The 57,671-nt window shown below is 53.9% G+C and carries 52 protein-coding genes and 1 pseudogene (1 of these 53 only partly in view); 20 read left to right on the top strand and 33 right to left on the bottom strand.

The window, feature by feature from the left end:
* Positions 1-6: 6 nt before the first annotated feature.
* Positions 7-789 carry an NAD(P)H-dependent oxidoreductase gene (locus tag QVF11_RS05650; RefSeq protein WP_287855562.1) on the bottom strand — a complete coding sequence of 261 codons (783 nt, stop codon included), beginning with the start codon at positions 787-789 and terminating at the stop codon, positions 7-9.
* An 87-nt stretch (positions 790-876) separates the two neighbouring features.
* Between QVF11_RS05650 and QVF11_RS05645 the strand changes: the two genes are divergently transcribed.
* Both QVF11_RS05645 and QVF11_RS05640 read left to right on the top strand, forming a co-directional pair.
* Complete coding sequence (locus QVF11_RS05645) at positions 877-1,785, top strand: LysR family transcriptional regulator (protein ID WP_287855560.1); 909 nt, start codon at positions 877-879, stop codon at positions 1,783-1,785.
* Complete coding sequence (locus QVF11_RS05640; RefSeq protein ID WP_287855558.1) at positions 1,779-2,201, top strand: FosA family fosfomycin resistance glutathione transferase; 423 nt, start codon at positions 1,779-1,781, stop codon at positions 2,199-2,201. Before QVF11_RS05645 ends, QVF11_RS05640 begins: the two co-directional genes overlap by 7 nt.
* 183 nt (positions 2,202-2,384) lie before the next feature.
* Here QVF11_RS05640 and QVF11_RS05635 read toward each other — a convergent pair whose 3' ends face one another.
* Positions 2,385-3,728 (bottom strand): APC family permease, encoded by a 1,344-nt coding sequence (locus QVF11_RS05635; RefSeq protein ID WP_287855556.1) that lies wholly within the window; start codon positions 3,726-3,728, stop codon positions 2,385-2,387.
* On the bottom strand, positions 3,725-4,636 hold the full coding sequence (locus QVF11_RS05630; RefSeq protein ID WP_287855554.1) for an acetamidase/formamidase family protein: 912 nt from the start codon (positions 4,634-4,636) through the stop codon (positions 3,725-3,727). Before QVF11_RS05630 ends, QVF11_RS05635 begins: the two co-directional genes overlap by 4 nt.
* Before the next feature lie 560 nt (positions 4,637-5,196).
* Here QVF11_RS05630 and QVF11_RS05625 point away from each other — a divergent pair.
* Entirely contained in the window at positions 5,197-7,296 is a 2,100-nt protein-coding gene (locus QVF11_RS05625; RefSeq protein ID WP_287855552.1) for a GmrSD restriction endonuclease domain-containing protein, read from the top strand.
* Between the two features lie 45 nt (positions 7,297-7,341).
* Here QVF11_RS05625 and symE read toward each other — a convergent pair whose 3' ends face one another.
* The 6 genes from symE to QVF11_RS05595 form a co-directional block, all read right to left on the bottom strand.
* Positions 7,342-7,689 carry an endoribonuclease SymE gene (gene symE / locus QVF11_RS05620; RefSeq protein ID WP_287855550.1) on the bottom strand — a complete coding sequence of 116 codons (348 nt, stop codon included), beginning with the start codon at positions 7,687-7,689 and terminating at the stop codon, positions 7,342-7,344.
* Positions 7,690-7,905: 216 nt separating this feature from the next.
* Positions 7,906-9,612, bottom strand: a complete 1,707-nt coding sequence (locus QVF11_RS05615) for a restriction endonuclease subunit S (protein WP_287855548.1) — start codon at positions 9,610-9,612, stop codon at positions 7,906-7,908.
* Positions 9,612-11,081 (bottom strand): N-6 DNA methylase, encoded by a 1,470-nt coding sequence (locus QVF11_RS05610; RefSeq protein ID WP_287855546.1) that lies wholly within the window; start codon positions 11,079-11,081, stop codon positions 9,612-9,614. The genes QVF11_RS05615 and QVF11_RS05610 overlap by 1 nt, the downstream gene beginning before the upstream one ends.
* Positions 11,082-11,150: 69 nt before the next feature.
* Positions 11,151-13,580 carry an EcoAI/FtnUII family type I restriction enzme subunit R gene (gene hsdR, locus QVF11_RS05605; protein WP_287855544.1) on the bottom strand — a complete coding sequence of 810 codons (2,430 nt, stop codon included), beginning with the start codon at positions 13,578-13,580 and terminating at the stop codon, positions 11,151-11,153.
* Positions 13,581-13,626: 46 nt separating this feature from the next.
* The gene (locus QVF11_RS05600) at positions 13,627-14,415 is read right to left on the bottom strand and encodes a hypothetical protein (RefSeq protein WP_287855542.1); all 789 of its coding nucleotides are present in this window, start codon (positions 14,413-14,415) and stop codon (positions 13,627-13,629) included.
* 29 nt (positions 14,416-14,444) lie between these two features.
* Positions 14,445-15,857, bottom strand: coding sequence for an aminotransferase-like domain-containing protein (locus QVF11_RS05595; RefSeq protein WP_287855540.1), 1,413 nt, complete (start codon positions 15,855-15,857; stop codon positions 14,445-14,447).
* A 177-nt stretch (positions 15,858-16,034) separates the two neighbouring features.
* Between QVF11_RS05595 and QVF11_RS05590 the strand changes: the two genes are divergently transcribed.
* The 9 genes from QVF11_RS05590 to QVF11_RS05550 all read left to right on the top strand — a co-directional run bounded on the left by QVF11_RS05590 (position 16,035) and on the right by QVF11_RS05550 (position 25,278).
* Entirely contained in the window at positions 16,035-16,199 is a 165-nt protein-coding gene (locus tag QVF11_RS05590; RefSeq protein ID WP_287855538.1) for a DUF1127 domain-containing protein, read from the top strand.
* Between the two features lie 231 nt (positions 16,200-16,430).
* A complete protein-coding gene (locus QVF11_RS05585) occupies positions 16,431-16,895 on the top strand; it encodes a MarR family winged helix-turn-helix transcriptional regulator (RefSeq protein ID WP_142462166.1) in 465 nt (154 codons plus the stop codon).
* A 6-nt stretch (positions 16,896-16,901) separates the two neighbouring features.
* Positions 16,902-17,969 (top strand): HlyD family secretion protein, encoded by a 1,068-nt coding sequence (locus tag QVF11_RS05580; protein WP_142514850.1) that lies wholly within the window; start codon positions 16,902-16,904, stop codon positions 17,967-17,969.
* On the top strand, positions 17,959-19,023 hold the full coding sequence (locus tag QVF11_RS05575) for a DUF2955 domain-containing protein (protein WP_287855533.1): 1,065 nt from the start codon (positions 17,959-17,961) through the stop codon (positions 19,021-19,023). The genes QVF11_RS05580 and QVF11_RS05575 overlap by 11 nt, the downstream gene beginning before the upstream one ends.
* 566 nt (positions 19,024-19,589) lie before the next feature.
* Complete coding sequence (locus QVF11_RS05570; RefSeq protein WP_287855531.1) at positions 19,590-19,958, top strand: winged helix-turn-helix domain-containing protein; 369 nt, start codon at positions 19,590-19,592, stop codon at positions 19,956-19,958.
* Between the two features lie 198 nt (positions 19,959-20,156).
* On the top strand, positions 20,157-20,717 hold the full coding sequence (locus QVF11_RS05565; RefSeq protein WP_287855529.1) for a fimbrial protein: 561 nt from the start codon (positions 20,157-20,159) through the stop codon (positions 20,715-20,717).
* A 73-nt stretch (positions 20,718-20,790) separates the two neighbouring features.
* Positions 20,791-21,486, top strand: a complete 696-nt coding sequence (locus tag QVF11_RS05560; protein ID WP_112215145.1) for a fimbrial biogenesis chaperone — start codon at positions 20,791-20,793, stop codon at positions 21,484-21,486.
* A 66-nt stretch (positions 21,487-21,552) separates the two neighbouring features.
* Positions 21,553-24,072, top strand: coding sequence for a fimbria/pilus outer membrane usher protein (locus QVF11_RS05555; protein WP_287855526.1), 2,520 nt, complete (start codon positions 21,553-21,555; stop codon positions 24,070-24,072).
* 18 nt (positions 24,073-24,090) lie between these two features.
* On the top strand, positions 24,091-25,278 hold the full coding sequence (locus tag QVF11_RS05550; RefSeq protein WP_287855524.1) for a fimbrial protein: 1,188 nt from the start codon (positions 24,091-24,093) through the stop codon (positions 25,276-25,278).
* On the opposite strand, the gene QVF11_RS05545 is transcribed toward QVF11_RS05550, so the two are convergent.
* From QVF11_RS05545 to QVF11_RS05530, 4 genes are all read right to left on the bottom strand, one after another.
* Complete coding sequence (locus tag QVF11_RS05545) at positions 25,272-25,535, bottom strand: DUF3343 domain-containing protein (protein ID WP_287855522.1); 264 nt, start codon at positions 25,533-25,535, stop codon at positions 25,272-25,274. The genes QVF11_RS05550 and QVF11_RS05545 overlap by 7 nt on opposite strands.
* Positions 25,532-26,299, bottom strand: coding sequence for a putative 2-hydroxyacyl-CoA dehydratase activator YjiL (gene yjiL, locus QVF11_RS05540; RefSeq protein WP_287855520.1), 768 nt, complete (start codon positions 26,297-26,299; stop codon positions 25,532-25,534). The genes QVF11_RS05545 and yjiL overlap by 4 nt, the downstream gene beginning before the upstream one ends.
* A 9-nt stretch (positions 26,300-26,308) precedes the next feature.
* Positions 26,309-27,460, bottom strand: a complete 1,152-nt coding sequence (locus QVF11_RS05535) for a double-cubane-cluster-containing anaerobic reductase (RefSeq protein ID WP_287855518.1) — start codon at positions 27,458-27,460, stop codon at positions 26,309-26,311.
* A gap of 110 nt (positions 27,461-27,570) precedes the next feature.
* On the bottom strand, positions 27,571-27,810 hold the full coding sequence (locus QVF11_RS05530) for a DUF2164 domain-containing protein (RefSeq protein ID WP_112215139.1): 240 nt from the start codon (positions 27,808-27,810) through the stop codon (positions 27,571-27,573).
* Between the two features lie 433 nt (positions 27,811-28,243).
* Between QVF11_RS05530 and QVF11_RS05525 the strand changes: the two genes are divergently transcribed.
* Positions 28,244-29,455: a phosphoadenosine phosphosulfate reductase gene (locus QVF11_RS05525; RefSeq protein ID WP_112215138.1), complete on the top strand. Its 1,212-nt coding sequence runs from the start codon at positions 28,244-28,246 to the stop codon at positions 29,453-29,455.
* On the top strand, positions 29,455-30,081 hold the full coding sequence (locus QVF11_RS05520; RefSeq protein WP_112215137.1) for an IbrB-like domain-containing protein: 627 nt from the start codon (positions 29,455-29,457) through the stop codon (positions 30,079-30,081). Before QVF11_RS05525 ends, QVF11_RS05520 begins: the two co-directional genes overlap by 1 nt.
* 131 nt (positions 30,082-30,212) lie before the next feature.
* Here the strand turns inward: QVF11_RS05520 and QVF11_RS05515 are convergent, their stop codons facing one another.
* Complete coding sequence (locus QVF11_RS05515; protein WP_287855513.1) at positions 30,213-31,139, bottom strand: LysR family transcriptional regulator; 927 nt, start codon at positions 31,137-31,139, stop codon at positions 30,213-30,215.
* Positions 31,140-31,364: 225 nt separating this feature from the next.
* Between QVF11_RS05515 and QVF11_RS05510 the strand changes: the two genes are divergently transcribed.
* Positions 31,365-32,597 (top strand): dicarboxylate/amino acid:cation symporter, encoded by a 1,233-nt coding sequence (locus QVF11_RS05510; RefSeq protein ID WP_142512599.1) that lies wholly within the window; start codon positions 31,365-31,367, stop codon positions 32,595-32,597.
* A 37-nt stretch (positions 32,598-32,634) separates the two neighbouring features.
* The gene (gene metC, locus QVF11_RS05505; protein ID WP_112215134.1) at positions 32,635-33,825 is read left to right on the top strand and encodes a cystathionine beta-lyase; all 1,191 of its coding nucleotides are present in this window, start codon (positions 32,635-32,637) and stop codon (positions 33,823-33,825) included.
* A gap of 87 nt (positions 33,826-33,912) precedes the next feature.
* Here metC and mdtM read toward each other — a convergent pair whose 3' ends face one another.
* The 4 genes from mdtM to QVF11_RS05485 form a co-directional block, all read right to left on the bottom strand.
* Positions 33,913-35,157 (bottom strand): multidrug efflux MFS transporter MdtM, encoded by a 1,245-nt coding sequence (gene mdtM, locus QVF11_RS05500; RefSeq protein WP_287855508.1) that lies wholly within the window; start codon positions 35,155-35,157, stop codon positions 33,913-33,915.
* 303 nt (positions 35,158-35,460) lie between these two features.
* Positions 35,461-36,750, bottom strand: coding sequence for a DUF445 domain-containing protein (locus tag QVF11_RS05495; protein ID WP_287855506.1), 1,290 nt, complete (start codon positions 36,748-36,750; stop codon positions 35,461-35,463).
* Positions 36,743-37,405: a LysE family translocator gene (locus tag QVF11_RS05490; protein WP_287855504.1), complete on the bottom strand. Its 663-nt coding sequence runs from the start codon at positions 37,403-37,405 to the stop codon at positions 36,743-36,745. The genes QVF11_RS05495 and QVF11_RS05490 overlap by 8 nt, the downstream gene beginning before the upstream one ends.
* A gap of 46 nt (positions 37,406-37,451) precedes the next feature.
* On the bottom strand, positions 37,452-38,267 hold the full coding sequence (locus QVF11_RS05485; RefSeq protein WP_287855503.1) for an AraC family transcriptional regulator: 816 nt from the start codon (positions 38,265-38,267) through the stop codon (positions 37,452-37,454).
* A gap of 117 nt (positions 38,268-38,384) precedes the next feature.
* Between QVF11_RS05485 and QVF11_RS05480 the strand changes: the two are divergent.
* A pseudogene (locus QVF11_RS05480) lies at positions 38,385-38,489 on the top strand (Rpn family recombination-promoting nuclease/putative transposase); the annotation flags it as partial.
* Positions 38,490-38,780: 291 nt separating this feature from the next.
* Entirely contained in the window at positions 38,781-40,151 is a 1,371-nt protein-coding gene (locus tag QVF11_RS05475; protein ID WP_112215129.1) for an NAD-dependent succinate-semialdehyde dehydrogenase, read from the top strand.
* A 191-nt stretch (positions 40,152-40,342) separates the two neighbouring features.
* Here the strand turns inward: QVF11_RS05475 and yjiA are convergent, their stop codons facing one another.
* The 14 genes from yjiA to QVF11_RS05405 form a co-directional block, all read right to left on the bottom strand.
* Positions 40,343-41,299: a GTPase gene (gene yjiA / locus QVF11_RS05470; protein WP_112215128.1), complete on the bottom strand. Its 957-nt coding sequence runs from the start codon at positions 41,297-41,299 to the stop codon at positions 40,343-40,345.
* Positions 41,300-41,310: 11 nt separating this feature from the next.
* Complete coding sequence (locus QVF11_RS05465; RefSeq protein ID WP_112215127.1) at positions 41,311-41,514, bottom strand: YbdD/YjiX family protein; 204 nt, start codon at positions 41,512-41,514, stop codon at positions 41,311-41,313.
* Between the two features lie 108 nt (positions 41,515-41,622).
* Positions 41,623-43,773, bottom strand: coding sequence for a carbon starvation CstA family protein (locus QVF11_RS05460; protein WP_287855499.1), 2,151 nt, complete (start codon positions 43,771-43,773; stop codon positions 41,623-41,625).
* Between the two features lie 305 nt (positions 43,774-44,078).
* Entirely contained in the window at positions 44,079-44,591 is a 513-nt protein-coding gene (locus QVF11_RS05455) for a 4-hydroxyphenylacetate 3-monooxygenase reductase subunit (protein WP_287855497.1), read from the bottom strand.
* 19 nt (positions 44,592-44,610) lie between these two features.
* Entirely contained in the window at positions 44,611-46,173 is a 1,563-nt protein-coding gene (gene hpaB / locus QVF11_RS05450) for a 4-hydroxyphenylacetate 3-monooxygenase, oxygenase component (protein ID WP_287855495.1), read from the bottom strand.
* Positions 46,174-46,545: 372 nt separating this feature from the next.
* On the bottom strand, positions 46,546-47,436 hold the full coding sequence (gene hpaA / locus QVF11_RS05445; RefSeq protein WP_112215123.1) for a 4-hydroxyphenylacetate catabolism regulatory protein HpaA: 891 nt from the start codon (positions 47,434-47,436) through the stop codon (positions 46,546-46,548).
* 9 nt (positions 47,437-47,445) lie between these two features.
* Positions 47,446-48,822, bottom strand: coding sequence for a 4-hydroxyphenylacetate permease (hpaX, locus tag QVF11_RS05440; RefSeq protein WP_287855492.1), 1,377 nt, complete (start codon positions 48,820-48,822; stop codon positions 47,446-47,448).
* A gap of 118 nt (positions 48,823-48,940) precedes the next feature.
* Positions 48,941-49,732: a 4-hydroxy-2-oxoheptanedioate aldolase gene (gene hpaI / locus QVF11_RS05435; protein ID WP_287855610.1), complete on the bottom strand. Its 792-nt coding sequence runs from the start codon at positions 49,730-49,732 to the stop codon at positions 48,941-48,943.
* 10 nt (positions 49,733-49,742) lie between these two features.
* Positions 49,743-50,546, bottom strand: a complete 804-nt coding sequence (gene hpaH / locus QVF11_RS05430) for a 2-oxo-hept-4-ene-1,7-dioate hydratase (RefSeq protein ID WP_112215120.1) — start codon at positions 50,544-50,546, stop codon at positions 49,743-49,745.
* Between the two features lie 139 nt (positions 50,547-50,685).
* Positions 50,686-51,066 carry a 5-carboxymethyl-2-hydroxymuconate Delta-isomerase gene (locus tag QVF11_RS05425; RefSeq protein WP_287855489.1) on the bottom strand — a complete coding sequence of 127 codons (381 nt, stop codon included), beginning with the start codon at positions 51,064-51,066 and terminating at the stop codon, positions 50,686-50,688.
* Positions 51,067-51,078: 12 nt separating this feature from the next.
* Positions 51,079-51,936, bottom strand: a complete 858-nt coding sequence (gene hpaD / locus QVF11_RS05420) for a 3,4-dihydroxyphenylacetate 2,3-dioxygenase (RefSeq protein WP_112215118.1) — start codon at positions 51,934-51,936, stop codon at positions 51,079-51,081.
* Position 51,937: 1 nt separating this feature from the next.
* Complete coding sequence (gene hpaE, locus QVF11_RS05415) at positions 51,938-53,404, bottom strand: 5-carboxymethyl-2-hydroxymuconate semialdehyde dehydrogenase (protein WP_287855486.1); 1,467 nt, start codon at positions 53,402-53,404, stop codon at positions 51,938-51,940.
* Positions 53,401-54,165 (bottom strand): fumarylacetoacetate hydrolase family protein, encoded by a 765-nt coding sequence (locus tag QVF11_RS05410; protein ID WP_287855484.1) that lies wholly within the window; start codon positions 54,163-54,165, stop codon positions 53,401-53,403. The genes hpaE and QVF11_RS05410 overlap by 4 nt, the downstream gene beginning before the upstream one ends.
* Positions 54,162-54,794, bottom strand: coding sequence for a fumarylacetoacetate hydrolase family protein (locus QVF11_RS05405; protein WP_112215115.1), 633 nt, complete (start codon positions 54,792-54,794; stop codon positions 54,162-54,164). The genes QVF11_RS05410 and QVF11_RS05405 overlap by 4 nt, the downstream gene beginning before the upstream one ends.
* Positions 54,795-55,080: 286 nt before the next feature.
* Between QVF11_RS05405 and hpaR the strand changes: the two genes are divergently transcribed.
* Positions 55,081-55,521 (top strand): homoprotocatechuate degradation operon regulator HpaR, encoded by a 441-nt coding sequence (hpaR, locus tag QVF11_RS05400; RefSeq protein WP_287855481.1) that lies wholly within the window; start codon positions 55,081-55,083, stop codon positions 55,519-55,521.
* A 134-nt stretch (positions 55,522-55,655) separates the two neighbouring features.
* Here the strand turns inward: hpaR and QVF11_RS05395 are convergent, their stop codons facing one another.
* Positions 55,656-56,870 carry an amino acid deaminase gene (locus QVF11_RS05395; RefSeq protein ID WP_287855479.1) on the bottom strand — a complete coding sequence of 405 codons (1,215 nt, stop codon included), beginning with the start codon at positions 56,868-56,870 and terminating at the stop codon, positions 55,656-55,658.
* Positions 56,871-57,071: 201 nt separating this feature from the next.
* On the opposite strand from QVF11_RS05395, the gene QVF11_RS05385 reads away from it, so the two are divergent.
* Positions 57,072-57,671, top strand: partial view of an N-acyl-D-amino-acid deacylase family protein gene (locus QVF11_RS05385; protein WP_287855477.1) — the 5' end (the start) only. Its footprint extends 840 nt past the window's final position; the window shows 600 of its 1,440 coding nt (coding positions 1-600); it begins with the start codon at positions 57,072-57,074; the stop codon falls past the right edge of the window.

Raw genomic sequence — 57,671 nt, 5'->3', positions numbered from 1 at the left:
AGAGATTCACATAGAGTTCAAATGGATAGCCAGGCCGCTTTCACCCGGTGACAGCTCCGGGCGCAGAGCCAGAGAAGGGATCAGGTAATCGCCATGGTTCTGGCGGCGGAAGGGGATCGGCGCGGTTTCGGTGAGCGTATCAAGCCGCTGGGCCAGTTCGTCGCGCAGCGTATTAAAGCGATGTTCATCGATTTTGTCGGTACGGTAAAACACCAGCGGCGGCAACACGTCAAAGCCGGGGTAGAACAGCATCCCGTGCTGAATGGGGAACAGAATATCGTCGATAGGACCGTTAATCCCGCGCGGCGCGTAGTGCTCTGCCCATCCTCCGGCGGTGACGATCAGCATCGCCCGTTTGCCCGCGAACGTCCCTTCACCATAGCGATCTCCCCAGTGTTTGTCGCTATGTTCGCCGACGCCGTAAGCAAACCCGTAAGCGTAAACCCGGTCAATCCAGCCTTTCATAATGGCGGGCATGGAAAACCACCACAGCGGGAACTGAAAAATCACCATATCGGCCCACAGCAGCTTCTCCTGTTCGCCAGTGATATCCGCGCGTTGCGTGCCGTGGGCAAAGGCATATTGTGAATCCCGCGTTGCCCGCCAGACATCTCCGACCGGCAAAGCGTTACTGTCGTCGGCATCAAACCCTGCCTTCCAGCGCATGGCGTAAAGATCGGAAACCTGTACTTCGTGACCGGCCTTTTGCAGATGCTGCACGGCAAAATCTTTCAGCGCACCGTTAAGCGAACGTGGTTCGGGATGGGCATAAATCAGTAACACTTTCATTGAGATCACCTCTGAGTCATGGAGAGCTGCAGAGTAGAGGGCGCGGCGTTATAGTAGAAATGAATTACCTTAATGGCAGGTATAGTGATGATTAATATTCAGCGTCTGGACCTCAACCTGCTGCGCACCCTCGACGTGCTGCTCAGCGAAAATAACGTCACTCGAGCGGCGCAGCGCCTTAATTTGTCGCAGCCCTCGGTCAGCGTTCAGCTGGCGAGGTTGCGGGAGATTTTCGCCGATCCGCTGCTGCTGCCGGGTCCGCGTGGGATGCAGCCTACCGCCCGCGCCGATGAACTGCGCGGACCGCTGCGCGATGCGCTACTGGCTCTGGAGCTGGCGGTAGCGCCAGTTCAGGCATTTGATCCGGCGACGGCGGCGCAGACCTGGCGCGTGGCGGCAACGGACTATATGGCCTCGGCGATCCTGCTGCCAGCGCTCAACGTGCTGCGTACTGCTTCTCCTGCCAGCCGTCTGGCGGTGTTTGAACTACAGCCCTCGCGGTTGATTCAGCAGGCGGATCGCGATGAAGTAGATCTGTTTTTCCATACTCATGACGGCGCGCCGCCGGGGTTGCATCAGCGTCTGCTGTTTCGCGAACGTTATGTGCTGGCGGGCAGAGCGGGGCATCCGGCGTTGCAATCAACATTGAGCCTGAAGCAGTTCTGCCAGTTAGAACAGGTGATTGTCTCGCCAGACGGCGGGGGATTCAGCGCCGCAACCGATACCGCGCTGGCGAACCTCGGGCTGGCGCGGCGGGTTGTCCTTTCGGTGCCACATTTCCTGTTTATGCTGGAGACGCTGCGCAATAGCGAGCTGGTGGCGGTGCTGCCGGAGCGTCTGGTGCGCGGAACTCGTGGCCTGACGGTGGTCGAACCGCCGCTGGCGGTGGCTGGGTTTGATATGCTGATGCTGTGGCACGAGCGCTGGCACCGCGACCCGGCGCATCGGTGGCTGCGCCAGCAAATCGTCATGTCATTAGAGGATAAGCGATGTTAAGCGGATTAAATCACCTGACCCTGGCGGTCAGCCAGCTGGCGCCGAGCGTGGCGTTTTATCAGCAGCTTCCGGGGATGACGCTGCACGCGCAGTGGGACAACGGCGCGTATCTCTCCTGCGGCGATCTGTGGCTGTGCCTGTCGCTGGACCCGCAGCGGCGCGTCACCCCGCCCGAGGAGAGCGATTATACCCATTACGCATTTAGCATTGCGCAAGAGGACTTTGCGGCGTTTTCCGAGCGTTTGAATGCGGCAGGCGTCCCGGTATGGAAGGTGAATAAAAGCGAAGGCGCATCGCACTATTTCCTCGACCCGGACGGTCATAAGCTGGAGCTGCACGTCGGCAGCCTCGGCCAGCGCCTGGCAGCCTGTCGGGAGAAACCCTATAAAGGCATGGTGTTTTTTGGCGAGAACTAACAGGCGGCTGGGAGCCTGTAGCCCGGTCAGCGTAGCGCCACCGGGAAAATAATCTGAAGCTAAATTGTGCGTTATTTCCCCGGAGGCGGCGCTTGACGCGCCTGTCCGGGCTACCGGCCCGATGATTGCTGGGAACCCGTAGCCCGGTCAGCGTAGCGCCACCGGGGAGATTAGCTTCGCGAATTACCCTTCCAGATTTAGTTCGATATTGCGTTTGAGCACCAGGCGCATCATGACGTAATAGACGACGCCCACCGCCAGCCAGCTCAGCCCGAGCACCTTCGCCTGAGCGTCCATCTCATAGATAACAAAGCCGATAATGCACAGACCCACCACCGGGAACAGCAGATGCATCACCAGATTGCGTGACTTATTGCGAATGATGTAATGGTTGATCACAGCGATATGCAGCACCAGGAAACCCATTAATGCGCCGAAGTTCACCAGGCGGCTAAGATTGTCGATATCACCATAGAACCAAAGGCCGGAAACCAGGGAAATCAGCGCCACAAACAGGGTGCTGACGTAAGGCGTTTTCAGCCGCGGATGCACTTTCGCCAGCAGTTTCGGCAGTTGCTTATCACGCGCCATCGCAAACAGAATACGCGACACGGCAGCCTGAGCCACCAGCGCGTTGGCAATCCCCCAGGAGATCACCGTTGACCACATAGTGACGTACTTCAGCCAGCCGCCGCCCGCCAGATTCGCGGTATCGTAGAAGGCGGTATCGAGGCTGCTGAACGTCATCCCCTGCGCCAGATCGGCGGCAATCCAGGTTTGCAGGATAAACAGCGAACCCACCAGCATCAATGCGCCCAGTGAAGCCTTGCCCACGGTATCGACGCCGCCTTTCGTTTCTTCCGAAAGCGTGGAGATCCCGTCGAAACCCAGGAATGAGAGGACGGCGATAGAGACCGCGCCCATCACCAGCGGCAGGCTGAACTTATCGGCGTTATACAGCGGGTCGAGCGTCAAATGGCCTGCGCCCGCGCCGGAATAGAGCGCGATCAGCCCCAGCACGACGAACACCGACAGCACCACGATTTCGGCGATCAAAATCGTGTTATTAGCCCGAGCGGTAAAGGTAATGCCGCGCAGGTTAATCAGGCTGTTAATGGCGATAAAGCCGACGATCCACAGCCAGCCCGGTACGCCAGGCAGCATGGGCGCCAGCGCCGCTGCGCTGACGATATAGAGCAGCGACGGCACCAGGATATAGTCCAGCAGGATCAGCCAACCGGCAAAAAAGCCGACAATGGGATGAATGCCGCGCTGAGCATACGCGTATACCGAACCGGAAACCGGGAAGGCGCGTGACATCGACCAGTAGCTCATGGCGGTAAAAAACATCGCCACCATGCCGATGAGGTAGGCCAGCGCTACCATTCCCTGCGCGCCGTCCCAGACGTAGCCAAAGACGCCAAACGGGGCGATGGGCACCATAAAAATCATGCCGTAGACCAGCAGGTCGCGGAACGTCAGTGCCCGGTGCAGCTCCTGCTTATAGCCAAATTGTTCGACGCTCATGCCTGCTCCCCTTCAATACGCAGGGAGAGCTGTTCAGCCACTGATTTCGGTAAGGCATAACGACAGGTTTTCAGCGGGTCGACCACCTGACAGATTTGCAGATCGCCTGCGATGCTCAGAATGCTGATGGCTTCCGCCAGCGTCAGGGACGTGTTATCCGCGATAAAGTGCGCCATATGGCGGGTAGCCATGGCGGCGGCCTCATCAAGCGTTAGGGCAGAGGCCAGGGTGAAGAGCGTCTCGCTGTTTTCGAGCATAGGCAGCGGCAGCTTGCGGTTTTTAACCACCGTCAGCTCCACCAGCACTTCACCAGGGATTTCCAGACCGCAGACCGAGACTTCGCCATCGCCCATCGCGGCGTGTAAATCTCCCAGTCCGAACAGCGCGCCGGGCACGTTGACCGGCAACCACAGCGTGCTGCCTGCGGTAATCATTTTGCAATCCATATTGCCGCCGTGGCTATCCGGCGTGCCGCAGGAGATGGCTTCACCTGCCGGGGCGACGCCGATCACGCCAACCATCGGGTTGAGCGGAACGCGCACGTTACCGGGCAGTACGGCCTGGTCGTTTTCAATGGGAACGATAGTGACCTTCGGGGCATCGAGTTCGTCGCCAATCACACCCAATTGCGGCGCGGTGACCATCACAGCTTGCTGACCCGTCAGGGTAATACGCTTGATCGTAACTTTAAGCGCATCGCCCGGCACGGCACCCTCGACGTACACCGGCCCGGTCGCCGGGTTAATACGCTGCCAGTCCAGCTCGTTGAATACGGCATCGGCAGAGGTAATTTGGTCAGAGAAGCAGTCACAGGTTTCGAACAGCACCTCACTACCGCTACTTACGGTGGCGACAGGGGCGTTATCCCGCGACATGGCGTAAACCACCTGGTCTTTGGTTATTTTCATGACATTCATCCCGATTATATTGTTGTGTTTTTATATTTAGAATTTCCCCTGCGGGGAGAAGGTGAATGTATCGGGATTATGATGGGAAGGCAATTAGGCAAGATCTTATAAACACAAACGATATGTATTTTATGATAAATCATGTATTTAAGTATATTAATGACAGTGATTTATATGTTGGTTATTTAGGTTGTCATTTGTTAATTGTTTACTGCGGCGAATTGATTATTCAGCATATTGCTCTGCTGACACCTGTAAGGATTTTGTTCTCAGGGAAGGGAAAATCCCGGAGGCGGTGCTTGACGCACCTTGTCCGGGCTACGGGTCCGAAGATGGTTGGAGACCTGTAGCCCGGTCAGCGCAGCGCCACCGGGAAGGAAACCTGAAGCTGCATTGTGTGTTGTTCCCTTGAGGTGGCGATTAACGTCCAGACCTGCAGACAGCTGAAATGCTCTGTGCCGGTTCACAATCCTGCCCTGTATTCAGTATTTACATTTAACTTATTAATGGGCGTGGTTATTATTGTTGTACTTAATGCTTCACGGAAGAGAATGCTAAAAATGAAAGCCACAGAAGCCCGATTACTTGATTTTCTCAAACGCTCGCAGCAATTTGTTATCCCGATCTATCAACGCACCTATTCATGGTCTGAGCAGCAATGCCGCCAGCTTTGGGACGATATTCTTCGTGCCGGGCAGCGTGATGATATTTCGGCCCATTTTATTGGCTCCGTTGTTTATATTGAACAGGGGCTATATCAGGTTTCGGGGATTTCTCCGTTGCTGGTTATTGATGGTCAGCAGCGTCTGACCACTGCAATGCTGCTGCTTGAAGCGCTATCCCGTCACCTTGGTGATGAAGAGTTAATTGATGGCTTCTCCGCCATGAAATTACGCAATTACTATTTGCTCAACCCTTATGAATCCGGGGAGAAAGGCTATAAGCTGCTGCTGACGGAGACCGATAAAGACAGCCTGCTGGCGCTGATTAAGCAAAAACCGCTGCCTGAAAACGGTTCGCAGCGTATCGCGGCCAATTTTGAATTCTTCGATGAGCAAATCAGTAAATTAGGTGATGACCTGATTTCGCTGTGTCGCGGGTTATCAAAGCTATTGATTGTCGACGTGGCGCTCAATCGTGGGCAGGACAATCCGCAGCTGATCTTTGAAAGTATGAACTCCACAGGGAAAGCGCTCAGCCAGGCCGATTTAGTGCGTAACTTTATTCTGATGGGGCTGGAACCGGAGCATCAGACGCGGCTGTATGATGACCACTGGCGGCCGATGGAAATTGCCTTCGGGCAGAAAGGCTACAGTGAATATTTCGACAGCTTTATGCGCCATTACCTGACTGTCAAAACGGGGGATATTCCCCGTACCGATGAAGTGTATGAAGCCTTTAAGCTGCATGCGCGTAGCCTGCCTGTCGCCGAAGCGGGTGTCGATGCGCTGGTGGCGGATATTCAACGCTATGCGGAATATTTTTGTGCGATGGCGCTGGGCAAAGAGAGCGATAAGCCTCTCGCGACTGCGTTTCAGGATTTGCGGGAATTAAAGGTTGATGTTGCCTATCCATTCTTGTTGGTGCTGTATCACGATTACCGTGAGAAGGGTTTATCGCCCGATGATTTCCTGAGCGCAATAAGGCTGATTGAGTCGTATGTTTTCCGCCGCGCAGTGTGCGCCATTCCCACTAACTCGCTAAATAAAACCTTCGCCACGTTTTATCGGGTACTGGATAAAGAAAACTATCTGGAAAGTATTCAGGCGCATTTACTGGAACTGCCGAGCTACCGACGTTTTCCAGATGATGATGAATTCAGCCTTAAATTAAAAGAGCGCGATCTGTATAACTTCCGCAGCCGCAGTTACTGGCTGCGTCGTCTGGAAAATTTTGAGCGTAAAGAGCGCGTGGCGGTGGATGAATATACGATTGAACACATTATGCCGCAGAATGAAAATCTGCCGGTAAAATGGCGTGAAGAATTGGGCAGCGACTGGCAGCGGATACATAAAGAACGGCTGCATACGCTGGGGAATCTGACGTTAACCGGCTATAACTCGCGTTACAGTGATAAAGCCTTTGTGGAAAAACGCGATATTGCTGGCGGCTTCAAGGAAAGCCCGCTGCATTTAAACGTCGGGTTAGGGCAGTGCGAGAAATGGGATGTAGCGGCGATGGATGTGCGGGCTGAGCGTCTGACAAAGCGTGCCGTTCAGGTCTGGTGCGCGCCTGCGCTGAGTGAAGAGGTGCTGAGCCAGTATCGTCAGCAGCCTGAAAAAATCATGAACTACAGCCTGACAGACTTCCATCAACTGGAAGTTGGTTCGCACAGCCGGATGCTGTTTGACCAGCTGGCGCCGGAAATTTTAAAGCTGGATGCAAGCATCACCCAGGACGTGCTGAAGCTGTATGTCGCTTTCAAGGCGGAGACCAATTTTGTGGACGTGGTACCGCAGAAAAGCCGACTGCGCCTGTCGCTGAATATGCCGTTCCATGAGCTGGTTGACCCGAAAGGTATGGCGAAAGACGTCACGGATCTTGGTCGCTGGGGCAATGGTGATGTAGAGGTCGGTTTCAGCGATATTGCTCAGCTGCCGTATGTGATGGGACTGATCCGTCAGGCGTTTGAAAAACAGATGGATAGCGCGGCGGTTTAGCCTCGATGTCAACCCGGCAGCGCGGAGGCTGCCGGATAGCTGATTTTATGGTTTCCGCTTGCGGGGCTTATCGGCAATGACGGCGATAAACTCCTGCACCTGACGCTGCTTACGCGCGGACAATTTAGACACCCGGCGCAGCGACTGTAGCAATGCGGGCTCTTCCGGCTCCGGCTGCTTTGCCGTCAGCACGATACAGCCGTCCATCACTTTGATATCAATTTTGGTGCCGGTGGCAAAACCGGCAGCTTCAAGCCACTGGCCTTTCATGATAATTGCCGGGATACGCTGATGATCTTCAAAGCGGCTCGCATAACTGACGGTGGCGGCGCGGTTATTTGTTGGGGAGACTTCTGGATCGGTGAATTCTGCAATAGAATGCTGGGTAGTCATGATGGCTATTCCTCTAGAAATAGTGATTGTGATTAGCGAGGCGCTCGTGTTGCAGCACGGGCGTCTTGCGAAAAATACCTGGATATATCATCAGGGAATAGAAGGAAAGTCCAGCTGAAAATGAATGAAAATAACGGCGTGGATGCGGGGATGGATTATTTCTGATGATGGGAATAAAGCGGCTATTTAGCCGCTTTATTGGTTTTCGGGGGCGGGTTAATTGATGACGGCGTCGGTGAGGGCGTCGGCCAGGTGGAGCTGGGTTTTTTGGGCGGATTTAATTTTAGAAGTCAGAGCTTCACATATCTGAATGTATTTGGTTATATTTTCAACGATTTTTAACTGCTCATTATATCCAGGTAAACCAATTAGTAATTCTGAAACTTGGTTTCTGGAGACATTTTTCATTGATGAACTTGTTCCTCCAGCTACTTCTTTATAATACTCACGTGAAAATAAAGAGTTATTCACTATACTTATGTAGTGAGCGCTGACAAATGAGGAAAACTCAAACCGAATTATTTTATCGCTGAGCATAAGATTGTTGGGTGTGTTCTCAGGAACAACAACAGAACGAGCGACAAGTTCTGCTGTATTTGCACGAGAAATTAAGAAGTTATTTTCTTTTACTTCATATTCTTCTCTCGGTGATAAATGAGCTGGAAGAGCTTTATTTTCTTCCGGCTGATATTCACCCCAAGTGACGGCACTGATTTTCAGTACACCCCATTGTTCTCCCGATCTTGGTGTATTTTCACATTGAGGACTCCAGCCAGCTTCGGATTTAAGGGCTAGTTCACCCAAGCGGCACCATACCCACCCTTCCGGCAGTTCAAACGGTTTTTCCTTATCACTAACCGGTGGCAACGGTTTTTGCTTTTTAATTTTCCCGTCTTTCACCAGCTGCGCTTTTTCCTGCACAATACGTTTGAGTAATTCAGAAGCCGGTTCGTCGTTCGGATCCTGCGGCACCAGTTTACCCATCACCGCCAGTTGCAGAATGGTCTGTTTTAAGGCGTCAATGCTGGCTTCGGTGGTAAACAGCGTATCGAAATGCTCGCTGATACGCGCCCAGTTTTCGGCCAATTCATCGGCGTTCTGGCTGTCGGTTAGCGTGGTTAGCAGGGTTTCAACCAGCTGTTGATGGGCGTCCAGACTGGTCAAGGAGTGCTGTTCCAGTTGGTCGCATAAAGTCATCAATTCATTTACTTTTGATACGATGGCTTTCTGTTCGCTTTGAGGTGGAATCGCTATTGTTAAATTATAAGCATCGTTACGATTTAAGCCGGGCTTAATTCCTTTTCCCAAAGTATCGAGGCCTAAGGTATGAAATTGTATAAAGACAAACTCTAGATCCATCGCACTTGGAGGGATCGTGCTATAAGCAACATCTGTCACCCAGCAAGCAGCCTGATCTGAGAGGTTTAATGCCCCTGCTGAACCTTTTCTGCCGATGACAATACATGGTGATTTAATGCATGCTTCGTTGTGTGTGCCTACAATTCCATTGGAGCCATATACATTATATTCGCCAGAATTAGATCTTTTTTCTTGAGGTAAATTATTACCATATTCCATTTCATAGATGCTACCAAACCGTACCCACTCCCACCCCACCGGCAGCTCAAACGGTTTCTCTTCCTCGCTAATCTCCGGCAGCGGCTTGGGCTTTTTAATTTTCCCCTGCTTCACCATCTCGGCCTTTTCCGCCGCAATACGCTCCAGCAGCACCGATGCCGGTTCATCGTTCGGATCTTGCGGCACCAGCTTGCCGCGCACCGCCAGCTCCAGAATCAGCTCGCGCAGCTTCTTAATGCCGTACAGGTCAATCTTGCCCGAGCTGCCGCGCCCGGCGGTGGAGCGGGTTTGCAGCGCCGTGGTCCAGGTGTCGATATGGTCGACTATCAGTTTTTCCACCGCCATCAGTTGGCCTCCTTACCGGAGAGCGCTGCGCCGAGGATATCGCGCAACTGGTGGCGCAGGGTCTGGATCTCCTGCTGCTGCTTGGCGTACTGCGCCAGCAGTTCATCCGGATCGTGGCTGACGGCTTCCGCCTGGTGCGGGTTTTTGATATCGAGGTTAAAGTTACGGGCCATCACCTCGTCGATGCTGACCTTCCATGCCTGCTCGTTCTCGACGCGGCTGGCGAAGCCGTCGGCCTCGTTGCCCCACCAGTCGATCTCGGCCTGGAACTCGTCAAACTTCATCGGCTTGGTTTTGCTGTAGTTCTTCACGCCCGCCGGATACGGGTGCTCGTAGAACCAGATGTCTTTGGTCGGCTGGCCTTTGGTAAAGAACAGCAGGTTGGTTTTGATCCCGGTGTACGGGTTAAACACGCCGTTCGGCAGACGCACGATGGTGTGGAGGTTGCACTCCTCGGTGAGCAGCTTTTTGATCTTGGTTTTCACACCTTCTCCAAACAGCGTGCCGTCCGGCAGCACCACAGCCGCGCGGCCGTTTTTCGCCAGCACTTCAATAATCAATTGCAGGAACAGATCCGCCGTTTCGCGGGTCTGCATATCGGAAGGGAAGTTCTTCTCGATGCCATCTTCTTCGGTGCCGCCGAATGGTGGGTTGGTAACGATCACGTTCATCTGTTCATCCCACGATGACAGCGGCTTGTTCAGGGTGTTGTCGTGACGAATTTGCACCGGCACTTCGATGCCGTGCAGCAGCATATTGGTGGTGCAAAGCAGATGTGGCAGCTGTTTCTTTTCCACGCCGTGGATCTGTTTTTGCAGGATCTGGCGGTCAGCCACCGTGTGCGCATAGTTGTTTTTCACGTGGTCAAACGCGCAGGCGAGGAAGCCGCCGGTGCCGCAGGCCGGATCCATAATCGACTCGCCGAGTTTCGGATCAACGCGATCGACCATAAAACGGGTCACGGCGCGTGGGGTGTAGAACTCACCCGCGTTGCCTGCGGCCTGGAGATCTCTGAGGATTTGTTCATAGATATCGCCGAACAGGTGGCGTTCGCTGGCGCGGGTAAAATCGATCTCGTTCAGCTTGTTGATCACCTGACGCAGCAGGGTACCGTTTTTCATATAGTTGTAGGCATCGCTGAACGCCTGCTTAACCACATAGCCGCGCGGGTTGATATCGATCTGCGCGGGTAGATCTTTCAGCGTCGGAAACAGGTCGTCGTTGACGAACGCCAGCAGTTTATCGCCGGTGATCCCTTCGTTATCGGCCGCCCAGTTGCGCCATAGGTAGCGCTCCGGCATGGGCAGCCTGTATTTTTCCTGCTCGATTTCCAGCGCCTGCTCCTGGGCGTCGAAGATCTTCAGGAACAGTAACCAGGAGAGCTGACCCAGACGCTGTGCGTCGCCATCGACGCCTGCATCTTTGCGCATGATGTCTTGTAATGATTTGATAGCCGAGCTGATTGACATGGGGTCGTCCCTTTATAAAAAACAAAGCCACCTGCGGCAGACGGGCCGCAGGTGGCGTAATCAGGATGGTCAGGCGGAGCGGGAAGGAAGCTGATAAATTTCGCTTTCCAGGTCGATCACTGCCTGCATATAGGTGCCTTTATCGCCAAAACCGTCGGTGATGATCTCCTGCAGAGTTCCCATCTGGTCGAACGGTTTGAGCTTCAGCACCTGAATATTCTCGATTTCTTCCACGCCCGCATCGGCGTATTTGTCCAGCAAATTGCTGAGCACGGTCTGCGCGACATCGGAATATTTAGTGAAATAATTACGCTTGCGAACGTTGTCTGCGCGCTCTTTGCGCGTGAGCGGCGGCTGACCATACACCACATGGCAGAGCATGTCGAACGGGTCGAGATCTTTGCCAACCTCTTCCGCCAGCACATCCCAAAGGATTCCCTGTAATTCGAGCTCTTTGATCACCGCCGCTTTGCGGTCAGCATCTTGCCATTTCTGAACAAAATCATCCAGTGAGGCGCAGGCTTTGAGCACGGTTTTGCGGGTGTAATCTTTGAATGACTCGGTGACCAGCTTGCCGTCGGCATCGTAATACTGAACGCGCTGAGACACGACGCCTACGGTGACACCGTTAATATGGAATTTGCGGATTCGGTTGTCTTCCTCTTCCGGAAGTGGGCCTGAATTGTCGAATGAGCCGGTCGTATACGTTGCTGGATCTTCATCAGCCCCTGTAACGTCGTCCTCTGCAAAAACGTCAATATTGTCTTCATCCAGCTTTTCATCGAACCCGGAATCCGGGTCGGCAATGTCATCCGCAGTGGCTTCCATCACTTTTTCCGGGATGCCGTCGAAACGCTCATCGGCGAAGAGCTCAGTGGCCTTTTTAAAGTCGAGAATGGTGAACCACAGTTTGCCGTAGCTCTCTTCGATGCGAGTACCGCGGCCGATAATCTGCTTAAATTTGGTCATCGAGCGGATGGTTTGATCCAGCACGATCAGTTTGCAGGTTTTGACGTTCACGCCGGTGGTCATCAGTTCTGAGGTGGTTACAATTACCGGCCATTCTTTTTTCTTGTCGCTGAAATTCTGCAACTGACCTTTTCCTTCCTCGTCGTCGCCGGTAATTTTCATCACGTATTTATCGTTACGTTTTACCATCTCCGAGTTGAGATTGATCAGTGCCCGACGCATTCGTTCAGCATGAGGAATGTCTTCGCAAAATACGATGGTTTTATCCATCGGATTGGTGCGTTTGAGGTAATCGGTAATGGTTTTTGCCACCAGTTCAGTACGCTCGTCGATGACCATCGTGCGGTCGAAATCTTTCTGGTTATAGATTCGGTCGTCAATCAGTTCACCGTTGAGATCACTCTGGCCACGCACGGGCCGCCAGCCCTGTAAATCAACATCAATATCGACACGTACCACTTTGTAAGGCGCGAGGAACCCATCCTCAATGCCTTCTTTCAACGAATAGGTGTAGATCGGATCGCCAAAATAGTCGCTATTGGAGATCTCGTGCGTTTCCTTCGGTGTGGCAGTCATACCAATCTGGGTAGCGGAGCTGAAATAATCCAGAATTTCACGCCAGGCGCTGTCTTCGGAGGCGCTACCGCGGTGGCACTCGTCGATGATAATCAGATCAAAGAAATCTGGTGAAACCTGCTTAAACGCTTTTTGATGCTCTTCATTGCCGGTTAACGCTTGATAAAGCGCAAGATGGATTTCGAAAGCGGGATCGAGAGTGCGCCCGGTGATTTTGGTCATTGCGGAACCAAAAGGCTGAAAATCATCAAGTCGGGTTTGATCAACAAGGACGTTTCGGTCAGCCAGGAACAAGATGCGTTTCTTCACTCCGGCTTTCCATAAACGCCAGATGATATGGAACGCTGTCAGCGTTTTACCCGTTCCTGTCGCCATGACCAGTAATAATCTCTTTTGCCCGGTGGAAACGGCTTCTAGCGTTTTGTTGATGGCCTGAAGCTGGTAGTAGCGCAGCCGTTTCTCACTGCCGTCGTTGTAATAATCTTGTGTGACGATCGGCATCTGGGCGGCGGTATAACCTTTCCAGAGGCAATATTTCTGCCACAATTCGTCAGGCGTTGGAAATTCGTCGAGGGTAATTTCTCGCTCAATCGCGCCAGTAGAAGTTTTATCGTGGAAGATAAAACCATCACCGTTAGAAGCAAATGCAAAGGGAACGTCTAGCAGGTGCGCATAACCCAGCGCCTGCTGCATGCCTTTGCCGATTTCATGCTTATTGGCTTTGGCCTCGATAACAGCTAGTGGCATATTGAGTTTGTGGTAGAGCACGATATCGGCGGATTTCACCGTTCTACGCGCTGCGACTTTGCCGCGCACGATGACCTTACCGTCCCGGAGTTTGACCTCTTGTCTGATTTGCGTTGTGTCGTTCCAGCCAGCATCAAGGATGGCGGGCATAACGCGTTTGGTGATGATGTCTGCTTCCGTCAGGGTACTCAGGTTCAGGTCAGCCATAGTTCTCTCTTTACGTGAACAGGAACCTTCTGATTTTACATAATTATCAATTCCGGGAGAAGATATTTATGCACTCATTCAGGTATAGATTTTTATCAATTTTATTAATGTGTGAGGGATTTATTTTTAAATCATAAGATAATTCGCAGAATTCTTTCTTGTTCACCATTCCCTTTCCGTCTACTAATTTTATTTGATTAGCTGAATAATAAGAGATGCTAATTGATAAGAGAAGGATAATTGCACTGGATGGTTTTTTGTAATACATCGACAAGTAACGAAATGATGGAGCTATTAATAGTCTGAATGTAAGTGTAAGAACAAGCAATGCCAATATAAAACCTATCATTAGATCAATATTGCCAGATGGTCTGTTAAAATCTCCAGTAAGGAAAATTCTGTTGATTGCTATGCAAAACAAGAAGAATATTATTACATTAATAACAGCGTAGGTTTGAAGCACCTGAAAAAAATAAACACTATGACACACATTTTTTTTAAATCGAGTTGCTGTAGACATGCACAGCCAGAAAAAGACTCCAAACTTTATAGGTTGGATTAACAAAAGAATGTACCAATATAGTTGATTGAATATTAATTTAAAGCTAGTTATGGGAGCTAATTTAATTGAAAGAAAACTGAATGCAGCTATCAATGAGCCTACAATCAGTATTGATTTTAATAAATTAGCGCCAGAGTTTACCAGTGGAGCATATTCATGGGTGCCGTCATATATTTCAGGATGTTTAATGAATATATACATTTCCGAGAGGAAATCATACCCCGGAATAATTTTTAATGCATTTATCAAAAATGATTTTAGGTTACTTCTCATATATTTTTCCAGTCAGTTGAAATTATTACTCACTCCATCGCCACCTTCACCGCCATGCCCAGCTGCACCATCACCTCCCGATGTTTCTCAATCGGCGGCAGGGCGCAGTTGATCCTTAAGCAGTTACGATACTTCCCTGAAGCCGAAAACAGCGATCCCGGCGCGACCTGGATCTTCATGCGGCACAGCTGTTTGGCGACGCAGACCATATCCACCTGCTCGGGCAGTTCGACCCATAGCATAAAGCCGCCAGTTGGACGGGTGACGCAGATGCCGCAGGGAAAATATTCCCGCAGCCAGCAGGTGTAGAGCTCCATATTGCGCTGGTAGATCTGCCGCATTCTTCGCACGTGGCGGTGATAGTGGCCTTCGCGAATAAAGGTGGAGGCCGCCAGCTGGGTCGAGGGGACGTTGGTGCCGCTGGCGGCGTATTTCATCTGCAACAGGCGATCGTAGTAGCGGCCCGGGGCGACCCAGCCGATGCGCAGGCCGGGAGCGATGGTTTTGGTAAACGAGCTACAGAGTATGACCCGACCGTCGATATCCCACGAGTGGATGGTGCGCGGGCGCGGGTAGTCGGTCGCCAGCTCGCCGTAAATGTCATCCTCAAAAATCACGATATCGTGGCGCTGGGCGAGGCACAGCACGGCGCGTTTACGGGCGTCCGGCATGATGAATCCCAGCGGGTTGTTGCAGTTCGGCACCAGAATGACCCCTTTGATCGGCCACTGCTCCAGCGCCAGCTCCAGGGCTTCGACGCTGATCCCGCTGTTCGGATCGGTGGGGATCTCAATGGCTTTGATCCCCAGGCCGCGCAGCATCTGCATGGTGCCGTAATAGCAAGGGGATTCAACGGCAACGATATCGCCGGGCTGGCATACCGCAAGCAGGGCTAGCGATAGCGCACTGTGGCAGCCGCTGGTGATCACCAGCTCGTCGGCGGTGACGACGGAACCGCCATCGAGCATCAGGCGAGCAATCTGCTCGCGTAGTTCGCGGCGTCCGGCCAGCTCATCGTAGCTCAGCACATCGATAATATTATGCTGGATCACCCGGCTGAGCTCGCGCCACAGCGGTTTTAAACTCGGCTGAGATACGTCCGGGGAGCCGCCGCCGAACGGGATGATGGTTTTGTCATTGCGGGCGTCGAGCATGTTCAGCACCTGATCCCACTGGGTTATTTCCACCGGGCGCTGTACAGGGCGCGACATCGGCGGTACCGGCGGCTGGGCTTTTTGTGGCGCAACAAAATAGCCGGATCGCGGCTGCGGGGTGATCAGCTGGCGCTGCTCCAGCGTCTGATAAGCCTGCTGGACGGTGCTGATGCTGACGCCGTGCTCCTGGCTAAGGCTGCGCACTGAGGGCAGCTTTTCGCCATGGCGATATAGCCCTTGTTCAATACGCTCAGCCAGCAAATTGGCCAGATGTTGGTAGCGAGTCATGCTGTATCCCTTTTTGTTGCCATACAGATGGATAAACCGGTACAGATTGGCGGTGAAAACCGCACGCAGATATCGTTTTAATCAATCTGTATGTTAAAGAAAAGTGTTTTTTGAATCTGTATTGTCTAGCCTCAGATCCGCGAAGATAAAGCCTCTGGCAAGGCGAGGAGGCAGAGGATGGAATTTCACGAGAACCGGGCAAAACAGCCGTTTATCGGCTTCGTATTTTTAGGGCGAGCGATCAGAAAATGGTGGCTTCGTATGCAAACGCGACGAGTTCTGCGGCGAATGAGCGATGAACAGCTGAGAGATGTTGGATTGCGCCGGGATCAGATCAATTAAAACGTGCGGTTTTTCACCCCGCGCGCGTTCGTAGCCCCGGTAAACGTCAGCGCGACCGGGGTTTCCCCGGAGGCGGCGCTTGACGCGCCTGTCCGGGCTACCATACCAAACCGATACTCCATCGGGAATTTACATTCACAGAATTTATCATTTCATGCTTCTCTGTCCTTTGTTTCTTGATAGTTATCTTGATAAGTATTATTTTCCTCATCGTTAAATGAGGAAAAGAAGATGACCGAAGACGACCTGTTTGCCCGCCGCCCAATGGGGATGCGCATGGCGATGGTGGTGCGCCAGTGGCGCGCGATTATCGATTCTGCCATTACCGACACTGGCCTGACTCAGTCAAGCTGGACGGTGCTGATGCAGTTGCATCAGCTGGGGGATAACGTCTCGGTCAGCGAGCTGGCGGAGGTGCAGGGCATTGAACTGCCGCCGCTGATGCGCACCCTCACGCAGCTGGAAAAGCAGGGCTATCTGCTGCGTTCCACATCGCCCTATGACAAACGCATACGCCTGCTGACGCTGACGGCGGAAGGCCGATCGAGGCTGGAAGAGCTGAACCGCGTGATTGAGACTTATCAAAACCGCGTCACCCGAACCATTCCCGAGGCGGAACTTGCCACCTTCAGCGCCACGTTAAATCACATCGCCTGCAATCTGCGGACTATCCGCGAAGAAGATAATAAGATCTAAAAAACTATGATGACCCCTGAACAGAAGTTTGCCCGTTGGGTAAGGGTGAGTATTGCCGCGTTTCTGGCGATATTCGCCTGGTTTATCGTTGCCGATATCTGGATCCCGCTCACCCCGGACTCCACCGTGATGCGCGTGGTGACCCCGGTCTCGTCGCGCGTCTCCGGCTATGTCTCCCATGTCTATGTACATAATAATAGCCAGGTGAAGAAGGGCGACCTGCTCTATGAGCTGGACCCGACGCCGTTTATTAACAAAGTAGAGGCCGCGCAAATCGCCCTTGAGCAGGCGAAGCTGAGCAACCAGCAGCTGGACGCGCAGATCGCCTCTGCCCGCGCCAACCTGCGCACTGCCCAGTACACCGCGCGCAACGACAAGGTTACGCTCGATCGCTATCAACGGCTGAGCACTATGCAGAACGTCTCGCAGTCGGATCTGGATAAAGTGCGCACCACCTGGCAAACCAGCGAACAGTCGGTCAGTGCGCTCAGCGCCAGCATCCAGAACCTGCTGATCCAGCGTGGCGAACGCGATGATGCGCGCAACGTGACGTTGCAAAAGTATCGCAATGCGCTGGAAGAGGCGCAGCTTAACCTCGGCTGGACAAAGGTCCGCGCCGAAACTGACGGCATGGTAAGCAACCTTCAGCTCAATCCCGGACTGTACGCCACCGCCGCCACGCCGTTGCTGGCGTTGGTGAGCAATCACACCGATATCGTTGCCGATTTCCGCGAGAAGAGCCTGCGCCACACCGGCGTGAATACCGATGCGGCGGTGGTGTTTGATGCGCTGCCGGGTAAAGTTTTTAAAGCGCGCGTCACCAGCAGCGATGCCGGGATTCTGGCCGGGCAGGAAGAGGTCAACGGTCAGCTGTCGCAGCCTGAGCAGTCCACCCGCTGGGTGCGTGATGCGCAGCGTATGCGTATCCACGTAGCGCTCGATGAGCCGCTGGACAAGCCGCTGCCCACCGGCGCGCGCGCTACGGTGCAGCTGTATAATAGCGATGGCCCGTTTGCCCGCACCTTTGCTGGTGCGCAGATCCATCTGGTGAGCCTGCTGCATTATGTCTATTAATACCCTGGCGCGGGTATTCACCCCGCACGGCAATATCGTCTACACGCCCAATGATTTTCGCCAGACGCTGCGCATCGCCGTAGCCGGAACTATCGCGCTCAGCATTTCGACCTTCTACGATGTGCAGTACGGCGTCTTTTTCGTGGTTTATCCGCTGATGCTGCTTTCGCTGGTACCGGTATTTAACCGTCACGTGGCGCGGCAGTTTGTGTTCAGCGCAGCGGTAAACTGCGTCGAAATGGTGCTGATTGTCGGCTATCTTTCGCAGTGGCCAGTAATTATGACGCTGGTGGTCTTTGGCCTGTACGTGATGCGTTTTCGCTTTATGAGCCAGGGGCCGCTGTTTCTGCTGGGCTCGATGGGCGTGGTATGCCAGAGCACGATGCTCAACTTTATGAGCTATCCCACCAGCAATTGGCACACGCTGATGTTCTCCAACATGGAGGCGTGCGTAATGGCGGTGGCCCTCAGCGCGCTGCTCAACTACTTTATCCCGGACGTGGAACCGCGCAAGCCGCCGCCGCGTATTGAAAAAGATGCCGCTCGTATTCGCCATGAATCGCTGCTCTCCGGCAGCGTGGCGACGGTGATCTTTGTTATCTTCCAGCTCTGCGATCTGAGTGATTCCCTGTCGGCGCTGATGGCGGGGATCTTAATTCTCTTCCCGATGCACTATCGCGGGGCGGTGATTAGCTCGATCTGGCGCGTGGTGGGGGTGGTGATGGCCTGTCTCTATATTTTGCTGGTGCAGTTGGTTATCTATGATTTTAGCAACCATATGGTGCTGATGATGCCGCTGATTGGACTCGGCCTGGCCTTTAGCGCCCGCCTGCACGTGATGGAGAAAGTCGGCGCGGGTGTGGGCTTCGCCAGTATCACTACCATCGGCATTATGTTCGGTCAGAACTTGCATCCTGACCAGGATCTGGTGTTCAGCGATCTGTACCGCATTACCTCCGTAACCGTTGCCTTAGTGGTGACGCTGACCATGGTCTTTCTGGTGCATCGAATCCTGAACTGTTTTGCGCCGACGCGGTTTGTGTTTACGGAGTGAACCGTATTTTTACGTAGGGATAATAATGTGTGGTTTGACGTTTTGTGGAAAACCGCATAGGGGGCTCTAATGTATTAGCCCCTTAAAATAATATCTGATTAGATAATGCCTATTTATATAAAATAAAAATGAACCGTATGTGAAGTATCTTATATATGAATGAAATGGTCTTTTGTTACATAAAATAAAGTTAGTTCATGATTTATCTTAGGTATTTATAGCTTGCTTAATTTTTTGTTTTTATTGATTTTATTTTAATTTTTAGTGTTTTATTCTAATTTCATTAAAAATAAAGAGTTAAGTTTTTATTGTTTAATCTGAATTTCTTAAGATTATTCTTCATTCTGTTTAGTTTTATGTATTGATTTTTGATTGAAAAATGGTTTTTTATTCTTGTTTTTGTTGTTAAGTTGATATTTATACCTATTATTCACATTGCTTGAGATTTCATTAATATTAAGATTATAATCTCCACAAGAAATAAGATTATTATTGGATCGCACCAGGGAAAATATTTATATATTCACTTGATGTATAATTATGGATGATTATATAAGGATATGTGAATGTCATTATCTGTTTTTGGCTTTATGATTGATGATGCAAATTTTTGTTTCGACAGCCCACTTAAGATTGTTAATGTTTCTGGCCGTTTGCTGGGCACTAGCCCGATTGTTTTGCGTAGTACTATGTCTAATCTTTTATTCTTTCTTTTGATGCAACATCAAAAGGACATTATTACCGATAATGAAATCATGCATCATGTCTGGGATAAAAATGGGTTGAGTTCTTCACATTCCAGATTAGTGCAGGTGATATCAGCCTTAAAGCAAAATTTGATATTAGCTGGCTTTGACGAGAATATGATTGAACGAATCCCTGGGAAAGGGTACAGAATTACCTCTGGAAATATAAAAATACTCTATCAATCTTGAACGTTGGTTGTGAAGATATTTATTTTTTTAAATATATAAGTGAAGTGGCGATTTTATTATTACTAATATTATTATATCAGTATTAATAAATAATTGACCGCTATGGGACCGTGTGTTGGACGTTTAAATTCCAACAGAAGTGTTTTTTTTGTAAATGACATCCCCTTATCCAGGGACTTTTTTAACATGGAGTTAAATATGAAGCGTTTATTATTATCTACCGCTGTAGTTTCCTGCCTGGTTGCTGTTGGCGCTCAGGCCTCTGATGGGCAAATCAATTTCCAGGGCGAGCTAACCGATTCTACCTGTCAGATTGCTATTGATGGTTCTCCTTCACCGGCTACGGTTGTACTGCCTACTCTTTCTGTTCAGGCTTTAGCTGCTCCTGGCGCTGTAGCGGGACGCACTCAATTTAATATTGAGCTTTCTGGTTGTACGGGTCTGGTAACCACGTCTACGGCAGCGGCATACTTTGAAAACGGTGCGAGTGTAGATAGCACCACTAACAATCTGGTGAATACAGCTATGAGTGGCGCGGGCAACGTACAGCTGCAGCTGATCGATGCTCAGAGTAATATGAAAATTGATATTGGCCGTAGTTCACAAACTTCAACCAATACCCCTGTTGTTATCCCTAATACCGCTGGTGCGAGCACCGGAACCACTATACTGCCTTATGCCGTTCAGTATTATGCACTGGGAGCTACGACAGCAGGCCCTGTGACCAGTGATGTCAGCTTCAGCATTAATTATCAGTAAATTCATCGTCATCGGATGACATATGAAAACACCGATGGAAGGAATTCCATCGGTTAACAGGACGGATTCTATAATGAAAAAAAACATTATTGCCATACTACTTGCCATGGCGGCGGCCTTTCCTGTTTATAGCTCTGTAGTCATTACAGGAACGCGTGTTATTTACCCGGAAAGCGAACGGGAAGTCTCCGTTAAGATGGAAAACAAGGGGAGTTCACCGGTGCTTATCCAATCCTGGGTGGATGATGGTGATCAAATTTCGACCCCGGATACGGCAAAAGCTCCTTTTTTATTAACTCCACCGATTAACCGTGTTAACGCTGGAAAAGGACAAACGCTGCGTATTCGCTATACGGGCGAAGCATTACCGCAGGATAAAGAATCCATTTTTTATCTTAATGTTCTGGAAATTCCCCCCATGGTTAAAGGCGAACTGGCAGAGAAAAACTTGCTATCGATGGCTTTTCGCTCGCGTCTGAAACTTTTTTATCGCCCAAAAAACCTCATTAAAAACGCGAGTGACGCACCGGAAAAAGTGGTATGGAAGCGTCAGGGAAATAAAGTCACCGCGCATAACGTCACACCATACCACGTGACGGTAGCCTACTTTTCAGAAGATGAAAAAGGGGAAAAAAATATTGGCGCAGGCAGCATGTTAACGCCAGGTGAAACTCATACCTGGTCGCTGGACCGCGTAACCCCCCGCTGGTACCCGATGATTATCAATGACTACGGCGCTCTACGCCCTGTGGAACCTAATAAAAAATAAATTAATGCGGTATTCATTGTGTAGTCGCCGCCCTGTAAACAGTAATGGAATAGAACGGGGTTCTTGATGATTCGTTCCTGCAATTTTAAACCGACGCCTCTGGTCGTGGCGATCTCGCTTGGTTTTAGCCCTTTTGCTATCGCGCAGGATGCAGATGAAGTGCAGTTTAATAGCACCTTTATGAGCCAGGGCAGCCAGAAAAAGATCGATCTTACCCACTATGAACACAACCTGGCCGTGCCCGGCAAATATCGCGTTGAGCTGCGGATCAACAACCAGTATCAGGGATTCCAGGATATTACGGTTAGCGAGGGAAAACCGCCAGCCAAAACAGGGGCCATATGCCTGACCACTGAAACATGGCGCACGCTGCCGCTGAATATCGAGAAACTTAGCGACGATGCGCAATCGCTGCTGGCTAATAGCGCGGATGATGCCTGCCTCGCGACAGCGGAAATTATCCCTCAGGTAACGTCGGAATTTGACCCCAGCAACCAAACGTTGGATTTAGCAATCCCAGCGCTTTATCTGGTACGTAATCCGCGCGGTTACGTCAACCCGGTGCAGTGGAACAAAGGCGTGACGGCGGGGCTGCTAACCTACAACGCTAACTATTATCACCAGCAAAACCGGGGAACGGAAAACGAAAGTGCTTATTCGGGGATTACTACGGGTTTTAACCTGGGGAACTGGTATTTTCGTCACAATGGCAACTGGAGCTGGCAGGATGACATCGGCAGCCACTATCAAGCGCTCAATTCCTACGTTCAGCGCGACATTCCGGCGATAAAAGGACGCCTGACATTAGGTGACCGCAATACCCGGGGTGAGCTGTTTGATACCCTTGCATTTCGCGGCATTCAGTTGGCAAATGAGGAGCAGATGCTGCCTGATTCCCAGCGAGGTTATGCACCTATCGTGCGAGGAACGGCTCGTACATCGGCGAAGGTGCAGATTTTCCAGCAGGGACGCCTGTTATATGAAACGGCCGTATCACCCGGTCCGTTTGAAATTAACGATCTCTATCCCACAGGTTACGGCGGTGACCTGCAGTTGGTCATTAAGGAGGCGGATGGTTCCGAGCAGCAGCAGACCATCCCCTACGCGGCGACCAGTAATCTACTCCGTTCTGGCACTAACCACTATAGTGTGACGATGGGCAAGCTTCGCAAAGATCAGGTTGAAAGCGAGCCGTTTCTTGGCGAACTGACATGGCGTCGTGGTCTGAATAACTTTTTTACAGGTTATGCAGGTCTTCAGGGTAATGAAGATTATCAGGCAGGTATGTTGGGCGTCGCGTTAGGCACGCCTGTAGGGACATTTTCTCTGGATGCCACCCAGGCGCAAACTCAGCTGGATAAGCCCCTGCAGGGCTATAGCAAACGCATGTCCGGGCAAAGCTATCAGCTGAAGTACAGTCAGTTTATTATGTCGACGGGCAGTAATTTTAGCGTTGCGGCGTATCGTTATTCGACAGAAGAATACCTGGACTTTATGACTGCGATGCAGATCCGTGATGCGCAGAAATATGGCGATGATACCTGGGATATTCATCGACCCAAAAGCCGCCTCAACATCAGCGCCAGCCAGAATTTGCCTGAAGGATGGGGGAATTTTTACCTTAACGTCTGGCAGCAGGATTATTGGGACGCAAATCAGGGAACCGATCGCCAGTACCAGTTTGGTTATAACAATGCTCTGGGGCGAGTGAGCTACGGACTGAGTATGAGCCGTAACCGCAACGGTGATGGCGATTATGAAAACCACTACCAGTTGACGCTGAGCATTCCGCTCGGCAATACGACGCCGTTCAGCCAGATGTCGATGAACCTGAATCACGATCCTGGCGGTGCGGTACGCGAACAGTTGGGGCTGAGCGGTACAGCGCTGGAAGACAGTTCGTTGAGCTATGGTCTGTCGGCGTCGAATTCCAATAAAGGGGATTCGACCAGCGGTTCGCTGAACACCTCGTTACGCAGTTCTCTGGCAATGCTTCAGGCGCAGGTGGGAACAGGTAAACATTATAGTAATTATTCTTTTGGCATTAGCGGCGGCGCAGTTGCACATAGTGGCGGCGTGACGTTGACCCCTTACACCGCGGATACCATGGCGCTGGTCGAGGCTAAAGGTGCTCAAGGGGCAAAAGTGAGTGGTTACCCAGGAGTTACTGTCGACCGTTTTGGTTATGCCATTGTTCCTTATCTTAACGCTTACCAGATCAACCAGATTGAGATCGATCCTAAAGGTATATCGGAGAACGTTGAGCTGGAAAATACCAGCCAGAAAATCGCGCCTTACAGCGGTGCGGTGGTTAAGCTGCATTTTGATACCGTACAAGGGCAGGCCGTGATGATTCAACTAACCAACGGCCAGATGATTCCGTTCGGCGCGGATGTGCTGGATGCGGAACAAAACGTGGTGGGCGTAGTGGGGCAGGGGCAACGTATTTTTGCCCGTCTTGCTCATATTTCTGGCCAGCTGTGGGTGAGCTGGGGGGATAGCAAAGAGGATTCCTGCGCCATCAATTATTCACTTCCGGCCTCTTCAGGGACGGAGATTGTCAATATTAATGCCGAATGCCGCTGACCTCCTGGGAGGGGAATTATGCCGACTAAAAGCTGGCTACGATGGAGTATGGCGGGGCTATTACTGCTGCCGTTCGTTTCGTTTGCTTCGATTACCTGTACGAAAAACTATTCTGGCCGTACCACTTATGTTGATCAATATGTTTATGTATTAGGCAAAGGTATGACGGTTTCGGCATTACGCGATCTACCCGTAGGCTCCGTACTTTACAGGCAGTACATTTATGATGCCGATACGCAGGTCATCGGCGTTGATGGCTGCACTTCGAACGTGCCTGGCGGGGAGTATCTTAAGTTAGTCCATGCGTTAAACATTGAGGGTTCGCTGCCTGCAGTTGTCGGGCAGTACCAGGGGCTTAATGTTTACAGTACCGGGGTTTCCGGCATTGGGGTGGTTGTCGCCGTTACCTATAACAATAATTCAACATCGTTATATGGATTGCCGGACTCCTCTACGAAGCAAACGAATATTCCAGACACGGAATCGAGGAGCTTTGGCACGTCATACGCCGATCAGGCCTTTGAACTCCTGCTGGTGAAAGTCGGGGATATTGCCCCGGGTACCTGGACTGTGGCGTTCACGTACCCGGCGATTACTCATTCCGCTCAGGCAACGAATGCCACTGGTGTAACCCAGGATTATGGTTACCGCTGGAATATCTCGGGTGGTGTGAATGTCGTTGCGGGTACCTGCCAGACGCCGGATGTGACAGTGCCAATGGGGGAACACTCTATTGCGCAATCGACGACGACTGAATGGGTGGATTTCAACATCAATCTCCTGAACTGTCCGCCGATGTACGGGCGCTATAACCGTAATGCATCAGACTCTTCGTCGACGGCAGTCATCCGCTGGCGAAGCTCGACCGACTATACGATAGCCGGGCCGGATATGGCCAATAGCATTGGTTTTTTGCTTAATCCGGCCAGCGGTTATCAAACCCTGGCGGCTGGCGGCGAGTGCGCAGCGCTGACCGATGATATCGATATGGCAAAAGGCATGTGCCTGGAGATACAAAATCGCGATAACGTGAATGTGCTAACCAATTCTAAAGCCAATACGTTGACCGACTCTGGCCTGACGCTGCTGCAAACTACCGCCAGCTACGCAATACCGCTGAGAGCGCGCTATGCCCGTAACAATGAGAGCACGCTGCGGGCAGGTAAGGCCGATACGTCGGTCGAATTTACCATTAACTATCAGTAAGATGATACGGCAGGCGGGAATTCGTGCAGGAGTTCAAACGCCTCGCCGTCAAAATGGTAAACAGCCTGCGTTTCACCGGGAACAGCCCACCGCTGTTCCGCTCCTGCTTCACAGCTCAGATAGATGCATAGCCCGCAGCCACCGCGCAGCTGGCGTGGAATGTCCTTCACCCGGAAGGTCATTCCCGCCGCCTGCAGGGCTTTGCGGGTACGCACCACGCCTACCGTCGAATGAAATAAAAACAAATATTCCGTCACCTGCGGTTCCTCTGACGTAAACCGATCAGCGCCGCGCCGATCGCCCCGGCAAACTGCGCGTCGGGATGCGTATGCACCGCCATGCCGACATGGCCCTCCAGCATTCGCGCGAACGCCGCGCAGTGGCTGACGCCGCCGGTAAACAGCAGCGGGCCTTGTGCCGACAGGCGGCCAATAAAATTGGCGCTGCGCCGGGCCATGGCGTTGATCACCCCGGCGAGAATGGCCTCCGGCGGCACTCCGGCTGAACGCAGGCTGATGACCTCGGATTCGGCGAACACCGTGCACATGCTGGTGATCGCATGCGGTTCAATCCCTTCGGTGATGCTGTCGAGCTGTTCGACGCTGGTACCGAGCGTACGCGAGATAACCTCCAGAAAGCGCCCGGTGCCCGCCGCGCATTTGTCATTCATCAAAAAATCGGTGAGATTGCCGTCATCATCCAACTGGATAACCTTGCTATCCTGACCACCAATGTCGATGACCGTCCGGGTCTCCGGTGCCAGCAGACGCGCACCGAGACCGTGGCAGGAGATCTCCGTCACCTGCTTATCGGCAAAATCTACCAGTTGGCGACCATAGCCGGTTAAGGTTAAAAACGGCCGTTCATCCAGCCCGGCGCAAAGCGTTTCCCACGCCTCAACGATGGCATTGGCGGGGCGAAACGGCGTCGGGCAGAGAAAACGGCGCTGGATCGCGCCGTCCTGGAGCAGGATGCCTTTGGTGGCGGTAGAACCGGAATCAATCCCTGCGGTAAACGTCACTCATGCCTCCTACAACATTTCAATAAAGGCCGCGACGCGGGTGCTGAGCTGGCCGATATCCGCTGTCGAATAGTCGGTCTCAATGGCGATATAGGGAATATTGTGCTGATTGCGCACATGGCGTTTAATCGCCAGCGATTCCACCGCGTAGGTGTGGCAGGCCTGCAAAATGACATCCACCACCCCGTCGGCCTGGTACTCTTCCACCATCTGGCTGAGCAGGGTTAAGCGCTGGTCGTTCGGCGAGATGCAGGAGCAGCCGATGGCGAGGTATTTGTCGGTCAGGGCATCGTAGACGTCGCCGGTTTCTTCGACGCAGCGCTCGGTGGCCTTGGCTCCGGTGCAGTTTTCAAAACCGACCACCCAGCCGCCGTTGTCCTCAATCGCCTTCACCACTTTTTCCGCCGCGCCGCCAATCGGGCAGCCGGTGATAAGAATGCGCGACCGCGATTCCAGCCGTTTGCCCTCCTGCCATTGCTGGCGAACCCGTTCGGCCATGCTGTTGAGCTCATCAATCAGCGTTTCTTTGTCGAAGCGGAAAGTCGCGCCGTAAACCACTTTTAAAATATCGCTGCCGCTGAGCGCGGGCGGGTTAAGTTGCCCGACGCGATAGAAGTTCGCCAGCGCCCGGCGTTCGCGGTTCTTAAGGACAATGGCTTCGCGCAGGGCGGTTTCGGTAATGGGCATGCCGAAGCGGTCTTCTACCGCCCGTTGCAGGCGCAGGATTTCTGCTTTCCACAGCGCCCGAGAGGCGTCGTCGTTGGCGCCGTTAGGTAGCTGCATGACGTGCACGGCTTTGAATTCGGCCATGTACTCATACATCTTCTTTTTGCCGTCGCAGGTGGTTTCGCCCACTACGAGGTCGGAAAAGTAGAAGTAGGGGCATTTGTCGGTTTTGCCAAATCCGTAGCTGCTTTTAATCAGCGGACAGAGGTTGCGCGGCAGATCCTTTTCCGCCTCTTCAATCGTTTCGTCGGAGGTTGAGCACAGTGAAACGACTACCGCCCCTGCGGCCAGCGGGATCTCCTGCGGCATAAAGGTGCAGTAGGTGCCAACCAGCGGGATATTTTGCTCTTTAAGATCCATGACCGTGAGAAAGCCCTTCTGGCGAGCCTCGGAGAATTGGTCAAAAATGGCGGGTAGATCGGTGATAAGCGACATGGTTTTCCTTCCCCGTACACGGGAGATGATGAAAGAAGCCGCATTATAACCATGTTAATAGTAAGTCTTTATTGATCTCCCACTCATGTCGAGCTATTGGACGGTTGGTGTTAATAGACTTTTTTCAGGTCCATCTCTTCCTGAATCCGATCGCTCCAGGCGACGTGGGTGCTAATCGCTGTATCAATCCCGGCGTTATAAAACATCGGCCCCAGTTCTTTAGCGATAAAGTCGACAAAGAATTCGGCGTCAAATTGCTCCAACTCCAGTTCAAAATTCTCTTCGCAGTATTGACACAGCTTCTCGCGTAGAAGATCGCGTTGTGCCGGGCTGAGATCTATATCGCTCATTAACATTCCTTTATAAATATCGTTAGCGTTAAACAGGGCTTGAGATTATATCCGATATTGGTGATGTAGTTGCGCTAAGGCACGATGTTTTTCTCCCAGCAAGGGATGACATTGATAAAATACCTCGAAGGATAAATGTGATTAAGATCACATCTTTATGAGTAAATGAAGATAATAGAAGATATTCCAATAACCTTATGAATTTAAATGGGATAATATCTTTTTTTGATGTGAATAACATTTAGTTGCGCTCGCTTTTTTTCAGCATGTTGGTATCTGGCTGAATAATCTATGGACCTGATATAAGGTCATCTGGCTTACGGAATTTATCTATACTTAAAATCATTCAAGACGCAGCCAACAAAGAGGCAGTTTGAAGGATGATGGGTATATAAGTATATTCTGACAGCGATTCATTTCTCAGGGGCGAAGGATGAAACGCGTAAAACTGAATATGAATGTTTTTGACGCTGCACTGATACGCCTGGATTGGGTATTTGATACTTTTGAGCAGGTTTGTTTATCTTTTTCCGGCGGTAAAGACTCAACGGTATTATTTCATCTGGCGGCGGTCGTCGCGCGTCAAAAAGGGAAAAAGTTTGCGGTATTGTTCGTGGATTGGGAAGCGCAGTATTTATTAACTATCCAGCACGTGCAAAATATGAAAAACCGCTATCAGGACGTGGTGAGCCAGTTCTACTGGGTGGCGCTGCCCATGACGACGGTGAGCGGCGTATCGCAGCATGAGCCGGAATGGGTTGCCTGGCGGGCAGGCGTTGAATGGGTGAGGCAACCGCCCGATGACGCGATCACCGATGCTGGTTTTTTCCCTTTTTATCAGCCCGAAATGACGTTTGAAGCTTTTGTTCCAGCGTTCTCTCACTGGCTGGCTGCGGGCCGGAGTCTCGCTTCGCTAATCGGCATTCGTACCGATGAGTCACTGCATCGCTATATGGCGCTGACCTCGCCAACTAAACTGCGTTTTGAGGACGATAAGCCCTGGACGACCGCCTCGCCTGAGGGGTTCAGCTATACCTGCTATCCGCTCTATGACTGGCGTACTCGCGATATCTGGATTTTTAACCACAAGTCGAGGCTGCCCTACAACCCGCTTTATGACCTGATGCATCGCGCCGGAGTACCGCTAAAGAATATGCGCGTCTGCGAGCCGTTTGGCCCTGAGCAGCGGCGCGGGTTATGGCTTTATCACATTCTGGAGCCGGAGACGTGGGAACGCATGTGCCGACGAGTATGCGGCGCACATAGCGGCGCGATTTACGCCAATGCCAGCGGCGACTACTTTGCTCTGAAGACGAAAATCCGCAAGCCTGCGCACTTTAGCTGGCGCGAGTATGCGCTCTTCCTGCTCGACAGCATGCCGGAAAAAACCGCTGAACATTACCGCAATAAAATCGCCATCTATCTGCACTGGTACCAGACCCGTGGTTTCCCTGACGATATCCCCGATGAGCAGGAAAAAGATCTCGGCTATCGCGATGTTCCCTCATGGCGTCGGATTTGCAAAACGTTGCTGAAAAACGATTTCTGGTGCCGGATGCTGTCATTCAGCCCGACGCAGCCTAAGCACTATGAACGGTACTGTCGGCTTATGAGCAATAAACGTAAAGAGTGGAGGACGCTCTGATGTCACCGGATGTGGCTAAAACAGTGATCGAATATCTCGAGTCGTTTGACGATCTTGACCTGAAAATCAAAGCGATTAACGAGCTGAAGAGCCTGATTCATCAGCACAGCCCGTTTTGCCGCGAACCGGTTGACTGCGTGCTGTGGGTCGAGTCCAAAACGGTAGAGGCAAATGACTATAATCCTAACGTGATGGCGACGGTGGAAAAGAAACTTCTGGAGCGATCCATCGAACTGGATGGTTTCACCCAACCGGTGGTGGTAGCCCGCCAGCAGCGGCGGCATCTGGTCGTGGATGGTTTTCATCGCCACTTGATTGGTAAGACGCGTCCGGAGCTGAGTCGACGCCTGCATGGCTATCTTCCGGTGACCCTGATTAATGCTGAACGCGAGGGGCAGAAAGAGCGTATTGCCGCCACTATTCGTCATAATCGCGCCAGAGGAAAGCACCAGATCGCGGCGATGTCGGATATCGTCCGCGATTTGCACCGTCAGGGATGGGACGATCGACGCATTGGTGAAGAGCTCGGTATGGATGCCGACGAGGTGCTGCGCCTTAAACAGATCAGCGGCCTGACGGAGCTGTTCGCCGATGAGAGCTTTAGCGAAGCCTGGACCGTGGAGTAGCGCGTCTCCAGGAGGTCGCGAGACGTTTTTCCTGTCCAAAGTGCCGATCCAGCAGTAGCCGAAGCGCCGGTAGTCCGGCGCGTTTGGTGTTTATCAGGTAAGGGTCGAAGACTGACGGGGAGCGCAAACGTTCATCCGGGGATCCAGTTATCCCATGTGGGCAGCGTTCCCAGTTCCGCAACCAGAAAATCGATAAATGAACGTACCTTCGGATTGCTGTATTTGCTCGGGAAATAGAGGGCATACAGGGCGTGCGTTTCACACGTAATCGTGCCATCAAGCAGCAGCGGCGTGATTTCCTCTTTTTGAATATGCCCGCCGATCAAATAAGTTGGCAAGTATGCGACGCCTTGATCCTCTAACACAGACTTCAACAGCACCAGGCTGCTGTTCGCTTGAATCGGCATATGAAGTTTTAATTGATGCATGCGATCCTGCTCGTCAGCTATTTTCAGCACTGGCGTGAGGCCGGGGTACACCAGGCAGTCGTGGCCTGCCAAATCAATTCGGCGTTGGGGAATCCCTTTTTTAGCGAGATAACCCGGAGAAGCGCAGTATGCCCAGCGGATCGGTACCAGCTTGCGCATGGCGTAGTTTTGTGGCGGTGCGGTCGAGATACGCAGGGCGATATCGAAATCAGTTTCATTCAGATTGATAAAATTATCATTCAGGTCGATATAAAGATTCACATCCGGGAATTTCGTGCGGTATTTATCAACCAGGTTGACCAGGTGAGAATAACCAAATGCAATTGAACACGTGACGCGTAATTCGCCTTGCGGATTTTGATCATAGCTCGAAGTGGTATTGAGTGTTTCATCGAACTCCTGCAGTAATTTATTAGCGCGGTTAAACAAATATTGCCCTGCATCGGTCAGAGTAATACTGCGGGTCGTGCGTTTAATTAAGGTGGTTCCTAGCGAATTTTCCATTGCTGCCAGGCTTTTACTGACTGCCGAAGGCGACACGTTGAGCTGAGCTGCGGCTTCAGACAATCCTCCACAGTCTACGATTTTGATAAAAAATTCTAAATTTTTTAGCGATATTTGCGCGCTCATTTTTTCCTTTTATTCACAAGTGATTTGCAAAAACGGTACGAATAGGCGGTTACATTGGTAATTTAAACATGTAATTATTGATTAATAGGAAATAAAACGCGTTTAAAGTGAATAAATAACAACTTAAGTGAGTTGCATCACAAAATAAAGGGGGGGAAGGCAAAAAATCATCAAATTGTGAATTTAATCTCATTTAATATTATTTAAAATTAAAAGGTGCCGGTTATGTGGACACGACTCGAACCCTACAAATCTTCTATTATTCTTTTATCCGCTCTGGTTGCTGGTGGGCTGTTAGGTATTTACGCTCCAGCATTAGCAAGCAAATTGCAGCCAGTCGGTCAGATATTCCTAAACCTGTTATTTATGATTATCGTTCCGCTGGTGGGTATCAGCGTGATGTCCTCTATTGCCAGCATGACCGACCTGAAAAGGTTGGGACGCATTATGGCAATTATCTTTATCGTTTCTATCGCGATGGCGTTTATTCCAGCTGCCGGGATTGTGGCACTCGCGCTTTGGTATAACCCGGCGCAAGGCGTCACTATCGATCTCTCCCAGTCTGTACAGGCAGGGAGCGGAAAGATGGACTTTGTCAGCATGATCACCACTAGCGATTTTATCGGGCTGTTCTCTAAGTCCAATATTCTTGCGCTGATCGTGATGGCGATTATTGCCGGTATTGCCATTGGACAATCGGAGCAGGCGGGTAAACGCATCGCGTCGCTGTTGGAAGATATCAATACCGTCATTATGAAGATTGTTTCCATCATCATGAAGGTTGCGCCAGTGGGGCTCGGTTGTTATTTCGCGGCGACGATGGCAAGCCAGGACTCCGCGCTGTTGTTGACCTTTGCCCGCGCTATCGGCCTGTTTATGGCTGCCACTCTGGTCTATTACATTTTTGGCTCAATTTTTTATTCGTACATTGGCGGCGGTATTCCTGCGGTGAAGGCTTTCTGGCGTAACGCTATCGAGCCGTCGGTTACCGCACTGGGAACCTGTTCCTCATTAGGAACCTTACCCGTGACGCTACGTGCCGGTAAAGCGATGGGGATCAACCCGGAAATCGTCGACGTCTCAATTCCGCTGCTGGTCAACCTGAATAAAGGCGGCGTGGCGATGATTGCGGCGTTGAAAATTGTCTTTATTTACTCGGTGTTGGGAATGGAATTCACCGCTGAGACGTTCTTCCTGACGATGCTGATCGCCGTGCTTTCCGCCATCATCGTTGGCGGCGTACCGGGTGGCGCATTTCTTGGGGAAATCTTTATTGTTACTACGCTGGGACTTCCAATGGAAGCCATCCCAATGCTGGTGGTGCTGGGGGCGATAACGGACGCTCCGGCGACGCTTATCAACGTGATCCACGATTTAAACGCGGCACAGATAGTGGAGAGGTTTGCCGGGAAAAAGCAGGTGATTGCTGAGGCGAACTCGCCGGTCGCGGCGGTGTAGGTTTTCCATACGGATTAAGCAGTTAACAGGAGATATTATGAACGATTCTATCAAGCTCGAAACGCAACTGATCGTCGCTGGACGTGACAAACGTTACACACAGGGGGCGGTAAACCCGGTCATTCAGCGCGCCTCTTCACTGGTATTTGATACCGTGAAGGACAAAAAATTTGCCACTGCGAATCGCGCTAATGGGGAACTGTTTTACGGTCGGCGCGGGACTTATACCCACTTTGCGTTTCAGAAAGCGATGAGTGATTTAGAAGGTGGTGTGGGCTGCGCGCTCTATCCTTGCGGCGCTGCGGCGGTGACTAACGCGATTCTGGCGTTCGTCGAGAGTGGCGACCATATCCTGATGACCGGGGCTGCCTATGAGCCGACCCAGGATTTCTGCAATAAGATCCTGAGTAAATTCAATGTTGAGACCACATATTACGATCCGATGATTGGCGCGGGTATTGTGGACCTTCTGCGCCCTGAAACCCGGGTGGTGTTTCTTGAATCGCCCAGTTCCATCACCATGGAAGTGCAGGATGTGCCGGGCATGGTGAAAGCTATCCGTGCGGTTAACCCTGAAATTATCATTATGATCGACAATACCTGGGCGGCGGGCGTGCTGTTTAAGGCTTTGGATTATGGCGTCGATATCTCCATACAGGCTGGAACAAAGTACACCATTGGTCATTCCGACGGGATGCTGGGCACCGCGGTTTCTAACGCTCGCTGCTGGGATCGTCTGCGTGAGAATTCATATCTCATGGGGCAAACGCTGGATGCTGATACCGCCTACAACGGTAGCCGCGGGCTGCGTACGCTGGCCATTCGCCTTAAGCAGCACCAGGAGAGCAGTATTCATATTGCTCGCTGGCTGTCGGCAAGACCGGAAGTGGCGCGAGTCAACCATCCGGCGTTACCGGAATGTCCGGGCCATGAATATTTCCAGCGTGATTTTGCCGGAAGCTCCGGTCTGTTTTCCTTTGTGCTGAAAAACAGATTGACCGACGAGCAGATGGCGAATTTCCTCGATAATTTCTCTCTGTTTCATATGGCCTATTCCTGGGGTGGGTTTGAGTCATTAATTCTGGCAAACCAGCCGGAGGAACTGAACAGCATTCGCCCGGCGGGGGATGTTGACTTCAGCGGGACGCTGGTGAGGGTGCATATCGGGCTGGAGGATGTGGGAGATTTGATTGCCGATCTGGAAGCCGGATTTACCCGTATTGCTTGATCAATAAGGCCCCCACAGTATTTTGTAGGCCGGGTAAGGCGCTAGCCGCCACCCGGCAAAAATGCGAGCACTATAGCTAAAACAGGTTTATTTCTCTGTCGCCAGCGACGAAGGTTCATGCTGGCGAAGGCGATTTAATAATCCCGCCAGGCAGCAGGCGGCCGCGATCCCCGCCACGACGCCCAGCAGGTGAAAAGGCAGCTTGCCGCTGTTAAACCATAACCAGCGAGCCGCTTCGATGGAGAGGGCGCTGACGCTGAGGATCACAATGTTTAGTGAGGCCGAGACGGTCCCTTTTGGCAAATCGTTGGAAAATAGCGTAAAGCGGAACAGCGTCGGGAAGATAAGCCCGATGCCGAAGGCGTATAAGCTGGTCCCTAGTACCGACCACAGCCAGACGTGCGGCCACAGCAGGTTACCGAGGATCAGCACGGCCAGCCCGGTCATCTGGATGGGTACCGCGCGCCAGATAAAGCGCGGGCGGGTCGGGTCTTTCACCCAGCGCGCCACCGACAAGTTAGCGACGATCACCGAGCTGAAGACCGGTACCTGGGTCCAGGCGAACTCTGCGGTCGTTAGCCCGCCATCGTCAATCAGGATCACCGGCGAGACCGCCACCCAACTCATCAGCGGGATGTAGCTTAGCGAAAGCGCGGCGGCGCCGAACAGAAAAATTCGGTTGCGAAAAACATCGCGGAAATCATGCAGCACGCCGCTGGCGCTAAAGGGAAGGTCGCCGCGCTGCACGGTTTCCGGCATATTCAGCAGCAGCCCCAGCCAGGCGATAAAGCCCATTGCCGCGATAATACCGAACAGTACTTTCCAGTGAACGAAATGCATCAGCGCAGCACCTGAGAGCGGGCCGATAATCGGCGCAATCAGTACGATCGAAGTAATAATAGCCATCAGCTTAATGGCTTTGGTCTGACCGAATGCTTCCTGCACGGTGACGTAGCCAACCGTAGCGATAAAACAGATGCTGGTGCCCTGAATAAAGCGCGCGGCGAGGAACTGCTCCATCGAAGTGGTAAGCATGGTCGCAAAGCAGGCAAGGGTAAAGATCAGCGCGCCGGTCAGCAGCACCGGACGACGACCGATACGATCCGAGAGCGGCCCGAGCAGCCACTGCAACGCCATGCCACCGGCCATATACAGGCTGATCGACGCGGGAGCCAGCGCCACATCGGCGTCGAAATCGTGTACCACGTGGATGATGCCCGGCTGGATAAGATCGGTGGTCAGATAAGCCGCGAAATCATACAAGATCAGCGCTGCCGGGAAGAACAACGTGGTGGAATGGCGGGCAAAAAAGCGGGTCATCCATTGCAACATCAGGGGCTCCTTGTTGAGTTTTGCGATGCACGCTTAGAGCCTATCCCATTAGGCTATTTTATTTGCCATTTTGGCCCTGGGCAGTGCTCACAACCTCACGTACTACGTGTACGCTCCGTTGTTCCGCGCTGTCCGTGTCCAAACTGGCTACAACAATTGCGCCTACTGGGATAGGCTCTTAACAGGTGCACACTATTCCAGCACTTCACACTGCAATAAATTTAGGGTCAACAGAAATATCCATGCCTTTTCAGATGTTAATTTATATTTATGATAAATATGTATTTGAAACAATAAGTTCCATTAAATATGAAGATGCAGCAGCGACGGGATTTGTGAAAACAACCACAGCACCAGCCCGATCGTGCCGCCAACCAGCGTCCCGTTGATGCGGATAAACTGCAGGTCCTTACCAATGTTCAGCTCGATTTGCCGCGACATATCGCGTGAGTCCCAGCTTTTGACCGTATCGCTGATATGGCGGGTCAGGAAGGCGGCAAACTCCGGGGCCACCCGATGGGCCGCTTGCTCAAGGTGTTCGTTCAGCGACTCGCGCAGCGCCTCATCGTGGAGTAGCGTTTCGCCAAACCACTGCCCGGCTTCGGCAATACGCTGTTTGATGCGTGAATCTTCGCTATTGACGTCGTTTTTAATCCAGCCGCGCAGGTCGGCCCACACTTCTCCAAGATAGCGGTTAAAGGTCTCATCGTTCTTCAGATACGCTTTCATGCTCTCCGCTTTTTCTGCCATCTGCGGATCGGACTTAAGACTGTCGATCAATTTTAGCGTTGCACGATCGAAAGCCTGGCGAATTTGATGAGCGCGATCCTGACTGACTTCATCGAGCAGCGTGTTGACCGCATCGGTCACCATTTCCGCACTGTGCTCGCCCAGCCATTCGGTAGGCAGAATTTTGGCCTTCAGCGGATGTTCGGTCTCCAGCCAACGGATAATGCCGCGAGCAATAAACGCCCGCGAGCTGTCGCGCTGTAGCAGGGCGATCAGCTGGCTAATCAGCGAGTCCAGCAGCTTCTGGTGACGGTTATCGCGGGTCAACCCCTCCAGCATCATGGCGCTGGTTTGGGTTAAATCGACCTTATCGATGGCTTTGTGCACCGCCCGGCTCAGCAGGCGCTGAATACGCGCATCGTCGGTAAGCTCGAGAAAACCGCTCATGACCTGCAGCAGGTGCTGGCCGACCCGGCGAGAGTTTTCCGGTTGGCTAAACCAGTTACCCAGCATCAGCGCTGGTTCGTAACGGCGAATCAACGCCACCAGTGATGGGGTGTCGAGAAATTTTTCCTGCACGAAATAGCCGAGATTATCGGCAATCCGGTCTTTATTGCGCGGAATAATTGCCGTATGCCGCGAGACGAACGGTAGCGGAATCCGGCGAAATAGCGCCACTACCGCAAACCAGTCCGCCAGCGCGCCGACCATCGCCGCTTCGGAAATAGCCTTTAGCGCACCGACCCACGGCGTCGGCGGCAGCACGAGGGTAGTGATAAAAATGGCCACTGCGATCAGCAGCAGCGAGAGCGCCAGTAGTTTGGCGCGTTTCAGTTCAGCGAGTTTTTCCATAAGCTTAAGCATATAACCTGACGGCGAACTCGTGCAAAAACTGCCACACGATCCAGCAGCCAAACGCCATTAACACCCCGCCCGCGACCCGCTCTACTCGCCAGACGACGGTGGAAAGGCGACGCTGTACCGACGGTAGTGCAATCAGCGAGACCAGTAAGATATCCCATAGCAGCACCATGCTGGTCATCCAGATTCCGCTGGTGGTCTGCTGTACCAGCGTCACGTTCGGACCCAGCAGCGAGGTCATCAGCGCCAGATAAAACAGGGCATTCTTCGGGTTGAGCAACGATGAACCGAGCCCCAGCGCAAGCTGTTTTGCCAGCGACGGGCGAGATGCTGCGGCGCTGCGTAAATCCAGCGTCGCCGGACGGCTTCTTAGCAGCAGGCTGCCAATCCACAGCAAATACGCCGCGCCCAGCAGTTCAATAACCGTAAACAGCAGCGGCGCGTGGCGCAGGATCCCCCAGCCGATAATCGCCAGCACAATATATAGCCCGTTACCGGCGGCAATCCCGATACACAAGCCGACGCTGCCGCGCAGGCGATAGCGGATGGCGTAGCCTACCAGCAGGAAAAAATCCGGGCCGGGGCTCAGCAGAGCAACGAAATGGGACAGCGCCAGCGCGGGGAAGGCGGGTGGGAAGAGCGTAGCGAGTATGTCCATAGCAACCTCAGTAATAACCTGAGGTCACCCTACGCCAGCGCGGGGGCTAATTATTGTCTGATATTGATCGGCCCTGCGCATACTGGCGCGGCGTGGCGGCGGTGTAGCTGACAAAAGTCTTATGAAAGTGGCTCTGGTCGGCAAATCCGGCCTGATAGCCAACGTCGGCAATATTATCCCCGGCGCGCAGGCGCGTTTTGGCGAACTCGATGCGCACCATATTGATAAAACTGGCAGGCGTCAGGCCGGTATCGTGCTTGAAGGCGCGAATCAGCGTCTCTTTGCGTAGGGATAACTCGTTGGCGAGGCTATCTAGCGTCGGCGGTTCTTGCAGATTGGTTGCCAGGCGGTTGAATAGCTGTGAGCTGGCTTGGCTTAACGCCTGCGGTACGGCTGGGTGTAGCGGCAGAGCCTGGAGCAATCGCGCGATGCTGGCGGACAGCGCCGCCGTTTGCTGCTGGTGCATCAATGCGACAATCTGCTGATACTGAGCGAAGAGCCCGGCGTCGCGAATGACTAACTGCGGTGTTGTCAATTGGGCCGGGTGGGGAATGTTTCCCAACTGTTGTCGACACCAAGGGATATCAAGGTAAAGCATATGGTAGCTGCGCGGCTGGCCGTTAAGCGGATTACAGCTATGAGGCGCCTGCGCGGGGATAATAATCAGCTCACCTGGGCGCAGAAGATACTCTCGTCCGTTGCAGATACAGCGCGTTTCCCCTTCGATAATCGCTCCCACCGAGAGCTGCGGATGACGGTGACGTTTATAGGCCTGATGGCTTTGCCAGGTGCTGCGCAGCTCAAGCCAGGGAAACTGCTCGTCACGCCAGAAGGTTTGCGGGATATCGCGCGTATGGCTCACGGAAGGCTCCTTGGCTAAGGGGAATACCTGTTTATAACATGCCAGCAGGCAGAGGGCGAAATGCGAGCCGCCTTCGATAAAAATGCCGAGTTTGCAACTGGGCGAAGATATCTTTCGTCGCCGTTTCCGCTGGTGGACATTACCGTCGTGCCTGATGATGAAATTGTGTAACATCGAAGAATTGCTTTACTTGAACTGATGCAAAAGCATATTCGCCAGCGCGCCGAAGCGTTACGCATTGCCCGAACCATGCTTGCCGATGGCATGCGCTGGACACGGTGCTGAGAATTACCGGTCTGCTGGAAGCGGATATCACGGTCAATAATCACTAATCCATTGCTGTTCTGTTGAGTTCCCCGGTAGAAAGTTTATCTGGTAGCTATCTCTAATTATTTTCCTGGAAAATTCCGGATGTACCTGAGTTTACACTCATCAATGGACATCTCGACTACCCTTAATATCCTGTACAGCATTTATGACTATGTTAATAGCGATAACAAGGAGACATACGATATGGCTTACCAGACGGTGAATCCTGCGAACAACCAACTCATCAAAGAGTATCCCGCTCACAGCGATGCGGACGTAGAATCGGCGCTGCAAAAAGCAGATGCGCTTTATCATTCCGAATGGGCGAAAGGGGATATTGACCAGCGGCTGCCGGTTCTGCGTAAGCTGGCTGATCTGATTGACAGTAGGGTGGACGAACTGGCCAAAATCGCCAGCCAGGAGATGGGGAAGCTCATCGAGCAAAGCCGCGGTGAGGTTAAGCTGTGCGCGCAAATTGCCCGCTACTACGCCGGCAACGCGAAACAGTTTCTGGCCCCAGTGAAGTATCAGTCAGAGCTGGGTGAGGCGTGGGTCGAACACCATCCTGTCGGCGTGCTGATGGCTGTAGAGCCGTGGAACTTCCCTTATTACCAGCTAATGCGCGTACTGGCACCAAATCTGGCGGCGGGGAATCCGGTGATCGCCAAGCATGCCAGCATCGTTCCGCACTGTGCGGAAACTTTTGCTCATCTGGTGCGTGAAGCCGGTGCGCCAGAAGGGGCATGGACCAATCTGTTTATTTCTCAGGATCAGGTGGCGAAGATTATCGCCGACGATAGGGTACAGGGCGCGGCGCTGACCGGTTCGGAAAAAGCGGGTAGCGTGGTAGCAGCGCAGGCGGCTAAACACATCAAGAAAGCGACGCTTGAGCTGGGCGGTAACGATGTGTTTGTGGTGCTCGACGACGCAAGTCTGGAGAAAGCGGTGAAGATTGGTGTTCAGGCCCGACTCAACAACGCCGGACAGGTCTGTACTGCCGCGAAACGCTTTATCCTGCATGAGAAAATAGCCGAGCGTTTCCTGAGCCAGTTTACCGAAGCCTTTCGCCAGGTGAAAATCGGCGATCCGCTGGATGAAAGCACCACGCTTGGGCCGCTCTCTTCCAAAGATGCGTTGGATACCTTAAGCAAACAAGTCGACGAGGCGGTGAAAAACGGCGCCAAACTGCACCTGGGCGGCAAACCCGCGCAGCGGGAAGGTAGCTTTTTCGAGCCGACTATTCTGACCGGAATCACCCGCGATAATCCGGCATATTTTGAAGAGTTTTTTGGCCCGGTGGCGCAAATTTACGTGGTGAAAGATGACGATGAGGCGGTGAAACTGGCTAACGATTCACACTATGGCCTGGGTGGCGCAGTGTTCAGCCAGGATATCGAACGGGCGAAACGGATGGCGTCGCGAATCGAAACCGGGATGGTCTATATCAACTGGTTAACCGATACCGCGCCGGAGCTGCCGTTTGGCGGCGTCAAACGCTCCGGATTTGGCCGTGAGCTTTCCGATCTGGGGATTAAAGAGTTTGTGAACCAAAAGCTGGTAGTGGTGCATAAATAACTGTGTGAATACAAAACCTGCCATCAGGCAGGTTTTCCATAGTGCTCACATTTCTGCCGGGCGGCGGCTAGCGCCTTGCCCGGCCTACAAAAATCACAATATCATCAGGTTATGATTTTTTTGTAGGCCCGCGCCAGCGAAGCGCCGCCGGGCGATTCCAACAGCGCTGCACTCTGTCAGCAATCAAAGGGTTACTTACGCAATCCTACAAACGCCGTACGAATTTGCTTTTCCGGCAGATTGATACCGATAAATACCATCGTACTGTGCGGTGGCTCATCGCCCCACGGACGGTCCCAGTCGGCGCTATATAGCCGCTGGACGCCCTGAAACAGCAGGCGGTTTGGCTCGCCATCAATCCACAGCATCCCTTTGTAGCGCATCAGCTGTTCGGCAAAGTCGAGCAACAGATTTTCCATCACTCGCGACACTTCGCTGATATCCACCGGGTAATCCAGTTCCACCACAATCGACGAAACATCGTTTTGCTTGTCGGCCATAAAGTGGAAGCGCGGTTTGCTGCTGACCACGTTCTCTTCCAGCATAAAACCGCTGGTGTTAAATAGCAGATTCAGGTCGATGTCGCCGTGAGTCACGGTGTAAATGGGCGCGCGGGCGTTAATGCGCGTCAGCCGTTCGCGGAGCTTGTCGCTGTCGCCCGCTACGTCAGTTTTGGTGAGCAGAATGCGGTCGGCATAGCCCACCTGCGACTGGGCGATGGTGAACTGATTCATCTGCTGATCGGCATGCACCGCGTCAACCAGCGCAATCACCCCATCCAGCAGATAGCGCTCGCACAGCACATCGTGGGAGAAAAAGGTCTGAATAATCGGGCCGGGGTCGGCCATGCCGGTGCACTCAATCACCAGACGGTCAAAATCGGTTTCCCCGCGATCGCGACTGTCGAGCAGATCGAGCAGGGTATCTTCCAGTTCATTTGAGCGGGTACAGCAAATACAGCCGTTTGTCAGGGTTTTAATCTGCGTTGCGCGATCGCCAATCAACTGATCGTCAACGGCAACTTCGCCAAATTCGTTTTCGATAACGGCGATTTTAAAACCGTGCTCTTCGTTGAGAATATGGCGCAGCAGGGTGGTTTTGCCTGCGCCAAGAAAACCGGTCAGCAGGGTAACTGCAATCGGTGCCATTGTTGCCTCCATTAACAGCAGCGTACGCCGCCTTTGCCGTCACCGCCGTAGCGGGCCTGCTGGCGTTCGCGAAAAAATTCTTCGTAGGTCATGTACGGTTTATCCGGATGGTTGGTCTGCATATGCTCAACGTAGTTGTCATAGTCCGGAATGCCAATCAGCATTTTTGCCGCCTGACCGAGGTACTTTTTAGCCTGACCTAAGTTACCAAACATATAGGTTCCATGTAACGAATAAAGCCGGATGGCGGCTTGCGCCTTATCCGGCCTACGTTAATGCTCGTTCTGTAGGCCGGATAGGCGTTGCGCTATCCGGCATCAGGTTTAGTGATGTGAAGAGGTCTTCACGCCACCTTCCGGTACCGGCACGTACGGAGTCTCTTTGTCGGTGCGTACTTTATTGTTGCGCACGTTGAGCCAGGTTTTGATGCCGTAGAAGATGATGCTGTAGACCACCACCAGGAACAGAATGCTCAGTCCCGCGTTGGTGTAGTTGTTCACCACGATATGGTTCATGTTGGCAATCTGCTGCGCGGTGAGTTCGCCGCCGGAAGCAATTTTCTCTTTATACTGCTGAGCCATAAAGAAGAAGCCTTCCATCTGCGGGTTGGTGCTGAACAGTTTCAGACCCAGCGCCCAGGTGGTGCACAGCAGCAGCCATGCGGCCGGGATCACGGTGACCCAGATATATTTGGTGCGCTGCATTTTGACCAGTACCACGGTACCAAGCACCAGCGCCACGGCGGCCAGCATCTGGTTGGAGATACCGAACAGCGGCCACAGGCTCTTCACGCCGCCCAGCGGGTCAACTACGCCCTGATACAGCAGGTAACCCCACAGCCCGACGCAGCCCGCGGTGCCGATGACGCCCGCTACCAGCGAGTCGGTTTTTTTCAGGAACGGGACGAAGTTGCCCAGCAGGTCCTGCAGCATAAAGCGACCTGCGCGAGTACCGGCATCCAGCGCGGTGAGGATAAACAGCGCTTCAAACAGAATACCGAAGTGGTACCAGAAGCCCATATCCGCCATCGGGATGATTTTGTGGAATACGTGAGCGATACCGACCGCCAGCGTCGGCGCGCCGCCTGCGCGGTTCAGTACCGACGGTTCGCCGATATCTTTCGCCGTTTGCAGGATCTGCTCAGGTGAAATCACAAAGCCCCAGGAGCTGACGGTTGCCGCTGCGTGAGCGGTCACGTCGCGGAGCTGTGCAGCAATCAGTGCGGCGTTCTCGCCACCCATTTCATGCAGGTTCGGCATGGTGATGCCCAGTCCCGCAGGCGGGGTGTTCATTGCGAAGTAGAGGCCCGGTTCGATAATTGATGCCGCTACCAGCGCCATCACCGCCACGAAGGACTCCATCAGCATCGCGCCGTAGCCGATAAAGCGGGCGTCGGTTTCGTTAGCCAGCAGCTTCGGCGTAGTACCGGAAGCGATCAGGGCGTGGAAGCCAGAGACCGCACCGCAGGCGATAGTAATAAACAGGAACGGGAACAGCGCGCCTTTCCACAGCGGACCGGTACCATCAATGTACTGGGTCACTGCCGGCATTTTCAGGTCCGGGTTGAGGATAACGATACCCAGCGCCAGGCCGACGATAACGCCGATTTTCAGGAAGGTTGCCAGGTAGTCACGCGGCGCCAGAATCAGCCACACCGGCAGCAGCGCGGAGATGAACGCGTAGCCAATCAGGGTAAAGGTGATGGTGGTGTCTTTAAAGGTCAGCGCCGGGCCCCAGTACGGGTCGTGGGCAATCACGCCGCCGAACCAGATGGATGCCACCAGCAGGACGATACCGATAACCGATATTTCCCCCACGCGCCCTGGACGCAGGAAGCGCATGTAGATCCCCATAAACAGGGCAATTGGCACGGTCGAGCAGACGGTGAACACGCCCCACGGGCTTTCTGCCAGCGCTTTTACTACGATCAGCGCCAGTACCGCGAGGATGATGATCATAATCAGGAAGCAGCCGAACAGCGCGATTGAGCCAGGTACCGGCCCCATCTCTTGCTTGATCATCTCACCCAGCGAGGCACCGTTACGGCGCGAGGAGATAAACAGCACCATAAAATCCTGCACCGCCCCTGCCAGCACGACGCCTGCCAGCAGCCACAGCGTACCCGGCAGGTAGCCCATCTGCGCGGCGAGAACCGGGCCTACCAGCGGACCGGCACCGGCGATAGCGGCAAAGTGGTGGCCGAACAGCACGTAGCGGTTGGTCGGGACGTAGTTCAGACCATCATTGTTAATCACCGCCGGTGTGGAGCGCGTAGGATCGAGCTTCATTACCTTTTGCGCGATATACAGGCTGTAATAACGGTAGGCGACAAGGTAGACGGAAACTGACGCCACTACGATCCACAGCGCACTCACGTGCTCACCACGACGCAGGGCGACAACCGAGAGGCAAAATGCCCCGATGATTCCAAGAATCACCCAGGGTATGTGCTTGAATAACTTTTTAGTATCCATAGTAAAACCTGGCTTATTGAGATGAATAATGGGCCGAAGCCGTTTGGGTTTAAGTTAGGGTTTGAGGAGGTATTGATTCGCTATGCTGGGGACGATCTTGCCAGAACTCCGCGCGCGTAAAGTTGGGTAAATCTGTGAGTGGTTATATGTGGGATTAAGCGGTCACTTGCCGAAGTAAGCGGTTAGGTATGAGAGCAGGTGGACGTAAATATGTGATTGAGATCACAGGAATATTTCCGCCATAGAGAGAGGGGAAAGACAAGCCTTCCCCTCTCCTGTGCGAGAGGGGAAGGAGAAAATAAAAGCTACGCCACCACTTCCATCTCCATCATCACCGGATGGAAGCGGCGTTTAAAGTAAATCAGCCCGTGGCCTTGCTGGCTGAGGGTAATGTTGCGAATTTCCACCAGATAAACCAGATGGCTGCCGATGGTTTGCACCTGGCTAATCTCGCCTTCGAGGCTTGCCAGCGCGCCTTTCAGGACCGGCTGGCCCAGCGTCCCTTTCTGCCAGCAGGAGAGGCCGAAGCGGTCATCCATCGTCATACCGGTCATTCCGGCAAAGTGGCGAGCCATTTCCTCTTGCTCGTGGTTCAGCACGTTGATACACAGCTTGCCGTTGCCCTGGAACACCGGATTCATCGCGCTATTGGCGTTGATGCAGACCATTACCGATGGCGGCGTATCGGTCACCGAACAGACCGCCGTAGCGGTAATACCGCAGCGGCCTGCTTCGCCTTCGGTGGTGATGACGTTAACGGCGGCCGACAGACTGGCCATGGCATCGCGAAAACGCAGACGTTGTTCATCTAATTGCATTGTGACCTCCCGCTGCCGTTTACTTCAGCAGCTTATCCAGCATGTTGATATCGGTATTGTTGTGTAGATGCGGCACCGTCCAGCCGTGCTGGTCGTACTCGGACAGGCAGCGGTCGACCATCGCCATCATTTTGTCCATGTTGCCGGAGCTTTGTGCCTGGCGCAGGCACTGCAGGCGAATTTCATCCTGGCTGCCGGAGTAGTTGATTTCATACAGTTCGTGACGACCGCCAAATTCGCTGCCGATGGCGTCCCACATCAGTTTGAGGATCTTGATGCGCTCGACGTGATCCATGCCGTTCGATCCGCGCACATATTTCGCCAGGTATTCGTTGATCTGCGGGTTGTTGAGATCGCGGGCGCTGGACGGCAGGTAGATCAGGCCGCTGGTGACGCTGCGCTCGATAATATTTTTGATTTTGGCGTAGGCCATCGGGGCCATGACGCGATAGGTTTGCAGCGCGGCGTGATCCGGCAGATACGCGCCGTTGACCCACGGCGTCGCTTCGGCGCACATCGAATCGCTCAGCGCCCAGAACATATTGCGCCAGGCCACGACTTCGCCAAGCTCGGCCTGTACGCCGCGGAACTCCAGGGTACCGGTGCACTCCAGCGAGCGCTTCAGCAGAGCGGTGATAAAGTCGAACTTCACCGCCAGACGCACGCAGGCCTGTAGCGGATACATACGGGCGAAGCCGCCTTCCATCGTCCAGCGACGACAGCGGTCGAAGTCGCGATAGATCAGCACGTTTTCCCACGGGATCAGTACGTTATCCATTACCAGGATCGCGTCGTTTTCGTCGAAGCGGCTGGAGAGCGGATAATCGTATGGCGATCCGGTGGCTCCTGCCACCAGCTCATAGGAGGCGCGGGAGATAAGTTTGACCCCTTCGGCGTCCATTGGCGCGACGAACATCAGTGCGAAATCCGGGTTTTCACCCATCACCTGCGCCGAGCCGAAGCCAATCATGTTGTAGTGGGTTAGCGCCGAGTTGGTGGCGACGACTTTCGCGCCGCTGACGATGATCCCGGCATCGGTCTCTTTCTCCAGCTTGATATAGACGTCTTTCACTTCGTCCGCTGGCTTATGGCGGTCGATTGGTGGGTTGACGATGGCGTGGTTAAAGTACAGGCCGGTTTCCTGAATACGGGTGTACCAGTTTCGGGCGTTCTGCTCAAACTGTCCGTAGAATCCCGGATTCGCGCCTAATGCGCAGCCGAAGGCGGCTTTATAGTCCGGGGTGCGGCCCATCCAGCCATAGCTCAGGCGCGACCATTCGGCGATGGCGTCGCGCTGCTGGCGCAGATCGTCGGCGCTTTTCGCGACGCGGAAGAATTTGTGGGTGTAGCCGCCGCTGCCGGTGTCGGTGCCCCAGCACAGGGTATCCTGCAGTTCGGGCTTGTGCAGCGCATCGTACATTTGCGCGACGGAAGCCGCGGCGTTACGAAAAGCCGGATGCGTAGTCACGTCTTTAACGCGCTCGCCGTAGATATAGATTTCGCGACCGTCTTGCAAGCTCTTCAGGTACTCTTCACCGGTTAACGGGCGTTTAGCGTCTGCACGGAAATTTTCAGGTTTCATAGGGGACCTCTTCAGTATTAATCGGAATGCGATGTTAAATTTATGTTTTGTTTTTGTTGTTCAATTGAAGCGGCTAACGCAGTTTTCGTGAAGAGACTTTTAGGTCAACGGTGGGTACTTTTCGGGCGGGGTTGAGTTATGTGATCCGGGTTGGTTTTTCGATTTTTTGACCTGGTCTCCGGTGGGGTGGACGACAAATCAGTACGGGTTTTGAATTTGTAGCCCGGACAGATGCGCAGCATCGCTTCCGGGAAATGTGCCGGATCTGAGGCATCGGTGTGGTGCCTTCCCGGAGGCGGCGCTTAACGCGCCTTGTCCGGGCTACCGTCTCTCAGACGACTGCGAAATCGCTGCGTCGCCCCCGGAAAGATCCTAAGACACCGGGACTTTTTGCGTTCTAAAGGCGCTCGGCGAGCAGCCGACTAAGCGGTTAAAAAAGCGGGCGAAATAGGCCGGGTCTTTAAAGCCCAACTGCCAGGCTATCTCGTTAACCGCGCTATCAGAAAACAGCAGCAGCCGCTTGGCTTCACGCAGTTGCCGGTCGAAAATCAGCCGTTTCGGCGGGCGGTTAGCGAAGCGGCGGCAGATATCGGTCAGCCTGGACTCGGTCAGATGCAGCTCGCAGGCATAGTCCGGCACCGTCCAGTGCTGATGGTAGTGGCTATCGATCAGCTGGTTAAAACGCTGGAACAGCTTCAGCTCGCCGCGTATTCCGCTGGCGGCATGATCGTCAAGCTTCGCGTTGCGTAACAGTAGGGTGAATACCGCCTGTGCCAGCAGCGTCAGGGTGTGTTCGCGTCCCGGCAGCTGCGCGGTCGATTCGCGTTCAATCAGCCGCCAGTAGTGCGCTAGCGCCGCCAGCTCCTCGGGCTTATCGGCCAGCGACAGGCAGATACCCGGCAGGCCGAAGGCCTCCCGGGTGCCGGGGTAGAGCACTTCCAGCAGCGGCCAGACCAGATCCTCCCGTATCGTCAGCACGTGGCCGTCGCTATCGGACTGGGTGATAAACGCGTGCGGCACCGAGGGCGGCGTCAGGACAAACAGCGGTGCCTGCACCGAGTAGCGACTCTCGTCTAGCTGCAGCTCAATCTGCCCGGTATCAAGAAAGTGCATCTGAAAATACTGGTCGTGACGGTGCGCCTGCATATCGCGGCCAAAGAACTCCGCCATGCGGGCAAACGACTGATAATGCACATCTTCCGTCCCCAGACTCTCATCGTACTCTTTGTTGATATCGATATTGGTGACAGGACTCTGGCACATAGCGGCTCCTTACGGCGTCGCGCGAGGACGCGATCCTTTCATCGGAATAGCCCAGATAATCACCGCGCCAATCACCAGCAGGGCGGCGACGAACCACAGGCCGCTGCTAAAGCTGCCGGTAACATCTTTCAGCCAGCCGATCATTAACGGACTGATTGCCGATCCGATATTGCCGGTCGCGTTGATCACCGCGATACCGATCGCTCTGGCGCGCAGGCTGACCGACTGATCCGGCGTAGTCCAGAAAATAGCCATTGCGCTAAACGATCCGGTGGAGGCCATCACAATCCCCAACAGCTGGATCAGACTGTGATCGGTGGCCGACGCCAGTAGCCAGCCCGCGGCGGCGAACAGGAACGGTAGTGCGGTGTGATGTTTTCGTTCCTGGTGTCTATCTGAGTGGCGGCTCCAGTAGATCATCCCCAATATGGTACAAATCTGCGGGATCGCCGCCAGCAGGCCAATGGTGATATTGCTGCTGCCTTCGTTAAAACTTTTTAGGATCTGCGGCGTCCAGATGCTGATCGCGCTGAGGGTGTTGGTCAGGCAGAAGTAGGCCAGGGTGTACATCAGCACGATGGGCGTAAACACTTCGCGCCACAGGCTGCGCTTCTGCATGGCGTGATGGCTGATCGCCCCTTCAGGCTGTACCAGCGTGAGGCGATCGTTATCCATCATCTCCTGCAGGCACTTTTTGTCCTCCGCCGTCAGCCATTTGGCCTTCGACGGCGAATCATCGAGCCAGAACCAGACCATAATGCCGAGCAGCACCGACGGGAAACCTTCCAGCAGGAACAGCCACTGCCAGCCGTGCAGGTTGAGCAGGCCATCCATCGACAGAATATAGCCGGAGACTATCGATCCCAGCGCGGTGGTCACCGGCATAGCAATCATAAATAGGGCGTTGGCGCGGGCGCGAAAAAAGGCCGGAAACCAGAAGGTCAGATACAGCAGGATGCCGGGCAGGAAACCGGCCTCGGTAATCCCCACCAGCATCCGCAAGATATAGAGGCTGTTTGGCCCGGTGGCGAACATGGTGGCGGTAGAGGCGATGCCCCACAGCACCATGATGGTGGCAATCCAGCGGCGAGCGCCGACGATGCTGAGCATCACGTTGCTGGGGATGCCGAAAATCACGTAGGTGGCGTAAAACAGAGTGGTGGCAAGGCCGAACATGGTGGCGTTGAGGCCCAGATCCTGCCCCATGGTCAGTCCGGCAAAGCCGATATTGATCCTGTCTAAAAACGAGAAGATAAACAGCACGAACAAAAATACGATCAGGCGGCGAAACAGCTTGTTGATAACCGACTGCTGCTGTGCCGTTAGCTGCTTGTGCTGGTTCGCCGGATCGAACTTTTCCGGGATGGCAGATGATGTATCGCTCATTATCATTTTCCTCTAATGGGAATTTTGTAGGGTACTGCGGGTTGCCCGGTGGTGCTGCGCTCGCCGGGCCTATGGTTTGCTGCTGCTGTAGGCCGGGTAAGCGCAGCGCCACCCGGCGTTAATAAACGCTTGCCGAATCCTGCACGTTTTTTTCCGCCCCAAATCGCGCCGCCAGTGCTTCAGCGCCACGCGCCAGTAGGGTGGTATCGACGCCGACGGCGACAAACAGCGCGCCAAGTTCCAGATAACGCTTCGCCAACTGCTCATTGGCCATCAGGATCCCCGGTGCTTTGCCCGCCGCGCGAATTTGCGCGATAGCCTGTTCGATGGTGGCCTGTACTTCCGGATGTTGCGGATTGCCGCCAAAGCCCATGTCGGCGCTAAGATCCGCCGGGCCGATAAACACGCCGTCCACGCCTTCAACGTCGAGAATTTGCGCCAGGTTTTTTAGGGCTTCGCGAGTTTCAATCTGCACCAGCACGCACATCCCGTCGTTGGCCTGATGGATATAATCGGGGATGCGGTTCCAGCGCGAGGCGCGGGCCAGGGCGCTGCCGACGCCGCGAATGCCTGCGGGCGGATAACGGGTGGCCTTCACCGCCAGCCGCGCTTCGTCGGCGTTCTGCACCATTGGCACCAGCAGGGTTTGTGCGCCAACGTCCAGCAGTTGCTTAATCTGCACCGGGTCGTTCCACGACGGACGCACCACCGGCTGGCTGGGGTAGGGTGCGATCGCCTGGAGCTGGGTCAGTACCGTTTGCACATTATTCGGCGCATGCTCGCCGTCAATCAGCAGCCAGTCGAATCCGGCTCCGGCCAGCAGCTCGGCGCTATAGCTGCTGGTGAGTCCCAGCCACAGACCAATCTGTGGGCGGCCCGCTTTTAAGGCATCTTTAAAGGCGTTATTCATCATATTCCCCTTAAACAAAGCGACAGCTAATTGCGCCCATGTTGCCGTAGTCGACGTGGAAGGTGTCGCCTTTGCGCGCCGGAACCGGGCGGGTAAAGGAGCCGCCGAGAATAATCTGTCCGGCTTCCAACTGGACGTCGTATGGTGCGAGCTTGTTTGCCAGCCAGGCCACGCCGTTGGCCGGGTGATTGAGCACCCCTGCGGCGACACCGGTTTCTTCAATCACGCCGTTGCGATAGAGCAGGGCGGAGATCCAGCGCAGATCCAGTTCGTCGGGTTTAATGGGCCGACCGCCGAGGATCACTCCGGCGTTGGCGGCGTTATCGGAGATGGTGTCGAAGACCTTGCGCGGGCGCTGGGTTTCCGGGTCGATGTTGTGGCAGCGGGCGTCGATAAGCTCCAGCGCCGGGATCACGTAGTCGGTCGCGTTGTAGACGTCGAACAGGGTGCAGTTCGGGCCGCGCAGCGGTTTGGCCAGCACGAAGGCCAGTTCGACTTCAATGCGCGGAACGATAAAGCGGTCGGTAGGAATATCGCCGCCATCGTGGAAAAACATGTCATCCAGCAGCGCGCCGTAATCGGGTTCGCTGATTTGCGAACTGGCCTGCATCGCTTTGGAGGTCAGACCGATTTTATGCCCTTTCAGCACGCGCCCTTCGGCGATTTTCATTTTTACCCATTCGCGCTGTACGGCGTAGGCGTCTTCGATGGTGATCGTCGGATGATCCAGTGAGATAGCGCGGATCTGTTCGCGCTGTTTTTCTGCCTGGTTCAGTCGCTGGGCGATCAGCGTATGGGTCTGTTTATCGAGCATATTTGCTTCCTGTTACGTCATTCGGTGCTGCTGCGCGGGTGGTGACGCTGGCGCGTCTTACCCGGCCTACGGTTCGGTATTGCTTCGTGCATCGTTTTGTAGGCCCGGTAAGCACAGCGCCACCGGGCGCAAGAGCGTGCTATTTAAACAGCGCGTGCACGTTGTTCTGTTTGTAATTCAGCGTCGGGTGCAGCTCGGTGATTTCAAACGACAGCGCCAGATAACGGCTCTCCATCAGCGCGGCGAAATGGGCTTTAATCAGCGCGAACAGCATATCGCCCACGTCCTGACGACTCTCCTGACTGCGTCCGGCGCCGATCTTCAGCGTCATATGCACGAAGGCGTAATCATGCTGGCCGTCGGCCATCTGCCAGGTATCCAGCCAGATGGCGCGACTGCGAATGCCGCCGATGGGAAAGATGCCGGTCGCCGCCAGCGCTTCGTTCACTTTGCCGAACAGACCCGGTAAATCGGCCTGTTCGCGGATGTTGTCGGTACATTCGGCGATAAAATGCGGCATTCTGCGTTCTCCTCAGGCGTGTTCGGGCAACGGGAAGACGGCGTTGACCTGGCCGGTACCGGAGCTGGCGAACAGTTCGGTGATAAATTCCACTTTGCCGTCATACTTGTCCCAGCCGAGCAGGCCGAGCAGCATCACCGTGTCGTGCATGTTGCCCTCGCCGTAGCAGTAGTCGGCGTACTCCGGCAGCATGGTGCAGAACTCTTTGAATTTGCCCTCGCGCCACAGCTTCACGACGCGCTCGTCCATCTGATGGTCGAACTCGCGGGTGTAGCTGTTCATGCCTTCTTCCGCACGCTGATCGTCGATAAAGCGATGCGACAGGGAGCCGCTGGCCAGAACCGCCACGGTGCCGTCATATTTGTCGATAGCCTTAAGAATGGCTTCACCCAGCTTGCGGCTGTCGGCAAAATCGTGAACGGTACAGAACGCCGAGATAGACACCACTTTGAAATGCTTATCGGCGTTCATGTAGCGCATCGGTACCAGCGTGCCGTACTCCAGCTTCAGACTCGGGATGTTGTGCGCTTTGGCGCGCACTCCCAGCTTGACCGCTTCGTCGGCGATAAGCTGACCCAGCTCCGGGTTACCGTCGTAGTCGTAGGTCATGTCGCGGATAAAATGCGGCAGCTCGTTGCTGGTATAGACACCCTGAAAATGGTCGGCACAGTTAATGTGGTAGGCGCTATTCACCAGCCAGTGAGTATCGAAAACGATAATCGTATCGACGCCCAGCTCGCGGCAGCGCTTGCTGATTTCCTTATGCCCATCAATGGCTCCCTGACGGCAACCATGATTTTTACCCGGCAGCTCAGAAAGATACATTGACGGTACATGAGTGGTTTTTGCTGCTAACGCTAACTTTCCCATATCAGACTCCCCATTTTGGGATCGGATGGTCGCCCATCGAGATGCAGACGTTTTTCATTTCAGCGAACACTTCAAAGCTATATTCGCCACCTTCGCGGCCGGTACCGGAGGCCTTCACGCCGCCGAACGGCTGACGCAGGTCGCGGACGTTCTGGGTGTTGACGAACACCATTCCGGCTTCGATGCCGCGCGCCAGGCGCAGCACTTTGCTGACGTCCTGGGTCCAGATATAAGAGGCGAGGCCGTATTCCACATCGTTGGCCAGGCGCAGACCTTCCGCCTCGTCTTTAAACGGCAGCAGACAGGCTACCGGGCCAAAAATCTCCTCCTGCGCCACGCGCATGCGGTTGTCGACGTCCGCCAGCACCGTCGGGCGCAGGAAGTTGCCGCTTTTCAGATGCGCAGGCAGGTCGGTGGGTTTGTCCGGGCCGCCGGCCAGCAGGGTTGCCCCCTCTTCAATGCCGAGGCGGATATAGCCGGAAACCTTCTCCCAGTGCTGCTGGCTGATCAGGGCTCCCACCTGAGTGTTCGGGTCATTCGGATCGCCGACGCGCAGGCGGTTCGCGCGTTCGGCAAAGCGTTTGACGAACTCGGGATAGATGTTCTGCTGAATAAAGATGCGCGAGCCGGCGGTGCAGCGCTCGCCATTGATCGAGAAGATGGTGAACAGCGCGGCGTCGAGTGCGCGCTCGATATCGGCATCTTCAAAAATCAGCACCGGCGATTTACCGCCGAGCTCCATGGAGTACTTTTTCAGCCCGGCGTTTTTCATGATGTTGCGGCCGGTGGCGGTACCGCCGGTAAACGACACCGCGCGGATGTCGTGGTGGCGTACAAGCGCATCGCCCGCCGTCGCGCCGTAGCCCTGCACCACGTTCAGTACACCTGCCGGAATGCCCGCTTCCAGCGCCAGTTCGCCCAGACGATCGGCGGTCAGCGGCGACAGCTCGGACATTTTCAGCACCGCGGTATTACCCAGCGCCAGGCACGGCGCGACCTTCCAGGTGGCGGTCATAAACGGCACGTTCCACGGCGATACCAGTGCACAAACGCCGACCGGCTGCACGAGGGTGTAGTTGAGCATCTTGTCGTCAACGGGATAGGTCTTGCCGTTCATCTGCTGGCACACTTCGGCGAAAAATTCGAAGTTATGCGACGCGCGCGGGATCAGCACGTTTTTGGTCTGGTGGATCGGCAGGCCAGTGTCGGCGGTCTCCATGGCGGCGATCTCCGGCACGTTCTGATCGATCAGAGAGCCCAGACGACGCATCAGACGCGCACGCTCTTTCATCGGCAGATTGGCCCATTTCGGGAACGCCTCTTTCGCCGCCGCTACCGCCTGGTTGACTTCGGCTTCGCCGCCGGAGGCGACTTCCGCCAGAACCTCGCCGGTCGCCGGGTTGGTGGTATGAAAATACTCGGTGCCGGCGACGTTTTTGCCGTTGATCCAGTGGTTAATCTTTTTCATGACAGCTTCTCCTCATACGCTTGCTGGCTGATGATGTGGTTGACCAGGCGGCCGACGCCTTCCACTTCGACGATCACTTCATCGCCCGGCACCACGTCCGACAGCCCTTTTGGCGTGCCGGTGGCGATCATGTCGCCCGGTTGCAGGGTCATAAACTCGCTCAGATAAGCGATCAGGAATGGAATGCTGAAGATCAGATCGGCGGTGGTGCCCTGCTGGCGCAGTTCGCCGTTGACCCATGTGCGCAGCGCCAGGTTGTGTGGATCCGGAATCGACTCTTTCGTGACGATCCACGGACCGATCGGCGTCAGGGTGTCGCGGCTTTTCACCCGCAGATTGGGGCGATAGTAGTTTTCCAGATAGTCGCGGATGGCGTAGTCGTTGCAGACGGTATACCCGGCCACGTACTCCATGGCGTCGGCTTCGGCGACTTTACGCGCGGTTTTGCCGATCACCACTACCAGTTCGGCTTCGTAGTGCATGTACTCAACGTTATCCGGGCGCACCGATTCCTGCTGGTGGCCGATAAAGGTGTTCGGCGCTTTGATAAACACTAGCGGTTCGGTGGGCGGCTTAAATTCCAGCTCGCTGGCGTGATCGGCGTAGTTCAGGCCCAGCGCGAACAGCGTGCCGTCGGCGGGCGGCAGCCAGCGGAATTCGCCCTCGTTTAGCAGCCTGCCGTTGATCAACTGTACCTGGTCGCGTTCATCAACCTGAACATCGTGCTGCTGTCCCTGCCATTCAATACGTGCCTGTTTCATGCCAGCTCTCCTTCAGCAACCACCGGGTTTTCCAGCGCCGGGAAACCCTCGGCGAGAATGCGCACGCGATCGCCGGGCTGCAGCGTGACGCGGGCGTGTGGGGTGCCGATCAAAATGGCGTCGCCGGGGTTGAGCGTGGCGAATTCGCTCAGGGCGCTCAGCAGCTCGGCGGCGGAGCGCTGGAGGTCAGCGGTGTTCCAGCTGTCCGCTTCGCGACCGTTGATTTCGGTGATGATGGTCAGGTTATCGATATTGCCGAGCGGCGCGAGTGCGCCAAGCGGACAGAAGCCGTCGCGGCATTTGGCTTTGATCGCCGGGCGATAGAAGCTCTCTTCCGGCAAGCTGACGTCGTTAGCCAGCGCATAGCCAGCAATATAAGCAGCGGCTTCTTCTGCGGCCACTTTGCGTGCGGTTTTGCCGACGACAAGCGCCACGGTCGCGCCGCTCTGTACGGTTTCGCCCTGTGGGTAAGGGATGTTCTCGCCGTTGCCAATAACGGTATTGCGCGGTTTGATAAACCAGACCGCGGTCTTCGGCGGCGTTTTATAGGGGGCCTGTTGGAACGCTTCGCGCCAGGCATCAAGCTGGCTGCGGTGGTTAAGCGCTACGGCGAAGATGGTACCTTTCATTCACCACTCCTTTGCTGCTGATTTCGGAATCGAAGAGATTTCATTAATATGTTAATGATCATTTTTTATGCTTTGCAGAAACGTTTGGCAAACAGAAGTGAATTTTTTGTGATCTGATTAACAATATATTTACAGTTTTTATTTTTATTTTTTATAAATCAATGGGTAATGATTTTTTGTTGTACCATCTGGTACTTTTCAGAGGCAGAAACCGGTTGCGTTATGAGGCAATTAACGCTAATTATTAACTTATTAATAAACGAAGAGTGTGGTTCAGAGGTCAGTCATGCATGATTCATTAACTATCGCGTTGCTGCAGGCGCGGGAAGCGGCGATGGCCCATTTCAGGCCGATCGTTAAACGCCACAATTTGACCGAGCAGCAGTGGCGTATCGTGCGCATTCTTGCCGAAAATCCGTCGATGGATTTCCACGACCTGGCTTTTCGTGCCTGTATTTTACGCCCGAGCCTGACCGGTATTCTCACCCGCATGGAGCGAGACGGTTTGGTGTTGCGCCTAAAGCCGGTCAGCGACCAGCGCAAGCTATATGTTTCGCTGACGCCTGCGGGGTTGAAGCTGTATGACAGCGCCCAGGCCCAGGTGGAAGAGGCCTATCGCTTGATTGAATCTGAGTTTACCGCGGAGAAAATGCAGCAGCTCACCGCGCTGTTGGAGGAGTTTATCGCGCTGGGTAACGGGGTAAGAGGAGAGGAAGAGGAGTCGTAAGATGGCCCGGAGCCGTGAAAACGTGAAAATCCCCGGAGGCGGTGCTGGCGCACCTGTCCGGGCTACGGTTCACAGCCGTCTACGGACAGGTAGCCCGGACAGGCGCAGCGCGCCGCCTCCGGGAAAGGCACTATTTAGAACAGCGTATCCAGCTCTTCCAACACGTTGTATTGGTCATCCACCAGCAGCAGCGTTTTCCATTTATCAAACGTCAGGCACGGGTGCGAGGTACCAAATACCAGAATATCGCCGACCTGCACATCGCTGCCCGGTGCAAGGTGCAGCATGCAGTGCTGATCCATAATCCCCACGCTCGCGATCCCCTCGGCGGATAGTTGCGCACCGTGACGATAGAGGGCGATGGGCTGCGGCAGTCCGGCGTCGAAGGCGCAGTCGCGCTTGCCGAAGTTAACCACCGCGCGATCCGCTTCCGGCACCGACTGGACCATCGCCATCAGCTCCAGCGCCGAGGTTAAGTCGCCTCCCAGATCGCAGGCGATCGGATCCCGCGCCACCAGCTCCTGCTGCGCGATATCGTAGATCCCCCGGTCGTGAGTGATATAGCAGCCGGGACGGATAACGATCCGGCAATTCGCCGGTTTCTCCGCCGCCAGCCAGATGTTACACACCACGTCGTACCAAACGGTACCGGCTCCGGTCAGCACAAACTCGCCCTCAACCAGCGGCTCCATTCGACAGGCCAGTTCGGCGGCCTGGCGCAGCAGGGTTTCAACCTGCGGCTGCGGATCGTTGCCGTGCAAAACCCCCTCATACAGCTCAAGACCGCGCAGCTTCAGGCCCGGCAGCTCCGTCACCGCCTGTGCCAGCGCCAGCGCGTCCTCAACGTTGCGACAGCCGCAGCGCCCGCCCTGCACCCCCAGCTCAATCAGCACATCCAGCGTTTGCCGCTGTTCGCTGAAAAACGCCGACAGCGTGCGGGCATTGGCAAGGCTATCCACGCAGCAGATAAAATCAGCCGTCCGATAATGCGCTTTCAGGCGTGATACCACCTGCATATTGGCCTTGCCGACCAGCTGGTTGACCATCAAAACGCGCAGCACGCCGCTGGCCATCGCCGCGCTGGCTTGCCAGGCGCTACCCACGCCGATCCCCCATGCGCCCGCCTGCTGCTGCGCCTGAAAAATCCACGGCGTCATCGTCGTTTTACCGTGCGGTGCCAGCGAGACGCCGCGCGCATCGGCGTAGCGCTGCATCCAGGCGATGTTATTTTCCAGCGCCGTTTTTTTCAGCAGCGCGGCGGGGAGGCAGATATCCTCTGCCAGCAGATTTGCCGGGGCGGACATTACGGCGGCTTTGTGCGGGACAAGCGTATCGGAATGGTATTTCATAACACTATCCTTTCAGGGTTTATGTTCGGATAAAAGTTGAGTATCAATTTTAATTGATTGATAAATATGTATTTAATGCGTGATCTTTATATTTAATGAATAAAAGTATCATAAATTGATCTGGTTTTTGCGTAGTTTTCCACTGTTTTTCCGCCTTGTAAATGGTTAACTTGTCGGCAGAGTTGAAAGGGAGTAATTGCGATGAAAGTTAACTGGCTTTTCAAAAACGTCACCGTCATCGACGGCAGCGGCGGGCCGCAGTTTCGTGGTGACGTAGCGGTGAAGGGCGATCGGATTGTGGATATGGCCCCGGCGTTGGATCTGGCGGCGGAGCAGGTGGTTGAGGGGCTGGGGCGCGTGCTGGCCCCCGGGTTTATCGATGTGCATACCCATGACGATATCAACGTCATCCGTATGCCGGAGTATTTGCCCAAGCTGAGCCAGGGGGTGACGACGGTGATCGTTGGCAACTGCGGGATCAGCGCGGCGACGGCAACCATGCGCGACGGCGTGCCGGACCCGATGAACCTGCTGGGCGAGCAGGAGCAATTTATTTATCCCACCGTTGAGGCTTACGCCCACGCGGTGGAGGCGGCGAAGCCGTCACTGAACGTCGGCACGCTGATTGGCCATACCGCGCTGCGCAACAATCATATGGATGATTTGTTTCGCCCGGCGACGGAAAGCGAAATCGCCGGGATGCGTGTTCAACTGCGCGATGCACTGCGTCAGGGGGCGTTGGGGCTGAGTACCGGTCTGGCCTACTCCAGCGCATTCCAGTCCACCACTGAGGAGGTGATG

Origin of the sequence: Klebsiella sp., assembly GCF_027492335.1 — a bacterium.
In the GTDB taxonomy this organism is placed as follows: Bacteria; Pseudomonadota; Gammaproteobacteria; order Enterobacterales; family Enterobacteriaceae; genus Klebsiella; species Klebsiella huaxiensis.
The sequence above is the reverse complement of the archived record's forward strand: the minus strand, read 5'-3'. Positions and strand labels throughout refer to the sequence as shown.

Bases quoted from the DNA above. Each gene is read 5' to 3' on its own strand.
- QVF11_RS05585 (WP_142462166.1), top strand. From the start codon at position 16,431: ATGACCGAAGACGACCTGTTTGCCCGCCGCCCAATGGGGATGCGCATG.
- QVF11_RS05405 (WP_112215115.1), bottom strand. From the start codon at position 54,794: ATGAAAGGTACCATCTTCGCCGTAGCGCTTAACCACCGCAGCCAGCTT.
- QVF11_RS05565 (WP_287855529.1), top strand. From the start codon at position 20,157: ATGAAGCGTTTATTATTATCTACCGCTGTAGTTTCCTGCCTGGTTGCT.
- QVF11_RS05520 (WP_112215137.1), top strand. From the start codon at position 29,455: ATGTCACCGGATGTGGCTAAAACAGTGATCGAATATCTCGAGTCGTTT.
- QVF11_RS05610 (WP_287855546.1), bottom strand. From the start codon at position 11,081: ATGTCAATCAGCTCGGCTATCAAATCATTACAAGACATCATGCGCAAA.
- hpaA (WP_112215123.1), bottom strand. From the start codon at position 47,436: ATGTGCCAGAGTCCTGTCACCAATATCGATATCAACAAAGAGTACGAT.
- QVF11_RS05630 (WP_287855554.1), bottom strand. From the start codon at position 4,636: ATGAAAATAACCAAAGACCAGGTGGTTTACGCCATGTCGCGGGATAAC.
- QVF11_RS05495 (WP_287855506.1), bottom strand. From the start codon at position 36,750: ATGCTTAAGCTTATGGAAAAACTCGCTGAACTGAAACGCGCCAAACTA.
- QVF11_RS05425 (WP_287855489.1), bottom strand. From the start codon at position 51,066: ATGCCGCATTTTATCGCCGAATGTACCGACAACATCCGCGAACAGGCC.
- QVF11_RS05575 (WP_287855533.1), top strand. From the start codon at position 17,959: ATGTCTATTAATACCCTGGCGCGGGTATTCACCCCGCACGGCAATATC.
- QVF11_RS05530 (WP_112215139.1), bottom strand. From the start codon at position 27,810: ATGAGCGATATAGATCTCAGCCCGGCACAACGCGATCTTCTACGCGAG.
- QVF11_RS05410 (WP_287855484.1), bottom strand. From the start codon at position 54,165: ATGAAACAGGCACGTATTGAATGGCAGGGACAGCAGCACGATGTTCAG.
- QVF11_RS05555 (WP_287855526.1), top strand. From the start codon at position 21,553: ATGATTCGTTCCTGCAATTTTAAACCGACGCCTCTGGTCGTGGCGATC.
- QVF11_RS05550 (WP_287855524.1), top strand. From the start codon at position 24,091: ATGCCGACTAAAAGCTGGCTACGATGGAGTATGGCGGGGCTATTACTG.
- QVF11_RS05395 (WP_287855479.1), bottom strand. From the start codon at position 56,870: ATGAAATACCATTCCGATACGCTTGTCCCGCACAAAGCCGCCGTAATG.
- hpaH (WP_112215120.1), bottom strand. From the start codon at position 50,546: ATGCTCGATAAACAGACCCATACGCTGATCGCCCAGCGACTGAACCAG.
- QVF11_RS05615 (WP_287855548.1), bottom strand. From the start codon at position 9,612: ATGGCGGTGGAAAAACTGATAGTCGACCATATCGACACCTGGACCACG.
- QVF11_RS05600 (WP_287855542.1), bottom strand. From the start codon at position 14,415: ATGAGAAGTAACCTAAAATCATTTTTGATAAATGCATTAAAAATTATT.
- metC (WP_112215134.1), top strand. From the start codon at position 32,635: ATGAACGATTCTATCAAGCTCGAAACGCAACTGATCGTCGCTGGACGT.
- hpaI (WP_287855610.1), bottom strand. From the start codon at position 49,732: ATGAATAACGCCTTTAAAGATGCCTTAAAAGCGGGCCGCCCACAGATT.
- hpaX (WP_287855492.1), bottom strand. From the start codon at position 48,822: ATGAGCGATACATCATCTGCCATCCCGGAAAAGTTCGATCCGGCGAAC.
- QVF11_RS05580 (WP_142514850.1), top strand. From the start codon at position 16,902: ATGATGACCCCTGAACAGAAGTTTGCCCGTTGGGTAAGGGTGAGTATT.
- QVF11_RS05650 (WP_287855562.1), bottom strand. From the start codon at position 789: ATGAAAGTGTTACTGATTTATGCCCATCCCGAACCACGTTCGCTTAAC.
- QVF11_RS05525 (WP_112215138.1), top strand. From the start codon at position 28,244: ATGAAACGCGTAAAACTGAATATGAATGTTTTTGACGCTGCACTGATA.
- QVF11_RS05645 (WP_287855560.1), top strand. From the start codon at position 877: ATGATTAATATTCAGCGTCTGGACCTCAACCTGCTGCGCACCCTCGAC.
- QVF11_RS05460 (WP_287855499.1), bottom strand. From the start codon at position 43,773: ATGGATACTAAAAAGTTATTCAAGCACATACCCTGGGTGATTCTTGGA.
- QVF11_RS05590 (WP_287855538.1), top strand. From the start codon at position 16,035: ATGGAATTTCACGAGAACCGGGCAAAACAGCCGTTTATCGGCTTCGTA.
- QVF11_RS05475 (WP_112215129.1), top strand. From the start codon at position 38,781: ATGGCTTACCAGACGGTGAATCCTGCGAACAACCAACTCATCAAAGAG.
- QVF11_RS05625 (WP_287855552.1), top strand. From the start codon at position 5,197: ATGAAAGCCACAGAAGCCCGATTACTTGATTTTCTCAAACGCTCGCAG.
- QVF11_RS05490 (WP_287855504.1), bottom strand. From the start codon at position 37,405: ATGGACATACTCGCTACGCTCTTCCCACCCGCCTTCCCCGCGCTGGCG.
- hpaD (WP_112215118.1), bottom strand. From the start codon at position 51,936: ATGGGAAAGTTAGCGTTAGCAGCAAAAACCACTCATGTACCGTCAATG.
- hpaE (WP_287855486.1), bottom strand. From the start codon at position 53,404: ATGAAAAAGATTAACCACTGGATCAACGGCAAAAACGTCGCCGGCACC.
- hsdR (WP_287855544.1), bottom strand. From the start codon at position 13,580: ATGGCTGACCTGAACCTGAGTACCCTGACGGAAGCAGACATCATCACC.
- QVF11_RS05535 (WP_287855518.1), bottom strand. From the start codon at position 27,460: ATGTCGCTTATCACCGATCTACCCGCCATTTTTGACCAATTCTCCGAG.
- QVF11_RS05515 (WP_287855513.1), bottom strand. From the start codon at position 31,139: ATGAGCGCGCAAATATCGCTAAAAAATTTAGAATTTTTTATCAAAATC.
- mdtM (WP_287855508.1), bottom strand. From the start codon at position 35,157: ATGTTGCAATGGATGACCCGCTTTTTTGCCCGCCATTCCACCACGTTG.
- QVF11_RS05465 (WP_112215127.1), bottom strand. From the start codon at position 41,514: ATGTTTGGTAACTTAGGTCAGGCTAAAAAGTACCTCGGTCAGGCGGCA.
- QVF11_RS05560 (WP_112215145.1), top strand. From the start codon at position 20,791: ATGAAAAAAAACATTATTGCCATACTACTTGCCATGGCGGCGGCCTTT.
- yjiA (WP_112215128.1), bottom strand. From the start codon at position 41,299: ATGGCACCGATTGCAGTTACCCTGCTGACCGGTTTTCTTGGCGCAGGC.
- hpaR (WP_287855481.1), top strand. From the start codon at position 55,081: ATGCATGATTCATTAACTATCGCGTTGCTGCAGGCGCGGGAAGCGGCG.
- QVF11_RS05640 (WP_287855558.1), top strand. From the start codon at position 1,779: ATGTTAAGCGGATTAAATCACCTGACCCTGGCGGTCAGCCAGCTGGCG.
- QVF11_RS05510 (WP_142512599.1), top strand. From the start codon at position 31,365: ATGTGGACACGACTCGAACCCTACAAATCTTCTATTATTCTTTTATCC.
- QVF11_RS05635 (WP_287855556.1), bottom strand. From the start codon at position 3,728: ATGAGCGTCGAACAATTTGGCTATAAGCAGGAGCTGCACCGGGCACTG.
- hpaB (WP_287855495.1), bottom strand. From the start codon at position 46,173: ATGAAACCTGAAAATTTCCGTGCAGACGCTAAACGCCCGTTAACCGGT.
- QVF11_RS05595 (WP_287855540.1), bottom strand. From the start codon at position 15,857: ATGACTCGCTACCAACATCTGGCCAATTTGCTGGCTGAGCGTATTGAA.
- QVF11_RS05570 (WP_287855531.1), top strand. From the start codon at position 19,590: ATGTCATTATCTGTTTTTGGCTTTATGATTGATGATGCAAATTTTTGT.
- symE (WP_287855550.1), bottom strand. From the start codon at position 7,689: ATGACTACCCAGCATTCTATTGCAGAATTCACCGATCCAGAAGTCTCC.
- QVF11_RS05455 (WP_287855497.1), bottom strand. From the start codon at position 44,591: ATGCAATTAGATGAACAACGTCTGCGTTTTCGCGATGCCATGGCCAGT.